48 protein-coding genes and 3 pseudogenes (1 of these 51 only partly in view) are annotated in these 56,040 nt (G+C 71.8%); 27 read left to right on the top strand and 24 right to left on the bottom strand.

Annotation, left to right across the window (positions count from 1 at the left end; genetic code table 11):
- Positions 1–190, top strand: the 3' portion of a protein-coding gene (locus ACIRVK_RS24785; protein WP_404250535.1) for a DoxX family protein. It extends 155 nt beyond the left edge of the window; the window shows 190 of its 345 coding nt (coding positions 156–345); its start codon lies beyond the left edge, outside the window; it ends in the stop codon at positions 188–190.
- Positions 191–1,082: 892 nt separating this feature from the next.
- Here the strand turns inward: ACIRVK_RS24785 and dctA are convergent.
- On the bottom strand, positions 1,083–2,480 hold the full coding sequence (gene dctA, locus ACIRVK_RS24780) for a C4-dicarboxylate transporter DctA (RefSeq protein ID WP_404250533.1): 1,398 nt from the start codon (positions 2,478–2,480) through the stop codon (positions 1,083–1,085).
- Positions 2,477–3,595, bottom strand: a complete 1,119-nt coding sequence (locus ACIRVK_RS24775; RefSeq protein ID WP_404250531.1) for a PrpF domain-containing protein — start codon at positions 3,593–3,595, stop codon at positions 2,477–2,479. Before ACIRVK_RS24775 ends, dctA begins: the two co-directional genes overlap by 4 nt.
- A gap of 146 nt (positions 3,596–3,741) precedes the next feature.
- On the opposite strand from ACIRVK_RS24775, the gene ACIRVK_RS24770 reads away from it, so the two are divergent.
- Positions 3,742–4,647, top strand: coding sequence for a LysR family transcriptional regulator (locus tag ACIRVK_RS24770; protein ID WP_404250529.1), 906 nt, complete (start codon positions 3,742–3,744; stop codon positions 4,645–4,647).
- A 354-nt stretch (positions 4,648–5,001) separates the two neighbouring features.
- On the opposite strand, the gene ACIRVK_RS24765 is transcribed toward ACIRVK_RS24770, so the two are convergent.
- Entirely contained in the window at positions 5,002–5,991 is a 990-nt protein-coding gene (locus ACIRVK_RS24765) for a DNA polymerase thumb domain-containing protein (RefSeq protein ID WP_404250666.1), read from the bottom strand.
- 5 nt (positions 5,992–5,996) lie between these two features.
- Positions 5,997–9,449 (bottom strand): DNA polymerase III subunit alpha, encoded by a 3,453-nt coding sequence (locus tag ACIRVK_RS24760; protein WP_404250527.1) that lies wholly within the window; start codon positions 9,447–9,449, stop codon positions 5,997–5,999.
- Between the two features lie 184 nt (positions 9,450–9,633).
- Between ACIRVK_RS24760 and ACIRVK_RS24755 the strand changes: the two are divergent.
- From ACIRVK_RS24755 to ACIRVK_RS24745, 3 genes and pseudogenes are all read left to right on the top strand, one after another.
- A pseudogene (locus ACIRVK_RS24755) lies at positions 9,634–9,932 on the top strand (ImpB/MucB/SamB family protein); the annotation flags it as partial.
- A gap of 170 nt (positions 9,933–10,102) precedes the next feature.
- Complete coding sequence (locus ACIRVK_RS24750; protein ID WP_404250525.1) at positions 10,103–10,963, top strand: esterase/lipase family protein; 861 nt, start codon at positions 10,103–10,105, stop codon at positions 10,961–10,963.
- Between the two features lie 159 nt (positions 10,964–11,122).
- Positions 11,123–11,572, top strand: a complete 450-nt coding sequence (locus ACIRVK_RS24745; protein ID WP_404250523.1) for a GNAT family N-acetyltransferase — start codon at positions 11,123–11,125, stop codon at positions 11,570–11,572.
- Between the two features lie 5 nt (positions 11,573–11,577).
- Here the strand turns inward: ACIRVK_RS24745 and ACIRVK_RS24740 are convergent, their stop codons facing one another.
- Positions 11,578–11,712: a hypothetical protein gene (locus tag ACIRVK_RS24740; protein ID WP_404250522.1), complete on the bottom strand. Its 135-nt coding sequence runs from the start codon at positions 11,710–11,712 to the stop codon at positions 11,578–11,580.
- A gap of 138 nt (positions 11,713–11,850) precedes the next feature.
- Between ACIRVK_RS24740 and ACIRVK_RS24735 the strand changes: the two genes are divergently transcribed.
- The gene (locus ACIRVK_RS24735; RefSeq protein ID WP_404250520.1) at positions 11,851–12,480 is read left to right on the top strand and encodes a class I SAM-dependent methyltransferase; all 630 of its coding nucleotides are present in this window, start codon (positions 11,851–11,853) and stop codon (positions 12,478–12,480) included.
- A gap of 11 nt (positions 12,481–12,491) precedes the next feature.
- On the opposite strand, the gene ACIRVK_RS24730 is transcribed toward ACIRVK_RS24735, so the two are convergent.
- Positions 12,492–12,992 (bottom strand): DUF402 domain-containing protein, encoded by a 501-nt coding sequence (locus ACIRVK_RS24730; protein WP_404250518.1) that lies wholly within the window; start codon positions 12,990–12,992, stop codon positions 12,492–12,494.
- Positions 12,973–13,905 carry a GNAT family N-acetyltransferase gene (locus tag ACIRVK_RS24725; RefSeq protein ID WP_404250516.1) on the bottom strand — a complete coding sequence of 311 codons (933 nt, stop codon included), beginning with the start codon at positions 13,903–13,905 and terminating at the stop codon, positions 12,973–12,975. Before ACIRVK_RS24725 ends, ACIRVK_RS24730 begins: the two co-directional genes overlap by 20 nt.
- A gap of 71 nt (positions 13,906–13,976) precedes the next feature.
- Here ACIRVK_RS24725 and ACIRVK_RS24720 point away from each other — a divergent pair, with 71 nt between their 5' ends.
- Positions 13,977–14,348, top strand: coding sequence for a GntR family transcriptional regulator (locus tag ACIRVK_RS24720; RefSeq protein WP_404250514.1), 372 nt, complete (start codon positions 13,977–13,979; stop codon positions 14,346–14,348).
- Between the two features lie 27 nt (positions 14,349–14,375).
- Here ACIRVK_RS24720 and ACIRVK_RS24715 read toward each other — a convergent pair whose 3' ends face one another.
- Both ACIRVK_RS24715 and ACIRVK_RS24710 read right to left on the bottom strand, forming a co-directional pair.
- A complete protein-coding gene (locus tag ACIRVK_RS24715; protein WP_404250664.1) occupies positions 14,376–15,143 on the bottom strand; it encodes a DUF72 domain-containing protein in 768 nt (255 codons plus the stop codon).
- Between the two features lie 16 nt (positions 15,144–15,159).
- Positions 15,160–16,254 carry a DUF5925 domain-containing protein gene (locus tag ACIRVK_RS24710; RefSeq protein WP_404250512.1) on the bottom strand — a complete coding sequence of 365 codons (1,095 nt, stop codon included), beginning with the start codon at positions 16,252–16,254 and terminating at the stop codon, positions 15,160–15,162.
- A gap of 123 nt (positions 16,255–16,377) precedes the next feature.
- Between ACIRVK_RS24710 and ACIRVK_RS24705 the strand changes: the two genes are divergently transcribed.
- Complete coding sequence (locus ACIRVK_RS24705) at positions 16,378–17,799, top strand: xylan 1,4-beta-xylosidase (RefSeq protein ID WP_404250510.1); 1,422 nt, start codon at positions 16,378–16,380, stop codon at positions 17,797–17,799.
- Positions 17,800–17,823: 24 nt separating this feature from the next.
- On the opposite strand, the gene ACIRVK_RS24700 is transcribed toward ACIRVK_RS24705, so the two are convergent.
- The 5 genes from ACIRVK_RS24700 to ACIRVK_RS24680 form a co-directional block, all read right to left on the bottom strand.
- Positions 17,824–21,651 carry a lipopolysaccharide biosynthesis protein gene (locus ACIRVK_RS24700; RefSeq protein WP_404250508.1) on the bottom strand — a complete coding sequence of 1,276 codons (3,828 nt, stop codon included), beginning with the start codon at positions 21,649–21,651 and terminating at the stop codon, positions 17,824–17,826.
- Positions 21,644–22,444, bottom strand: coding sequence for a polysaccharide deacetylase family protein (locus ACIRVK_RS24695; RefSeq protein ID WP_404250506.1), 801 nt, complete (start codon positions 22,442–22,444; stop codon positions 21,644–21,646). The genes ACIRVK_RS24700 and ACIRVK_RS24695 overlap by 8 nt, the downstream gene beginning before the upstream one ends.
- A complete protein-coding gene (locus tag ACIRVK_RS24690) occupies positions 22,437–23,426 on the bottom strand; it encodes a glycosyltransferase family 2 protein (protein WP_404250504.1) in 990 nt (329 codons plus the stop codon). The genes ACIRVK_RS24695 and ACIRVK_RS24690 overlap by 8 nt, the downstream gene beginning before the upstream one ends.
- The gene (locus ACIRVK_RS24685; protein WP_404250502.1) at positions 23,423–24,244 is read right to left on the bottom strand and encodes a glycosyltransferase family 2 protein; all 822 of its coding nucleotides are present in this window, start codon (positions 24,242–24,244) and stop codon (positions 23,423–23,425) included. Before ACIRVK_RS24685 ends, ACIRVK_RS24690 begins: the two co-directional genes overlap by 4 nt.
- Before the next feature lie 343 nt (positions 24,245–24,587).
- The gene (locus ACIRVK_RS24680; protein WP_404250500.1) at positions 24,588–25,112 is read right to left on the bottom strand and encodes a hypothetical protein; all 525 of its coding nucleotides are present in this window, start codon (positions 25,110–25,112) and stop codon (positions 24,588–24,590) included.
- A 107-nt stretch (positions 25,113–25,219) separates the two neighbouring features.
- Between ACIRVK_RS24680 and ACIRVK_RS24675 the strand changes: the two genes are divergently transcribed.
- On the top strand, positions 25,220–26,026 hold the full coding sequence (locus ACIRVK_RS24675; protein WP_404250498.1) for an SGNH/GDSL hydrolase family protein: 807 nt from the start codon (positions 25,220–25,222) through the stop codon (positions 26,024–26,026).
- A gap of 18 nt (positions 26,027–26,044) precedes the next feature.
- On the opposite strand, the gene ACIRVK_RS24670 is transcribed toward ACIRVK_RS24675, so the two are convergent.
- The 4 genes from ACIRVK_RS24670 to ACIRVK_RS24655 form a co-directional block, all read right to left on the bottom strand.
- Positions 26,045–27,652: a protein kinase gene (locus ACIRVK_RS24670; RefSeq protein WP_404250496.1), complete on the bottom strand. Its 1,608-nt coding sequence runs from the start codon at positions 27,650–27,652 to the stop codon at positions 26,045–26,047.
- A 44-nt stretch (positions 27,653–27,696) separates the two neighbouring features.
- Positions 27,697–29,331 carry a sulfite exporter TauE/SafE family protein gene (locus ACIRVK_RS24665; RefSeq protein WP_404250494.1) on the bottom strand — a complete coding sequence of 545 codons (1,635 nt, stop codon included), beginning with the start codon at positions 29,329–29,331 and terminating at the stop codon, positions 27,697–27,699.
- Entirely contained in the window at positions 29,328–30,890 is a 1,563-nt protein-coding gene (locus tag ACIRVK_RS24660) for a tetratricopeptide repeat protein (RefSeq protein WP_404250492.1), read from the bottom strand. The genes ACIRVK_RS24665 and ACIRVK_RS24660 overlap by 4 nt, the downstream gene beginning before the upstream one ends.
- Before the next feature lie 201 nt (positions 30,891–31,091).
- The gene (locus ACIRVK_RS24655) at positions 31,092–32,624 is read right to left on the bottom strand and encodes a DUF4331 domain-containing protein (protein ID WP_404250490.1); all 1,533 of its coding nucleotides are present in this window, start codon (positions 32,622–32,624) and stop codon (positions 31,092–31,094) included.
- A 228-nt stretch (positions 32,625–32,852) separates the two neighbouring features.
- Between ACIRVK_RS24655 and ACIRVK_RS24650 the strand changes: the two genes are divergently transcribed.
- The 3 genes from ACIRVK_RS24650 to ACIRVK_RS24640 all read left to right on the top strand — a co-directional run bounded on the left by ACIRVK_RS24650 (position 32,853) and on the right by ACIRVK_RS24640 (position 34,606).
- Complete coding sequence (locus ACIRVK_RS24650; RefSeq protein ID WP_404250488.1) at positions 32,853–33,395, top strand: sigma-70 family RNA polymerase sigma factor; 543 nt, start codon at positions 32,853–32,855, stop codon at positions 33,393–33,395.
- Entirely contained in the window at positions 33,392–34,210 is an 819-nt protein-coding gene (locus ACIRVK_RS24645) for an anti-sigma factor domain-containing protein (RefSeq protein WP_404250486.1), read from the top strand. The genes ACIRVK_RS24650 and ACIRVK_RS24645 overlap by 4 nt, the downstream gene beginning before the upstream one ends.
- 126 nt (positions 34,211–34,336) lie before the next feature.
- Positions 34,337–34,606, top strand: coding sequence for a hypothetical protein (locus ACIRVK_RS24640; protein ID WP_404250484.1), 270 nt, complete (start codon positions 34,337–34,339; stop codon positions 34,604–34,606).
- 180 nt (positions 34,607–34,786) lie between these two features.
- Here ACIRVK_RS24640 and ACIRVK_RS24635 read toward each other — a convergent pair.
- From ACIRVK_RS24635 to hmgA, 4 genes and pseudogenes are all read right to left on the bottom strand, one after another.
- A pseudogene (locus ACIRVK_RS24635) lies at positions 34,787–34,915 on the bottom strand (ABC transporter permease); the annotation flags it as partial.
- 58 nt (positions 34,916–34,973) lie between these two features.
- Positions 34,974–36,134 (bottom strand): type ISP restriction/modification enzyme, encoded by a 1,161-nt coding sequence (locus ACIRVK_RS24630; protein WP_404250662.1) that lies wholly within the window; start codon positions 36,132–36,134, stop codon positions 34,974–34,976.
- Between the two features lie 26 nt (positions 36,135–36,160).
- On the bottom strand, positions 36,161–36,910 hold the full coding sequence (locus tag ACIRVK_RS24625) for a GntR family transcriptional regulator (RefSeq protein ID WP_404250482.1): 750 nt from the start codon (positions 36,908–36,910) through the stop codon (positions 36,161–36,163).
- 27 nt (positions 36,911–36,937) lie between these two features.
- Positions 36,938–38,254 carry a homogentisate 1,2-dioxygenase gene (gene hmgA, locus ACIRVK_RS24620; RefSeq protein ID WP_404250480.1) on the bottom strand — a complete coding sequence of 439 codons (1,317 nt, stop codon included), beginning with the start codon at positions 38,252–38,254 and terminating at the stop codon, positions 36,938–36,940.
- Between the two features lie 163 nt (positions 38,255–38,417).
- On the opposite strand from hmgA, the gene ACIRVK_RS24615 reads away from it, so the two are divergent.
- The 11 genes and pseudogenes from ACIRVK_RS24615 to ACIRVK_RS24565 all read left to right on the top strand — a co-directional run bounded on the left by ACIRVK_RS24615 (position 38,418) and on the right by ACIRVK_RS24565 (position 51,855).
- Positions 38,418–39,167 (top strand): hypothetical protein, encoded by a 750-nt coding sequence (locus tag ACIRVK_RS24615; RefSeq protein WP_404250478.1) that lies wholly within the window; start codon positions 38,418–38,420, stop codon positions 39,165–39,167.
- Complete coding sequence (locus tag ACIRVK_RS24610) at positions 39,164–39,781, top strand: TetR family transcriptional regulator (protein WP_404250476.1); 618 nt, start codon at positions 39,164–39,166, stop codon at positions 39,779–39,781. The genes ACIRVK_RS24615 and ACIRVK_RS24610 overlap by 4 nt, the downstream gene beginning before the upstream one ends.
- A gap of 347 nt (positions 39,782–40,128) precedes the next feature.
- Positions 40,129–41,049 (top strand): hypothetical protein, encoded by a 921-nt coding sequence (locus ACIRVK_RS24605; RefSeq protein WP_404250474.1) that lies wholly within the window; start codon positions 40,129–40,131, stop codon positions 41,047–41,049.
- Positions 41,050–41,119: 70 nt separating this feature from the next.
- Complete coding sequence (locus ACIRVK_RS24600; RefSeq protein WP_404250472.1) at positions 41,120–43,375, top strand: molybdopterin oxidoreductase family protein; 2,256 nt, start codon at positions 41,120–41,122, stop codon at positions 43,373–43,375.
- 138 nt (positions 43,376–43,513) lie between these two features.
- Positions 43,514–44,913 (top strand): annotated as a pseudogene (locus tag ACIRVK_RS24595) (CitMHS family transporter).
- A gap of 21 nt (positions 44,914–44,934) precedes the next feature.
- On the top strand, positions 44,935–46,173 hold the full coding sequence (locus tag ACIRVK_RS24590; RefSeq protein WP_404250470.1) for an MFS transporter: 1,239 nt from the start codon (positions 44,935–44,937) through the stop codon (positions 46,171–46,173).
- Between the two features lie 100 nt (positions 46,174–46,273).
- Complete coding sequence (locus tag ACIRVK_RS24585; RefSeq protein ID WP_404250468.1) at positions 46,274–46,885, top strand: hypothetical protein; 612 nt, start codon at positions 46,274–46,276, stop codon at positions 46,883–46,885.
- 154 nt (positions 46,886–47,039) lie between these two features.
- Positions 47,040–47,771: a class F sortase gene (locus ACIRVK_RS24580; protein WP_404250466.1), complete on the top strand. Its 732-nt coding sequence runs from the start codon at positions 47,040–47,042 to the stop codon at positions 47,769–47,771.
- 164 nt (positions 47,772–47,935) lie between these two features.
- Complete coding sequence (locus tag ACIRVK_RS24575; RefSeq protein WP_404250464.1) at positions 47,936–49,264, top strand: ABC transporter ATP-binding protein; 1,329 nt, start codon at positions 47,936–47,938, stop codon at positions 49,262–49,264.
- Between the two features lie 111 nt (positions 49,265–49,375).
- Complete coding sequence (locus ACIRVK_RS24570; protein WP_404250462.1) at positions 49,376–50,764, top strand: aldehyde dehydrogenase family protein; 1,389 nt, start codon at positions 49,376–49,378, stop codon at positions 50,762–50,764.
- 11 nt (positions 50,765–50,775) lie between these two features.
- Complete coding sequence (locus tag ACIRVK_RS24565) at positions 50,776–51,855, top strand: Zn-dependent alcohol dehydrogenase (protein WP_404250460.1); 1,080 nt, start codon at positions 50,776–50,778, stop codon at positions 51,853–51,855.
- Between the two features lie 120 nt (positions 51,856–51,975).
- On the opposite strand, the gene ACIRVK_RS24560 is transcribed toward ACIRVK_RS24565, so the two are convergent.
- On the bottom strand, positions 51,976–52,617 hold the full coding sequence (locus ACIRVK_RS24560; RefSeq protein ID WP_404250458.1) for a TetR/AcrR family transcriptional regulator: 642 nt from the start codon (positions 52,615–52,617) through the stop codon (positions 51,976–51,978).
- 66 nt (positions 52,618–52,683) lie between these two features.
- Between ACIRVK_RS24560 and ACIRVK_RS24555 the strand changes: the two genes are divergently transcribed.
- From ACIRVK_RS24555 to ACIRVK_RS24545, 3 genes are all read left to right on the top strand, one after another.
- Positions 52,684–53,835, top strand: coding sequence for an acyl-CoA dehydrogenase family protein (locus ACIRVK_RS24555; RefSeq protein WP_404250456.1), 1,152 nt, complete (start codon positions 52,684–52,686; stop codon positions 53,833–53,835).
- 76 nt (positions 53,836–53,911) lie between these two features.
- Positions 53,912–54,157 carry a YiaA/YiaB family inner membrane protein gene (locus tag ACIRVK_RS24550; RefSeq protein WP_404250454.1) on the top strand — a complete coding sequence of 82 codons (246 nt, stop codon included), beginning with the start codon at positions 53,912–53,914 and terminating at the stop codon, positions 54,155–54,157.
- Positions 54,158–54,250: 93 nt separating this feature from the next.
- Complete coding sequence (locus tag ACIRVK_RS24545; protein WP_404250452.1) at positions 54,251–54,877, top strand: TetR/AcrR family transcriptional regulator; 627 nt, start codon at positions 54,251–54,253, stop codon at positions 54,875–54,877.
- Positions 54,878–54,888: 11 nt separating this feature from the next.
- Here ACIRVK_RS24545 and ACIRVK_RS24540 read toward each other — a convergent pair whose 3' ends face one another.
- Positions 54,889–55,350 carry a MaoC family dehydratase gene (locus ACIRVK_RS24540; RefSeq protein ID WP_404250450.1) on the bottom strand — a complete coding sequence of 154 codons (462 nt, stop codon included), beginning with the start codon at positions 55,348–55,350 and terminating at the stop codon, positions 54,889–54,891.
- Between the two features lie 122 nt (positions 55,351–55,472).
- Between ACIRVK_RS24540 and soxR the strand changes: the two genes are divergently transcribed.
- A complete protein-coding gene (gene soxR / locus ACIRVK_RS24535) occupies positions 55,473–55,949 on the top strand; it encodes a redox-sensitive transcriptional activator SoxR (protein ID WP_404250448.1) in 477 nt (158 codons plus the stop codon).
- The last annotated feature ends 91 nt before the right edge of the window (positions 55,950–56,040 follow it).

The following is a 56,040-nucleotide window of genomic DNA, read 5'->3' as shown; positions in this document are numbered from 1 at the left end:
CGCCGGTCTGCTGCTGGGGCTGACCTGGATGCCGCTGGGATTGACCGCCGCGACAGGCCTCGCCCTGCTGATGGCCGCGGCGGCGGTGGTCCACCTGCGCCACGGCGACCCGCCGCCCCGGGCCGTCCCGGCCGCCGTAATGGCCCTGATCTCCTTGGCGTACGCGGCAACGGCGACGACCGCCGGCTGACACGTCCTGTACGGCCGGGCACGGGCAGCCCCCTGTGAGGGTGGTGGCCGCCCCCTCCCCGGCTCCGCGCGGGCTGCCCTCGCACATCGGCCTCCCCCTCCCCCCGAGGCCGGGGCGGCCCGCGCCGACGTCCGGGGCCTGCGAGACGGCTGGGCTCGACAGGCCCCCGACGTGCTTGCCAGTCGACGACCGGCGCGAGACGACTCTTACGACTAACGCCGCCACACGGTCGGCTGCACGGCCGGCACGTTCGCGTGGGTCCCCGCCCATCCCGCGATAGCTCCTTCCGCACGACCTGGGACAACCTCGGACGAGTAATCGGCCCGCGCACGTGGCGGTCCGCCCAGATGCTGAAGAGGTGCCGACTCCACGCATTGGCTCCGCGTACTTGGAGGGCGATCCACATGCCCTTGAGTCGCTGCGCGTTGGAGGGATCGGCGTGCGGCCCGCAACGGGCGATCGATCCGTGCAGAATGCTCGGCCAGCCGACGCGCGACCCGCTCGGCGACGGTGAGCTCCTCGAGCTCGTCGCGCACCTCTTGAAGCTGCTGGCTCAACTTCTCTGCCTGCAGCTCCAGTTCGACACTGCGGGCCGTGATCAGTCCGCGAAGCTCCGGTTCCGCATCCCTGGCCACCTGACGCACCTCCCGCCCGGGTCGTACGGACAGGTACCTTGCTCACGTCGGGGAATCCGTGGATCTCTGATCACCGAAACGGCACACGGTGCGGGAGTTCAGTGCGGCGTGAGCCGGACTTGAGCAGTGGTTGGAAGACTGGGCGTACCGGAGGGTCAGACGTTCCTGATCAGCCCGGGCGGCCAGCACCACGTCCTGTTGAGGCGTGGGTGGGCCGGCCCGGAGTATCTGCTCCGGGCCGGCCCACCCACGCACTGTCAGTTTGCGGCGGGGACGGGGGCGTGGGTTGGTGCGGGTGCCTCCTTCGGATCGGGCTCGGCGGTCACCGCGGAGGGAGCGGGGGTGGGGGCGTAGGGGATCTCTCCGCGCAGGACGGCCTTGGCCCGGTCCTCGTCCAGCTCACCCTCCCACCGGGCGACGGCCAGGGTGGCGACGCCGTTGCCGACCAGGCTGGTGAGGGCGCGGGCTTCGGACATGAACCGGTCGATGCCGAAGATCAGCGCGAGGGCGGCGACCGGGACGTGCGGAACGGCGCTGAGCGTGGCGGCCAGGGCGATGAAGCCGGAGCCGGTGACGCCTGCGGCACCCTTGGAGGTGAGCAGCATGACGGCGAGCATCGTCAGCTGCTGCGTCAGGCTGAGGTCGATACCGAGGGACTGGGCGAGGAAGACCGATCCCATGGTCAGGTAGATGGCGGTGCCGTCGAGGTTGAAGGAGTACCCGGCGGGCAGCGTGATGCCGACGACCGGTTTCGAGGCGCCCGCGTGCTGGAGCTTGGACATCATGCGCGGCAGGACGGGCTCGGTGGAGGAGGTGCCCAGGACGATCAGCAGTTCTTCCTTGATGTAGCGCAGGAAGGGCAGCAGTCGCAGTCCGTTCAGGCGCATGACGGTCCCGAGGACGACCAGGACGAAGAAGAGGGCGGTCAGCCAGAACGAGCCGACCAGCAGGGCCAGGTGGCGCAGGGTGCCCAGACCGTAGTTGCCGATGGTGAAGGCCATCGAGCCGAACGCGCCGATCGGGGCCAGCCGCATGATCCACCGGATGAGCGTGAACAGCACCGTGGAGAACTTCTCGATGCCCCGGGCGATGCCCAGGCCGGCCTCCCCGCTGGCGTGCAGGCCGAAGCCGAACAGCACCGACACCAGCAGCACCGGCAGGATCTCGTTGCCGGTCAGGGCGCTGACCAGGGTGGCCGGGATGATGGCGAGGACGAACTCGGCGAAGCCCTCGTGGGCCGTGGTCGCCTCCGGTGGCAGGCCCTTGGTCGACAGGGTCGAGAGGTCGATGTGCAGACCGCTGCCCGGCTTGACGACGTTGACGACGACGAGGCCGATCACCATGGCCACGGTGGTCAGCACCTCGAAGTAGACCAGAGCCTTGAGGCTCACGCGGCCGACCGCGCGGAGGTTGCCCATGGAGGCGATGCCGTGGACGACCGTGCAGAAGATGATCGGCGCGATGAACATCTTCACCAGCGCGATGAAGCCGTCGCCGAGCGGCTTGAGGTCAGCGCCGACGGACGGCCACAGCCCGCCCACGGCGGCGCCGAGGAGGACGGCGATCAGGCACTGGATGTAGAGGTGGGACAGCATGCGGCGGATGCGGCCCGGTGGTGCGGTGACGGTACCCGGGGCGGCGTCGTTGCGGCTCATGCGGGGCGTCCTTCCAGGACGGGAACGAGGAGTTCGGCTCGGGCGATACGCCGGGCGGCGCGGTGCAGGAGCACCGTGGGGGACGCGCCGTCCGGTGCGGGGACGGCTCGGGTGGTGATCACGCCGGCGGGGGTGCCCAGGCGCAGCGTGCCGTCGGCGGTCTGCCGGGCGACGCGGTGGGCGAGGGTGCCGGGGGTGGCGGCGGCCGTGGCCAGGGCCACGGCGGAGGTCAGTCCGATCGCCGGGTGGGGGGCGTGCATGGAGACCATGCGCACGGCCAGGTCGTACTCGTCCTGGTTGACGAGTGTGCCCTGGGTGGTGCGGTAGGGGGCCGGCCGGGCGACGATGCCCACCTTCGGCACCGCGTGGCTGACCGGATCGCCTTCGTGTGCCAGGCCCATGGCCAGCGCTGCCTGGCGGCGCAGCAGTGTCAGCGCGGGCACTGCGGTGGCGAACGCGGTGAGGGATTCCGTGCCGTCGAGGCCGAACGCCTTGGCTTCGAACAGTGCGGCCGGCGCGCCGGCGTCCACCAGGGATGCCTCGACGGGGCCGTCCGGGCCGGTCAGTTCGTCCAGCGTCCGGCCGGTCGGCAGTGCGCGGCCGGTCGTCGAGCCCGCCGGGTCCTGAAACCCCAGCAGGACCGGTACGCCGCGCGCCGAGGTACCCGGCACCACGGCCGTGCCCTCCTCCGGGGCCACGCCCGCGGGGGTGGGGATGGCGCCGGTGAGGCGGGCCCCGGTGTTGACGTTGAGCATGCGGACGGTGGTGGTCTCCGACGTGATCGGCACGAGGTCGTGGTGGACGGCGTACAGGGCCACGGCGGTGGCGCAGTTGCCGCAGTTGCTGGCCCACTCCACGCGCTCGTCGCCGATGCCGACCTGTGCGAAGGCGTACTCGACGTCCACACCGGGTCGGCTCGACGCGTGGACGACGGCGGCCTTGGAGGTGGTGGAGGAAGCGCCGCCCACGCCGTCGATCTGACGGGGGTCGGCGGCGTTGAAGGCGGCGAGCAGGAGGGCATCTACGTCCACGCCGGTGGCGGCCACGTCGCGGTGGTCGAAGATCCAGCACTTGCTGGTTCCTCCGCGGATCATCTCGCCCTGCAGACGCAGCACAACCGACTCCTCACAGCCATGAAAGGGGAAGTCCACCGACGGTCTCGCCGTGCGGGGTGTCCTCCACGGTGGGTTACGGCAGCGTGAAGTACAATCTCGGAAATCTGCAGGGCTATTAAGTTGAAGTGAACGATGGAGGTGGCGGCATGCTCGACGTCCGGCGCATCCTGCTCTTCACGGAGGTCGCCCGGCGCGGCTCGGTGACCGCGACCGCCCGCGCCCTCAACTACACACCGTCAGCTGTATCGCAGCAGATCAGCCGCCTGGAAACGGAGGCAGGACAGCCCCTGCTGGAGCGCCACGCCCGGGGTGTCACCCTCACCGACGCCGGACGGGCGCTGGCCGAACGGGGGCACCGGATCGAACGCGAACTGCGGGCCGCGGAGAACGAACTCGCCGACTACGCGGGCCTGCGCGCGGGCACGCTGCGCATCGGCACCTTCCCCACCGTCGGCGCCTCGCTCCTCCCGCAGGCCGTGATCGCCTTCCGGGACGCCCACCCCGACGTACGGCTGACCGTCCGCAGCGCACGCATTGCCGGACTGTGGACGATGCTGGAGAACCGGGAGGTCGAAATGTCCTTGATGTGGGACTACGGCTGGAGCCGGATCGACCGGGAGGACATCGTCGTCACCCCACTCCTCGATGACCCGCCGGCCCTTCTCGTCAGCGACCACCATCCACTCGCCGGCCGTGACGCCGTCTCACTCGCCGACTTCGCAGACGACCCCTGGATCACCCGCGCTGAACACCACCCGGTGGCCGAAGCCCTCGTCCGCGGCTGCCGCGCCGTCGGCTTCGAGCCCCAGATCGCCTACGAGGCCCACGACTACCAGGAAGCCCAGGCCATGGTCGCCGCCGGCATCGGCGTCGCCCTCGCCCCCACTCTGGCCCTGGAGGGTATCCGACCCGGCGTCAACGTCCTGCCTCTGAAGCCGCCGGCCCCCATCCGCCGTATCCTCCTGGTACGCATGGCCGACCACGCGCTCACCCCCGCCGCCCTGACCTTCGCCGGACTCCTCCGCGATGCCGCTGCGGCCCGAGCCCTCTGACACCGAACCACGCCCACCGGTCAGGGAACCGTCGCGCTCACCGCGGCCGATCCAGACCCCCCACTTCGGTGTTAGAAGCTGTTGTCCTTCCGGCCTCTCGAGAGATGCACGTCGAACGGAAGTCCCCCGATGGGGTGGTCGCGGGGCGCGTGGCGCAGATCATCGGTCCCGGCCCGAGCCGAGACCGGTCCATGAGCCTGTCAAGGGTGCGCGGGCTCGGCAGGCGCGCCGGGCACTCAGCAGCCGCCGACACGCGTTGACGACGCCCCAGCCGAGTGAGAGCTCACTGGACCATGTCCGGTGGACAGCTCACCCGTGCATGAATGAAAGCTGTGGCCAGAAGTCGCGCGGAACTCAAGGCAGTCGGCCGGCCAGAGTCGCCGGCCGGATGGTCTCCGGTCCGAAGCGTCGGCGGGCGCGGTCGGCGGCGGCTTCCGCTGCGCGGGCGCGGTCGTCGCCGGGGTCCATGGAGAGCTGGCGGTAGGTGCTGTTGGCTGGCAGCAGGGCGTCGGCGCGGATGACGAAGGCGCGGACTCTCGCCCGCTGCAGCCCAAGGGCGTTCAGCAGGCCGAGGGCAGTCATCGCGAGGGAGGGTGAGTGATTGGTGGGCTCCGGCAGGGTGCGCGTGCGGTTGGTGGAGCTGCGGTCGGCGTACCGCACCGTGAGGGTGAGCCGACTGGTGATCTGCCGTTCGCCGCGCAGACGTTGCCCAATCTGGTCGGCGAGTCCCAGGACCGCGCGGTGATGCCGTGCGGGGTCGAGGCAGTCCCGTTCCAGCACCAGGTCGGCGATCAGGTGCTCTGCTGGTTCTGCGGGGGTGACCGGGCGGGGGTCGTGACCGCGGGCGCGCTCGGCCAGCAGACGGGCGGGGCCTGCGCCGAGAAGTCGCTGCAGGGTCCCTGCGGGCAGGTCTACGACCTGGCCGATGGTGTGCAGGCCGTACCTGCCGAGCGTGTCCGCCATGGTGCGGCCGATCCCGGGCAGCGCGGTGACCGGCCGCGGATACAGCCACTCGGCCGCTTCTGAGACGGGCACCCAGGTGGTCTCACCCGGCGCGGACGCGTCGGCCGCCATGGCCGCGAGCATGCGGTTGCCCGCGAGCCCGGCGCTGCTCTCGATGCCGTAGTGGGCCTTCAGCCTGAGCATCGCCAACTGGACCACGTCGTAGGGGGGCAGGTCGAAGTACCGGAGCGCCGACGTCAGGTCCATTTGGACGGCGTTGGGCGGTACTGCCTGGACATGGGGCGTGATACCAGACATCAGTTCGATTACGTCGCCGTATTGATCCTCGGTCAGTGCGGCGTGCAGGTGGAGGTGGGCGATGTGCCGCTGACGCGTGGTCATCCCGTTCATCCGGCGCTCCCCGGGCTGCGGTGGCCGAACTTCTTCAGGTCGGCGGAGCGGGTGCCGGCGGGCTGGAGGTCGGCGTAGGGATGCAGCCGGGCCCCTGTCGTGCCGTTGGCGAGAGTGCGCCGCGGCTGGGCGGGGGTCGGGTGCGGGTGGCGTTCGCCGAGGAGGGCGAGGGCGGCCTCGGGGCCGTTGTCGCGGCGGGCGGTGGCGATCTCGTCCAGGTCCCAGGCCATGGTGCCGACGACGGTACGGCGGGTGCCGCGCACCTGGACCGTGCCGCGCACCAGCAGCAGCCCGCTGTGGAAGACGGTGTGCGCGCAGGCCGGGTGGGAGTCCTCGAAGAAGGCCAGGTCGACCAGGCCGGAGCCGTCCTCCAGGGTGACGAAGATGACGCGCCGGCCGCTGGCGATGGGCGGGGTCTGGGTGGAGGCGCGTACGCCGGCGACGAGGACCTGCTGGCCGGCGCGCATCCCGGCCAGGTGGGCCGCGTCGGTCGCGCCGATCTCGCGCAGCAGCCGGTGGTGGTGTTCCATCAGGTGCCGGGAGACGTCGATGCCGAGGGTGCTCAACTCGGCGCTCAGGGCCTCGCGGCCGGTCATCTCCGGCAGCCCGCTCGGCTCCGCCCCGCCGACCGCGCCCGCGGCGATGGGCAGTTGGCCCCCGTGCGCGGAACGGGTGCGGGACTGCCGGTGCAGCTCGGCGATCTGGAGCAGCAGATCACGCCGGGTGAGCCGGCCGTCGTGGAGGCAGGTCAAGGCGCCGATCCCGGCGAGGCGCTCGGCGACCGGCCTGCTGGGGCGCGCCCGCTGCCAGAAGTCCGACAGTGATCCGTACGGCTGCCCCTCCACGATCCGGGCGCACTCGTCCTCGCTGATGCCGTGCACCGCGGACAGCGCGAGCCGCACCCCCCACTGGTCTCCGTCGGCCTTCTCCACGGTGTGCTTCACCTGGGAGCGGTTGACGTCGACGGGCAGGATCTGCACGCCGCCCCGGCGGGCGTCGGCGACCAGCACCCGCTTGGGCCACATGCCGGGGTCGTGTTCGAGCAGGCCGGCCAGCAGGAACGCCGGGTAGTGCGCCTTGAGCCAGGCGCTCTGCAGCGCCGGTACGGCGAACGCGACCGCGTGGGCGCGGCAGAAGCCGTAGGCGCCGAAGGCCTCGACGGTCTTCCAGACCTCGTCCCGGACGGCCGCGCTGTAGCCGCGCGCGTGGGCCAGGCCGTGGAACCAGTCCCTGATGTCGGGCAGTCGGTCCTTCTCGCCGAGCGCCCGGCGGGCGATCTCCGCCAGCGCGTAGTCGCAGCCGGTCATCACCGACAGGGTCTCGATGATCTGCTCGTGCCAGATGGTCACGCCGTAGGTGCCGGCGAGCACCGGTTCCAGGTCCGGGTGGGCGTAGGCGGGCGTGCCGCCGTGGCGGGCGGCGATGTAGCGCTCGGGCATGCCGCCGGCGACCGGGCCGGGGCGGAAGAGGCTGATGTCGGCGATGACGTCCTGCGGGTTGCGGGGCTGCAGCCGGGACAGCAGGTCCTGCTGACCGGGCGACTCCAGCTGGAACAGGCCCAGGGTCCGGCTGTCCTGGATGAGCCTGAAGGCGAAGACGTCGTCGAGGGGCACCTGCCGGGGATCGTCGAGGTCGATGTGGCTGCCGGTGGTGCGTTCGATCTCGGCGACGGCGTGGGCCATCGCGGACTGCATCCGCACGCCCAGGACGTCGAGTTTGATGTTGCCCAGCGCCTCGATCTCCTCCTTGGCGGCCATGGCCATCGGGTAGTCGCCCTGGGGGGTGGGCTGCACCGGCAGCCGGTCCAGGAGGGTCGCGTCGCTGATGACCACGCCGCAGGGGTGCATGGCCATGCCGTGGATCAGGGAGTCGAGGCCTTCGGCGAGTTCCCACAGGGGGCCGTATCGGTGTGCCTCGGCGGCCAGTTGGCGCAGTTCGGGCAGTTCGGTGAGGGCGCCGGTGATGTCGGAGGCGCGCAGGTGCGGGAAGCTCTTGGCGATCCGGTCGACGTCCGCGGGTGCGATGCCGAGGGCGAGGCCGGTGTCGCGCAGGGCGCGGCGGGCGCGGTAGGTCTCGGGCATCGCGGTGACCGCGACCCGTTCCTTGCCGAACCGTTCGAAGATCGTGTCGTAGCACTCCAGGCGGCGGGCGGACTCCACGTCGATGTCGATGTCGGGCAGCGAGGCCCGGCGCTCGCTGAGGAAGCGTTCGAACAGCAGGCGGTGGTCGAGCGGGTTGGCGGTGGCGATGTCCAGCGCGTGGCAGACCATCGAGCCGGCGCCGGAGCCGCGGGCGGCGACCCGGATGCCCTTGGCCCGGATGTCGGCGACGGCCTGGCCGACGGCGAGGAAGTACGAGTCGTAGTCCAGCGTGGAGATCACCTTGAGTTCTTCGTCCAGCCGGTCGAGGGCCGCTCGGTCACGGTCGAGGCCGCGTCGGGTCATGCCGGCCTCGCAGCGTCGGCGTAGCAGCTGTGCGGCGCCGCCCGGTCGGGGGTCGGCGCCGAAGAGGGACGGTTCCGGGAAGTGCCGGCTACCGAGCCCGAGGTCCGCCACGGGATCGACGGTGCACTCAGCCGCCGTGGCAGTCGTGTCCGCCATCAGACGGCGGGCCCGACGGATGTCTCCTCCGGCGCATTCGGTGATCATTCGTGCGACGGTCTCCATTCCTTGCTCGTCTTTGAGCCAGCGCTGCCCGCTGTCCAGGTGGCGCCGGTCGATCGGTCTGAGCAGCCGTGCGGCGTCCAGGACGTCGGCGAGGCGGTGCTGGTCGGGGTCGGCGTAGCGGACGGCGTTGGAGAGCACGGCGGTGGTACGGGTGCGGTCGGCCAGGGCGAGGGTGCGGGCGGCCAGGCGCAGGGATCCCGGACCGGTGCCGAAACGTTTCTGCGCAACGGTTTCCAGCCGGACCTCACCCCCGAAGACCTCCTTCCAGGGCGCCAGCAGCTTCACCGCCACGTCCTCCCGCCCCACCGACAGCGCCCGCACCGGCTCGGAGAGCGGCCCGAGCAGCACGCTCAGGCCCGGGCCGCCGTACGCGCGCAGCGCCTCCCACGGCACCACCGGAGCCGTACCGGACACCGCCCCCACATGGGCGGCCGACGTGATCCGGCACAGCCGCGCCCAGCCCGCCCGGTTCTGCGCGAGCAGCACGAACCGCAGCGGCGGCTCGACGACGTGCGCGCCACCGCGCGCCGGCGTGCGGCGACGCTGGGCGGGCGGCGGAGGGGTGAGGGCCTCCACCGCCAGGTCGATGCCGAAGACCGGCCGGACCCCGTCCTTCGCGCAGGCATGCGCGAACCGTACGGCGCCGGTGACCGTGTCCCGGTCGGTGAGCGCGAGTGCCCCCATACCCCGCTCGGCTGCCCTTCGGGCGAGCTGTTCGGGGTGGGAGGCGCCGTAGCGGGCGGAGTAACCGGACGCGACGTGCAGATGAGCGAAGCCCGTCATGCCGCACCTCCATCACTCCACCCCTTTTAAGCCGTAAGCCCTATATGTTCATCGTACTCGCGTTCGATTACTCTAACCCCATCGGCGCCGGTCAGTGACCTGTATTCGAACACAGCAGCGATTTCTGAAGGGGTTGGGTGCGGCGGCGACCCTCGTTCGGTGGTCCCGGCGGAACCGGCCGCGCACCGTCCGCTACGCCGACCGCAGTTCCATCACGCGCACCCGCACCCTGCCGGAGCCCTCCGGCCACTCGCCCCCCTCGCCGCGGCCGCACTGGGCCTGCTGACCGGCCTCGGCCTCTCCAGCGTGCGAGTACGGGCCTTCGCGCTCCGCGCCGACGACCTGTTGCCGGCCGCCAGGGCCTACCGGCAGCTCTCCCTCGACCCCGGCGACGCCCGCGCCCGTGCGGCCGAGGCGGCCGCGGACCGTGCCCGTCGGCGCTTCGGACCGGAGGCGGTGCGTCCGGCCGCTCTCGCGAACTGACCTCATCAGCCGTCACTGCCTGGCCAGTTACCACTGGAAGTTTTTACTGACGCGTAACTTCACACTTCAGCTACTCGCTCGTAACTTGACGAGTGAACAGCATCCTTCGTGATCCGGATCACAGGGCGTACGGCCATCGCAACTCCCTTGAGCCGCAAGGAGATCACACGATGCTGCCCTGGAACCGAGTGCTCAGACCCCTGGCGGCGGTGCTGCTGACCGCCGCGGTCGCCCTCGTCCCCGCCACCGCCGCCCATGCTTCCAGCGCCCCGGACAGCGGCTGGAACGACTACTCCTGCAAGCCCTCCGCCGCCCACCCCCGCCCCGTCGTCCTGGTCCACGGCACCTTCGGCAACTCCGTCGACAACTGGCTGGGCCTCGCGCCCTACCTGGAGAACCGCGGCTACTGCGTCTTCTCCCTCGACTACGGCCAGCTCTCCGGCGTCCCCGTCTTCGACGGACTCGGCCCCATCGACAAGTCGGCCGGGCAACTGTCCGCCTTCGTCGACAAGGTGCTCACCGCCACCGGAGCCGCCAAGGCCGACCTCGTCGGCCACTCGCAGGGCGGCATGATGCCCCGCTACTACCTGAGGTTCCTCGGCGGAGCCGCCAAGGTGAACGCCCTCGTCGGCATCGCCCCCGACAACCACGGCACCACCCTGAGCGGCCTCGCCGACCTGCTCCCGTACTTCCCCGGCGCCCAGGACCTGCTCTCCTCCGCCACCCCCGGCCTCGCCGACCAGGTCGCCGGATCCGCCTTCCTCACCAAGCTCAACGCCGGCGGCGACACCGTCCCCGGCGTCCACTACACGGTCATCGCCAGCAAGTACGACGAGGTCGTCACGCCGTACACGAGTCAGTACCTGAGCGGGGCCGACGTGCACAACGTCCTCATCCAGGACCTGTGCTCGCTCGACCTCTCCGAGCACGTCCTGATGGGGCTCAGCGATCGGCTCGCCTTCCACGAGGTGGCCAACGCGCTCGACCCCGCGCACGCCACCACGACCACCTGCGCGTCCGTGCTGAGCTGACGGACCGACCGACCGGGGCCCGTCCGGCCTGAGCCGCCGGACAGGCCCCGGGCAACTCAAGGAAACCGTGAAACCGCCTGCTGGAGGCCGGTGAGGAAGATCCTTATGCCCGCGTTAAGGAAGCGCTCAGGCTGGGATCAGGTAGGTAGCGTTGCCGGCATGGCAGACGAGGAGATCAGGCGGGCCGGCGCCGCCGACACCGCCGCGGTGAAGGCCGTGACCGACGCCGCATACCACCACTACATCGAGCGGATCGGAGTGGTGCCGGTGCCCATGGAGGCGGACCACGCGGCGAACGTGGCCGCGGGGAAGGTGTTCGTGACGGGGGATCCCGTCATCGGTCTCGTCGTGCTCGAGGAGCACGACGACCATCTGTTCCTCGACAGCGTCGCCGTCCACCCCGACGCGCACGGAAGAGGCGTGGGGCGACGGCTGCTGGAGTTCGTGGAGACACGCGCGCGTGCGCTCGGTCTGCCCGAGATCAGGCTCTACACCAACGCGAAGATGTGGGAGAACCAGCGGATCTATCCGAAGTTCGGTTACGAGGTCCTGGAGCGGCGGGCGGACGGCCCCTACGACCGCCTCCACTACCGCAAACGGCTCGACTGACGCCCTCAGCCGTCGGGCCACCACGTCCGGGCGATGTCCTTGCGCACCTCGGGGCGTCCGGCGGGACGCTCGTCGGCCTCCTCGCGGACCCTGCGGGTGTCCGTCTTCTTCAGGGGCCTGTGCACAGTGGTCCGGCGCATGGCTGCCTCCTTCAGTGCCTACGGGTTCCGCGTTCTCACGGAGGTAGACCCTTTTCGGGAGGGTGACTCATCGGTGCGGGTCTGTCTGTGGTGGCTGTCACGAATCGACTGTCAGTGGCGGGTGTCACTCTTGGGCGCATGACGGATGACAGTGAGGCTCTGACCAGAGCGGATGCGGACCCGGCCGTGGACTGGGACGCGCGGGCCGCCTCCTTCGACGACGAGCCGGACCACGGACTGCGCGACCCCCTCACCCGGCGCGCATGGGCCGAACGGCTGCGCACCTGGCTGCCGGGGCGGCCCTCGGACGTCCTCGACCTCGGCTGCGGCACGGGCAGCCTGGCGCTTCTCGCGGCCGAACAGGGACACCGCGTCACCGGCGTGGACTCCTCGCCGGCCATGATCGACCTGGCCAGAGCCAAGCTGGCCGGACGTGACGCGGTGTTCCTGCTCGGCGACGCGGCGGCCCCGCCGGTGGGGGAGCAGCGCTTCGACGTCGTCCTGGTACGCCACCTGCTGTGGGCCCTACCCGATCCCGGCCGGGCCCTGCGGCACTGGCGGGGGCTGCTGCGCCCGTCAGGCCGGCTGGTCCTGGTCGAGGGTGTGTGGGGGACGCTCACCCCCGTCGGCATACCGGCCGGCACCCTCACGGACCTGCTCGCGCCGCTCGCCGAGCAGGTAAGGGTGGAGCGGCTGTCAGAGGACGCGGTGCTCTGGGGGAAAGAGGTCGAGGACGAGCGGTACGCGGTGGTGGCCGTGGTGGCCTGAACGGGGGCGGCTCAGTGCAGCAGCGCGTCGAAGCCGCCCCCACGGGCCAGGCGCTCCAGGGTGTCCAGCGCGGCCACCGCCGCCGCGGCGGCCGGCGGGTCCGCCTCCGACAGACCGCTGTCCGCGAACTCGTCCTCGTCCAGACGGCGTACGTCGCTTCCGTCGGCGGAGCGCCACAGGTCCAGGTCGAGATCCTCGACGACCAACTCGGAGCCGGTCAGGACGGCCGGGCGGGCGACGTCGCAGTACCAGCCCTTCAGCACGCCCTGGGCGTCGCGGAGTTCCTTCACCGCGTACCACCGGTCCCGCCAGTAGTGCTCCGTGAAGACGTCACCGGGCTCGAAGCGCACGAAGCCGAAGTCGCGGGCCTGCGCGCCCGCGAACGGGGCCCTCACGACCACGCGCGTTCCGTCGTCGGCCAGCAGTTCGGCCGGGTAGCGAAGCTTCGTACGCCCCGCCTTGACCAGGACCACGTCGAGCCGGGACCCGGGATCAGCCGAGTTCGCGGACATACCGCACCTCCGTTCCGCAGACCTCGTACCCCAACCACTTGTTGATCGCGAGCATCGGCTCGTTGCCCGCGTCGTTGCCGGTGAGCGCCTCGGTGAAGCCGGCGGCGCGGGCGCGGTGCAGGGAGGCGTTCTTGACGAGCTTGGCCAGACCGCGGCCGCGGTGGGCGCGGGCGGTGCCGGTCATGGCGGTGGCGTAGCGCCGGCGGGCCGGATCCGTCCAGGCCACGCTGAACGCGGCGGGGCGGCCCTCGACGAAGGCGACCGTGGTCAGCTCCCGGCTGAGCAGCGGGTGCCGCCAGTTCTCCTCGACCCAGCTCGCGTAGTCGGTGAACTCGGTGTCCACGTCGCTCGGTTCGTCCCGCGTGGTCTCCGCGTCCAGTTCGAACACCGGCCGCGGGTCGTCCCCGAACTCGTCGGCGCCGCGCAACTCCACGCCGGGCGGCGGGGCTTGCAGCGGCGGGAGCGTGTCCGCGGTGAGGTCCAGGCGGAGGAAGAACGCCGAGCGGCTGGCACGGTAGCCGTGCCGTTCGGCGAACGCGCGGTTGCCGGGCTCGTCCAGCACCCAGGCGTACAGCTTTCTCGCGCCGTGCCCGGCCAGGTGCGCCTCGGACGCGCGGACCAGGAGCTCGCCGGCGCCCCGGCGGGTCCGCTCCGGGTGCACGTAGATGTTGAGCATGCCGTGGCCCGGTTCCGGGCTCTCGTGGGCGAGGGACACCTGGGCGGTGCCGATGACCTCGCCGTCCTCCTCCGCCACGAGGGAGACGAAGTGGGCGTCGGGGTGGGTGTGGGCGAGGCGGTGGACGATGGCCTCCGGGGTCCACAGGATGTGCGGGAGGGCGAGGTGCCGTACCCGGGCGAAGGCCTCGACGTCGTCCCGGTCGTCCGGGCGCAGGTCGCGCACGTTCACAGTCATGTGGTCGCACGCTACGGGCGGACCCGTCCGGGCGCCTCTCATTTTCCGGTGGGTGCGGGAGAATCGGCTGCGTGACCTTGAAGATCCACATCGACGACAGTGCCGCGCCGTACGAGCAGGTGCGGGCGCAGATTTCCGAGCAGGCGCGGACGGGGGTGCTGCCGGTGGGGTACCGGCTGCCGACCGTGCGGGGGCTCGCCGAGTCGCTGGGGCTGGCGGCGAACACGGTGGCCAAGGCGTACCGGGCGCTGGAGAGCGACGGGGTGATCGAGACGCGGGGACGCAACGGCACGTTCGTCGCCGCCGCGGGCTCGGCGGCGGAGCGGGAGCTGGCGTCGGCGGCGCAGGCGTATGTTCAGCGGGCCCGGCGGTTGGGGCTGGCGGAGGCGGACGCGTTGGCCGCGGTGCGGGACGCGTTGCGGGCGGGTTACGGCGAAGACTGAGCGGGGACCGGCTCCGCCCCACGGGCGTCACCTCGCGGGCGTCAGAACCGCGCGGGTCACCTGCAGGCCTGCCGTGCGGGCCGCCTTCGCGAACGTCGTCGCGTCGTGCACCGCAGCCGCCGTCGGGTCGTTGTTGAAGTAGGCGTACACCACCTCCTCCGCACGCCAGGTGCCCTTGATCCGCGCCACCCAGGTCTCCAGGGCGCGCCGGCCGTAGTGCGGCCACGGCTGGGCGCGGCCCTGGTGGAAGCGGACGTAGCCCCAGCCGGCGGTGCGCCACAGCGGGGTGACCGGGCGGGACAGGACGTCCGCCCAGCACAGGGCCGCGCCCCGGGTCTCCAGGACCTTGCGGACCTCCGGTGTCCACCAGGACTCGTGACGTGGCTCGACCGCCACCCGGGTGCCGCGCGGGAAGCAGGCGAGGCAGGCGTCCAGCAGGCCCGGGTCGGCCTTCAGGGTGGGCGGGAGCTGGAGCAGGACCGGGCCCAGGCGGTCGCCGAGGCCGGCCGCGTGGGTCATCAGGCGGTGCACCGGTTCCTCCGGGTCCCGCAAGCGCTTGATGTGGGTCAGATAGCGGCTCGCCTTGACCGCGACCACGAAGTCCGGCGGCACCCGCTGCCGCCAGGACTCGAAGGTCTCCCGCGAGGGGAGCCGGTAGAAGGCGTTGTTGATCTCCACCGTCGCGAAGTGCTCGGTGTACTCCTCGAGCCAGAGCCGCGTGGGGCACCCGGCGGGGTAGAGCACGCCCCTCCAGTCCTTGTACTGCCACCCCGACGTACCGACGAACAGGGTCATACCGTCCATGGAAGCACTACAGGTACAGTCCCGCGTCCGCCCCGTCCCGCGGATCGGGCACCGAGGTCGGTGAGGTGCCCCGGCGCAGCGCGTACAGCTCGGCCAGGGTCGCCCCCTCGCGGCCGACGCCCTCCTCGGTGCCGAGCCAGCCGACCGCCTCCCGGTGGGTCAGCCTGCCCACCTCGATCCGGGCCAGGCAGCGGCCCGGGCGGACCACGGCCGGGTGCAGGCGCTCCAGGTCCTCGTTGGTCGTGACGCCCACCAGGACGTTGCGGCCCTGGCCGAGCAGTCCGTCGGTGAGGTTCAGCAGCCGGGACAGCGCCTGGCCCGCCGTGTGCTTGGCCTCGCCGCGGATCAGTTCGTCGCAGTCCTCCAGCAGGAGCAGCCGCCAGCGGCCCTTGCCGGTGGAGTCCTCCTCGCCGATCGCGATGTCCATCAGATACCCGACGTCGCTGAACAGCCTCTCCGGGTCCAGGACGCAGTCCACCTGGCACCAGTCGCGCCACGAGCGGGCCAGGGTGCGCAGGGCGGAGGTCTTGCCCGTGCCGGGCGGACCGTGCAGGAGCAGCAGCCTGCCCGCGATGTCCTCCGGGGTCGTCTTCATCAGGCGGTCCATCGCCTCCGCCACCGGTGCCGTGTAGTTCTCCCGGACCTCGTCCCAGGTACCCGCGGAGATCTGCCGGGTCGTGCGGTGCGGGCCGCGCCTCGGGGAGACGTACCAGAAGCCCATCGTCACGTTCTCCGGCTGCGGTTCGGGCTCGTCCGCCGCGCCGTCCGTGGCCTGTTCGAGGACCTTCTTCGCCAGTTCGGCGGTGGTCGCCGTCACCGTGACGTCGGCGCCGCGGTTCCAGCGGGAGACCAGCAGGGTCCAGCCGTCGCCCTCCGCCAGCGTCGCGCTGCGGTCGTCGTCGCGGGCCACCCTGAGGACGCGGGCGCCCGGCGGCAGCAGCGTGGCGGCGGACCGTACGCGGTCGATGTTCGCCGCGTGCGCGTACGGCTGCTCGCCCGTCGCGAAGCGGCCGAGGAACAGCGCGTCGACGACGTCGGACGGCGAGTCGCTGTCGTCGACGTTGAGCCGGATCGGCAGCGCCTCGTGCGGGTTCGCAGACATGGCGCCCATGATCCGGCACGAGCGCCCCGCACGCACGGGATTTCCCCCAGCGGAAAACGTGGCGAAGCCGTGCATTCACAACATCTGCCCTATCCGGCGTTCACACCGGTACCGTTGCCCTCGATGGGACGTCATGGGTGGACTTCGGGGGCTCGGCGGTGGCGGCTCACCGCGCTGCTCGGCGTGGGCGTGGCCGCACTCGCCCTGATCGTGACCCTGCTCCACACGCTTCCGGACGGCGGCGCGAGCACCAGGGGCACCTCGAAGAACGGCGACGCCGTGCACGGCACCCCCATCACCCCGCCCGACCAGGACAAGCCCGAGGTCGGCTGGGGCTTCACACACACCCAGTACAGCGCCGACGAGGGCAGCTCCACCGCGACCGGCCGGGTGGAGAAGCTGATCCAGGACGCCGGCGGCATGCCGCAGGACCAGGCCGTCATGGGCTGGGGCGCGGACAACCCCGAGCCGGTGCAGGGGCGTTACGACTTCGGCGCGATGGACCGCCGTATCGACTTCATCCGCAGGTCCGGCGGCACCCCCGTCGTCACGTTGTGCTGCGCACCGGACTGGATGAAGGGCGGCAAGGCCGGCGTCGACAACACCGACTGGAGCCAGTCCGCGCTGGAGACCGCCCCGCAGCCGCAGCACTTCGCCGACTTCGCGGCGCTCGCCGCGACCGTCGCCAAGCGCTACCCGGACGTACGGCACTTCGTCGTCTGGAACGAGTTCAAGGGCTTCTGGAACAACGCCAAGGGCCGCTGGGACTACGAGGGGTACACCCAGCTCTACAACCTCGTCTACCAGGCCCTGAAGAAGGTCGACAAGGACATCATGGTCGGCGGCCCGTACCTGGTGATGGACAGCGTCGACCCCCGCGCGAGCGAGGCCTCGGCGACCTTCAAGGGCCCCTGGGGCGCCATGGACCAGCGGGTCCTCGACGCGTTCGACTACTGGAACAAGCACAAGGCGGGCGCCGACTTCGTCGTCGTCGACGGCTCCAGCTACACCAACGACGACGAGATGAAGCCGGACGAGTTCGGGGCCACCGACAAACTCACCGCGGTGGGGCGGTGGGTGCGGCAGCAGACGGGTGACCTGCCGCTGTGGTGGGCCGAGTACTACGTCGAGCCCGCCGACGGCAACGACGACCGCAAGGGCTGGTCCGAGAACCGCCGGGTCGCCGTCCAGGCCGCCGGGATGATCGCGATGGTCAAGGGCGGAGCCTCCTCCGGCTTCTACTGGAACCCGGAGGACGAGAAGGGCGACACCTGCGCGGGCTGTCTGTGGACGCCCACGGACGGTTCGGGCGGCGGGCAGAAGCTGCCCATGTTCGACCTGGTCTCCCGGTTCAACCAGGAGTTCCGCCCCGGCACCAGGTACGCGACCGTGTCCGTCGCGGCGGACGACGTGCCCAACGTGCGGGTGCTGGCCAGCGACAAGACGGTCCTGGTGGTCAACACCCTGAACCGCTCGATCAGCGCCCAGGTCGACGGCAAGCGGGTCGAGATGCAGGCGTACGAGGTGAAGTGGCTGAAGCGGTAGGCCGCTTCACCCCGCACGCGGATCTCACTTCAGGCTCAGGAACCGCTGTACCAACGCGGCCAGCAGCACCGCCAGCAGGGGCAGCGAGAACCAGAAACTGCTCTGCAGCAGCCGCAGTTGCCGCACGCTCGGCCGCATCGCGACCCGTACCACCTCGCGCGCCGTCAGCATCACGATCAGTGCGAGAGCGGCCAGGGCGCCGACGACCGACCACGGCGTCCAGGTGATCCGCGGCCCGATCGGCCCCGGCTTCGGCTGGGCCACCTTGCCCTCGGGCTGCTTCTTGAGGGCGTACATGGTGGCGTCCGCGTTGACGAACACCTTCGTCAACTCGGGCCGCTGGTCCAGGTTCTGGATCAGCCGGGGTCCCCAGGTGGCCGAGTAGCCCACGTCCATCTGGAGGTAGGTCACCTGACCCGCGTTGATCATCAGGTACGAGTTCGGGCCCGCGTCCTTGAGTGCCTTGACCAGACTGGAGACCAGGACCGGGTCGGCCGGCGCGAGCGTCGGCACGTAGTCGACCCGCTCCATGTCCTTCGCGCCCCACGGTATCGCCGGGGTCACGTCGTTGACGGTGTCGTTGCTCAGCCACAGCAGCCGGACCGTCGGCTTGTCGTGGGCGTACACGTAGTCCATGGCCGCGACCTCGCCGGGCCGCACCCGCTCGAACGGCTCGTTGCCCCAACGGGCCACCAGGAAGCCGCCCATGAGCAGCAGGCCCGCCAGCAGCGCGGCCAGCGGAGCCAGGCTCACCCGGTCCTTGTCCCGCTCCTCGGCGGTGACGCCGGTGCGCGGGAACAGGGCGAGACCGGCGAGCAGGGCCGCGCCGGGCAGGGCGAACATGAAGACGCGCAGCGCCATCTCGCCGCCGTACGACTGCATGCCGAAGCCGAGGAACGGGACGAAGGTGAGGACCAGCAGCGACCGCTCGCGGTACTTGTGGTCGCGTCGCCGCCACCAGCCCCAGCAGGCGAACAGCATGGTGGAGCCGGCCAGCAGCACGCGCGCGTACAGGACGAGCTTGTGGGTCGAACTGCCGCCCTGGATACGGCCGGAGACGGAGGTGGAGACATTGCTGGTGACGCCTCCGACACCGCCGAACAGCTCGTTGAAGTGGCCGGACCAGTACGGCTCGGCCATCCAGCCGATCCACACCACGACCACCACGCCGAACAGGACGGGCAGGCCGCGCAGTTCGCAGCGGCCGACCAGGACGAGCGCCGCGAGCACGCCCAGCATCATGAACGGGGTGAGCTGGTGGGCCGGCACACTCGCCATGAACAGGCCGACCAGCACGGCCAGCAGGACGGCCTTCTGGCGCCGGCCGGCCGGTTCGACCTCCGCCTCGCCGGGCCGCCGCCTGGTCCAGATCACGTGGGGTTCGCGGAACCAGACCAGCAGGATCGCCACGAACGCCAGATAGAGCAGGTAGGTGAAGCCCTGCGGGGAGAAGTAGTCCTGGCCGACCCAGCCGCACAGGACGAAGATCCAGATGCCGGTCCACTTGGCGCGCCAGCTCGCCCGCAGGGAGCGGACCAGGAGGAACATCGGTGCCAGGTAGAGGAGTTGGATGGTCAGCGGCCACCAGCGGATCAGGTCGGTGAGGTCGGTGACCCCGCAGGCCTTGGTGACGTACGCGGCCACCGCGAAGAACCCCGGCCAGCTCCAGCGCGCGTCCAGGTCGGGCACGGCCGAGCCGGTCCGGTCGATGTAGTCGAGGAAGCCCAGGTGCTGCCAGGCCGTCGGGAAGCGCGGCTCGGTCTCGATCACCGCGGGCAGCGCGTGCAGGGACACCACGGTCGCGAGCAGGGTGACCAGCAGCAGCGCCTTGTGCTCGCGGCCCAGCCACAGCAGCGAGGCGAACACGGCGACCAGCAGCGCGGCCCCGATGAGCGTCGGCAGCGGCAGGACGGAGATCAGGCCGAGCCCGCCCATCCGGTTCAGGTCGGCCTCGCCGAGCCGCAGCGCGGGCACCCAGTACAGCAGCAGCGCGGCCGTCAGCAGACAACCCAGGACCACCCCGAGCCGGGTGGGCCGCAGCCGTTCGCGCCAGGACAGGGAAGGCGGCTCGGGCTCGCGTACCTCTTCCTCCCGCACGGGTTCCGCCGCGGGCGGTCCCTCCTGGGCGAGCGATGCCTCCGGCTTCCGCAGGGGGTTCTTGCCGAACCCCGCCGCGAAGGGCGCGTCGACCTCCAGCTCGGCCGGCCCCAACGAGGCCTCCGAGCCGGGCTCCCGCTCCTCCACCGGCAGTCCGACCTGCGGCTGCTTCGCCCAGGTCGGCCGGTGGTCCGGCCGTACGGCGGGCGTGCCGGTGGGCGGGGTGCCCGGTCCCGGGCGCACGTCGGGGCGACGCTCCTGGTGGTCGAAGTCGACGTGGATGCCGAGCGCGAGGGTGTCGGTGTCCAGCGCCCAGGTCGGACCGCGCCGGCGCGGCTTCTCCGCGGCGGCGACCTCGCGCGCCCCCAGGTCGGCGAGGTCCCCGTCGGGCGCCGCGTGCTCGGGCAGCTCGTCCGGCGCGGCCCTGAGGGTGCGGTACAGCTTGGGCGCGGTGATCGTGACGATCACCGCGAGCGAGGAGATCTCGGCGACACCGGCGCCGGTCAGTCCCATCCGGGGGAGCAGCACCAGCGTCAGACCGAGCACCAGCACGCACAACAGGCCCTGCAGCCAGGCGAGTCCGGCGGTGCGGCTCTGGGCGCGCAGCACCGCGAAGTACGTCTCCATGACGACCCTGAGCAGCGCGCCGACCGCGAACCAGCGCAGCAGCGGGGTCGCCGCGTCCGCGTAGCCCGAGCCGAAGACGCCGAGGATGTACGGCGCCCCGAGGAACAGCAGCCCACAGATCGGCAGCATGATCCGGGCCATCCGCCTGAGCGCGGCCCGGGTGTTGGAGGCGAGCCGGGCCGGGTCGTGCGAGCCCTCCACGGTCAGCGAGGCGCCCATGTTGATGGCGAGCAGGTTGACCGTGCCGCCGATCGTGGTGGTGATGTAGAAGTACGCGTTGTCCTCGGAGCTGACCTGCGAGGCGATGATCACCGGCACCAGGTAGACGACGGCCAGCGAGAACAGCGAGCCCGTGTAGTCGCCCGCGAGGAACCGGCCGATCTCCTTGACCGTCGGCGGCTTCGCGTGGTCCTCGGTGGCCTTGACGTGCCGGGGAACCAGCCTGCGGAACACCAGGATGCCGAGCGGCACCACGGAGGTGGCGATCGCGAGGACCCAGGAGAGGAAGACGCCGGTCGTCGGCATGGCGGCGGCGAGCCCGACCAGCAGCGCCAGTTTCACCGCCGAGAAGACGGTGTTGCCGACCGGCACCCAGGGCGCGCTGCGCAGCCCGGTCAGCACGCCGTCCTGCAGCGTGAGCAGGTTCCAGGCGGCGACGGCCATGATGAAGCCGAGCCCCTTGATCGGCCCGTGCAGGAAGTGGTACGACGGCCCCCACGTGCTGAGGGTCAGCAGGAAGATCCCCGCCGCGAGCGACACGACGACACAACTCGCCGCGTACGTACGGAAGATGAGCCGTCCCGTGCTGCGCCCCGCGACCGGGATGAAGCGGGCCAGGGCGCCCGTCAGGGTCACCGCGGTCAGGCCCGCCAGGAGCTTCATGGCGGCGATCGCGGCCGAGCCCTGGCCCACGGCGGAGTCGGAGTAGTAGCGGGCGGCGATCAGCCAGTAACCCAGCCCCAGCACCGCGGAGATACCGGTGTTGAGCATCAGGGCGTAGGCGTTGCGGAACAGCGGGCTGCCGCCCGGGGACCGGCCGAGGCCGGGCAGCCGAAGACGGCGCCCCGGCTGCTCGGGCGCCCCGGCCGCGGCCTGTGCCTCGGTGGTCGTGGTCGTCGTGTCAGACACGGGAACGGATGGCCTTCCGGCGGACCTGGCGTGCTCTGCGGACCATGGCGTACCCCTTGGTGAGGGCACGGTCCCTGGCGAAGGTGCGGGTGATCGAACGGCCCTGGAGCAGCCGCTCGAACTCCTCGATCCCGGTGCTGCGGCGCACGGTGACCCGCCGCAGCGCGTACGGGCCCTGACGGCGGCGCGCGAGGCCGTTGCCGACGGCCAGCGCCTGGGCGTACCCGGTCTCCCGGACGGCCTCGCGCACGCGTCGGCTGGAGTAGCCGTAGGGGTAGGCGAAGGAGGCCGGGACGGTGCCCAGTTCGTCGGAGACGACCTCCTTGCTGTGGATCAGCTCGTACCGCAGCCTGTCGTCCTCGAGCTGGTCGAGCTGTGGGTGGGTGTGGCTGTGGCCGCCGATCTCCACGCCGGTGGCGGCCAGTTCGCGCACCTGGTCCCAGTCGAGCATGGTGTCGAGGCCGCCCCCGGTGTCGTGTGCGCCCTTGATCCAGCCCGTGGAGACGAAGAGCGTGGCGGCGAAGCCGTGCTTGGCGAGCACGGGCAGGGCGTGCCGGTGCACGCCCTCGTAGCCGTCGTCGAAGGTGATCAGGACCGGGCGCGGCGGCAGCGGGCCCCCCGAGCGCCAACTCGCCGCCAGTTCGGCCGTGCTGACGGGTGTCAGGCCGAGGTCGCCGATCATCGCCATCTGCTCGGTGAACGCCTCCGGCGCGACGGACAGCTCGCGGGTGGCGTCGTTCGGCGCGGTCGCGACCGCGTGGTACATCAGGATCGGCACCGGCGTTTCAGTCATCGGATCCCCCCTCGATCTCGACCACCGAGAACGTGGCCCCGCCCCGGCGGGCCCGCACGCTCCCCACCACGTACCCGCCGGCCGCCGTCAGCACCCCCGCGACGATCGCCCCGGCCCGCCCCGCACCGCCCGGCCGGGCCAGCACCGCGTCCAGCAGTCCACGCGCCACCCCGGCGGGCAACACCCGTGTGGTGTAACGGCGTTCGGACTCCAGGCCCTTGTCCGCACCCACGCTGCGTGCCACCAGCGCCTTGGACAGGCCCTCGGCGTAGGCGCGGGTGCGGAAGTACCCGAAGTGCTCGCGCGCCTCGGGCACCCGGTGGTGGATCACCGCCCGGTCGTCGATCAGCAGAACCGCGTCGGGCCTGGCCCGGGTGAGCCGGATGCACAGTTCCGTCTCCTCGCAGCCGAGCGGGCGCTTGTCGCCGTCCCGCCCGATGCCGGTCGCGAAGCCGCCCGCCGCGTCGAACGCCGTACGGCGGAACGAGGCGTTCCCGCCGAGGACGTTGCGCACCCGGACGCGCCCCGGCGGCAGTCCCTTGTACGTGCAGCCGACCACCCAGTCGAACTCCTCGGGGAACCACGCCGGACGGCGTCCCGACGACCAGATCGGCATCGTACGGCCGCCGACCGCCATCACCCGGGGATCGGCGTACCCCTCGGCGAAGCGGCGCAGCCAGTCGCGTTCGGCCACGGCGTCGTCGTCGAGGAAGGCGATCACCTCGCCGCGGGCGGCCGCGATGCCGGTGTTGCGGCCGGCGGACAGGCCGCGCGGGCCGGCGTTGGCGAGCACGCGGACGTCGTCGACCTCCTTGTACTCCTTGCTGAGACGTTCCAGCAGGCTCGGGTTGTGGTCGACGACCAGCAGGGTCTCCAGCGCGGGCCGCGACTGCGCGCGTACCGAGGCGACCGCCGCGAGGATGTCCTCCCAGCGGTCCTCGGTGTAGACGCAGATCACGACGGAGACGTCGAGATCGCTCAAGACACCTCTCCCCGCACGGAGTCGAGCAGGGGCGAGTGGTGTTCCTGCCGGCGCAGCTCACGCCGGTTGGAGCGCTCCTTGAGGATGACCTTCAACACCCGGAACCCGTCGCGCACGGCCCGCAGGTTGCTGGCGCCGTGGATGCGCAGGTACTCGTGGCTGGGGATCTCCTGCACCTTCAGCCCGGCCTTGACCACCCGGATGTTGATCAGCGTCTCGATCTCGAAGCCGGTGCAGTCGAGGGAGATCTTGTCCAGGCAGTGCCGCCAGAACGCGTTGTAGCCGTAGCACAGGTCGGTGTAGCGGGCGCCGAACTTGCGGTTGACGATGGTGCACAGCGCCCAGTTGCCGAGCTTGCGGATGAAGGTCATGTCGTCGGTGCCGCCGCCGTTGGCGAACCGGGAGCCCTTGGCGAAGTCGGCGCCGGAGACCAGGGCGGAGACGTAACTGACGATCTCACCCCCGTCGGCCGAGCCGTCCGCGTCGACCATCACGATGATGTCTCCGGTGCAGGCCTCGAACCCGGTGATCAGGGCGTCCCCCTTGCCCTTGCCCCGCTGTTCGACGACCTTGACGTTCGGCCACAGTCCACGGGCCACTTCGACGGTGTCGTCCGTCGAGTTGCCGTCCACCAGGACCACTTCGTGTATCCAGTCGGGCAACGTCTTGAAGACGTAGGGGAGATTCTCCGCCTCGTTCATCGCGGGAATCACCACGCTCACCGGCGGTGCGATGGCCAGGTGAGAGGAGATCGGCCGGTAGGTGGCGGCGGCTGACGGGCCCTGGCCCGTGGCAGCCGGCCGCAGTACGGAACTCATGAGTCTGGTCCCTCTCGTCCGGTGGACCGCCCGCCCCTGGGCGGCCCGGTTTTGTGTCCGGTTCGAAAGGGGGGTTCACGCCTGAGCATGACGAAATGGATCTCCGTGCACGCCGAAGCGAGCTGGCAAAGCTGGCCGTCTGCCGTCCTGAAGGCAGCCGGTCGCGCGGCACGACTCGGTCACAAGTGCGGTCACCGAGCACGGCACCCCCCTACCGCGCCCCGCTCGGCGGCCATCGCGGTCCTGAGCCCTCCCCTGGAGCCGCTTGATGATGGACCGATGCGGGTGAGATGTACGACGGTATTGATGATTGAACCCTTATGGCAAGGCCTGGAAGCAGGCCTCACCTTTTTGTTGGTTTGACCGTTACACAACTTAGAAGCAGAAGTACGCAACTGATCACGGTCACGGCAATGATCCCGCCGCGCACGGACCAGCGATGGACGGCCAACATGCCCTGAGCCACGAGCATGTTGAGGACGACCGCGCCCGCGAGCGCGGCGAGCGTCCGGCCGAAGGGTTCCAGCCCGCGCAGCGCGACCGCGATGGCCGCCGCCGGCGCCGCGAGCAGGAAGAACAGGGTGAGTGGACCGCGCAGCGGGGAGTGCGAGCCGACCAGCGCGAGCAGCGCGCCGAATCCCCCCACGGCCGTGGCGGCGCCCGCGAGCAGCGGCGCCAGGTCCCTCCCCGGACCCGGACGTGCCCGCTCGGTGTCGCTGTTGCCCGACGGTCTCTTGATGCGGATGGTCTGCATTGGCGACTTTGCCCCCCAGCGCGCCGGATGCCGGACTTCAATGTCGCGCAGCGGAACGGAGGGCGTCAAGACACGGGATGAGCCACACACCTGTTCCCACGGCGTTTCAAACATGCCTCTGGGTAGCGGAGTCGGCGGAACGGTCTTGACATGAACACTTCCGATCAACACGCGTAGTTGGTACGACGGATACGGCAGAGATCCTGCTAAAGGGAGGTTCCATGAGACGTTCCCGAATTGCCGTCTTCGTGAGCTCGATCCTCCTCGCCGCCGGCACGGCCCTCACCGGGGCCACGGCGGCGCAGGCGTCCCCCCAGGCCGCTGCCACGGGCTATGTGGCCCTCGGCGACTCCTACTCCTCGGGAGTCGGCGCCGGCAGCTACATCGGCTCCAGCGGCTCCTGCGACCGCAGCACCAAGGCGTACCCCTACCTCTGGGCAGCGGCCCACTCACCCTCCACCTTCGACTTCACCGCCTGCTCGGGCGCCCGGACGAGTGATGTTCTGGCGAACCAGCTGGGCCCGCTCAGCGCCGCCACCGGTCTCGTCTCCATCACCGTCGGAGGCAACGACGCCGGCTTCTCCGACGTCATGACCACCTGCGTCCTGCAGTCCGACAGCGCCTGCGTCTCCCGCATCAACACCGCGAAGGCGTACGTCGACTCGACGCTGCCCGGCCAGCTCGACAAGGTCTACTCAGCGATCAGCGCCAAGGCCCCGAACGCCCGGGTGGTCGTCCTCGGCTACCCCCGCTTCTACAGGCTCGGCACCACCTGCGTCGGCCTCTCCGGTACCAAGCGGAAGGCGATCAACGACGCGGCGGACTACCTGGACACCGCCGTCGAAAAGGTCGCGGCCAACCACGGCTTCGACTTCGGCGACGTCCGCACCACCTTCACCGGCCACGAGATCTGCTCCGGCAGCTCCTGGCTGCACAGCCTCAACCTGCTGGACATCAGCGAGTCGTACCACCCGACGGCGGCAGGCCATTCGGGTGGTTATCTGCCCGTCCTGACCGGCGCCGTCTGAGCCGCTGACGCCGCGCGCCTAGGAGGACGGTGACGCGGACGAACTGGCGGAGGCCCCGCCCGACGGGGTCTCCGTCACGCATGTCACCGAGAACGGCACCGAGTTCGAGGTGGTCCGCTCAGGCGACCGCACCTCGACACCGATCGCGTTGCGGAAGGTCCCGGTGCTGTCGTACGTCGTCACGAACGCCCTGTCCTGCTTGGTCCGCCCGCCGCCGTCCGGGAACGACAGGGTCTTCCACCCCCGGTCCATCACCTTCCCGTCCTGCGACACCCACCGGTAGGTGACCTCCGCCGGCAACCGGCCCACCGTGAAGGTGGCGGTGAAGACCGGCGCGTCGGACCGCGCGGGCGGACAGGCCCCCGAGTAGTCGGTGTTGGCGCCGGTCACCGAGACCGTCACGGACTGCGGCGCCGACGTACGGCTGCTGCTCGCGCTCGGTGTCGGACTGCTCGGCACACCGCCGCCCGGCCGGGTGTGGGACGCGGTCGGCGAAGTGACGCCCGCGGAACGGGTGTTGTCGGTCTGGTCGCCACCGCCCCCGCCGCTGTGCCGGTTCAGCAGCGCGTACGTCAGCCCGCCCAGCGCCAGCGCGAGGACCAGCACGCCGATCCCCAGGACCAGACCGGCCCGGCGAGGGCGTTCCGGTGGCGCCGAGGCCGCCGTGGTGCCGGGCGACGGCGAGGGCCGGGTGCGTGCCGTCGGGTACGGCATCGGCGGGGTCGGCGACTGCGGCTGGGGGAAGGCGGCGACGGTCGGCGCGTACGGCGACGCCTGCGCCCCGTCGGCCCGGGGCGTGCCCCCGGCCGCGACGAGCCGCAGGTCCTGCTCGGCCCGGTCGGCCGGCAGCCGCTCGGCCGGGTCCTTGCGCAGCAGCCCCTCGATCACCGGGGCGAGCGGACCGGCCCGGCGCGGCGCCGGCAGCTCCTCGTCGACGATCGCGCGCAGGGTGTTGAGCGGAGTGGCCTGACGGAACGGGGAGTTGCCCTCCACCGCCGCGTACAGCAGCACGCCGAGCGACCACAGGTCCGACTCCGGCCCCGGCGTGCGGCCCAGCGCCCGCTCCGGCGCCAGGAACTCGGGCGAGCCGATCACCTCGCCGGTCATGGTCAGCGCCGAGCTGCCCTCGACCTGCGCGATGCCGAAGTCGGTGAGCACCACCCGGTCGTCGTTCGACAGCAGCACGTTGGCCGGCTTCACGTCCCGGTGCAGCACCCCGGCCGCGTGCGCCGCCCGCAGCGCGGACAGCACCTCGGCCCCGATGTGCGCGGCCCGCCGCGGCTCCAACGGCCCCTCGGCGTCGAGTAGTTCGGCCAGCGAGATACCCCGGACCAGCTCCATCACGATCCACGGCCGGCCGTCCTGCGTGGCCACGTCGTACACCGTGACGACATTGCGGTTGGCGACCCGGGCGGCCGCCCACGCCTCGCGCTCCAGCCGGGCGTACAGCCGCTCCACGTCCCCGGCCGGCAGCCCGGCGGGGGCGCGTACCTCCTTGACGGCGACCTCGCGGTGCAGCACCTCGTCGCGGGCCCGCCACACCGTCCCCATGCCACCCTCGCCGAGGGGGGACAGGAGACGATAGCGGCCCGCGATCACACGTTCACTGCCGGGTTCTTCGGACACCGACGCCCCCCACGGCATCTCACCTGGTTCCTCCACAAAGTAGCTCATCCGAGCGCGGATGCCGCCCCCTTGAGGACCAGTCCGGCCCCCAGGGCCACGACGACCAGGGCGGACGCCAGCGGAGCGGTCCTGCGCACCAGGGCCGCCATGGGGTGCGTGGTCCAGCGGGGGCGCCTGTCCAGCACCCGGTTCATTCCCGTACCCAGCTTCACCACGGCGAACCCGGCCGCGGTGAGAGTCAGTGCCAGCCCGATCCCGTAGGCGACGACGAGCAGCAGTCCGAACCAGGCCTGTCCGAGCGCGGCCGCACCCACCAGGACGACGACCGCGGAGGGGCTGGGCACCATGCCACCGGCGAACCCGAGGAGGATCGTGCCGCGGACGGTCGGGGCGGTGGCGTGGGTGTGGGTGGAGCCGCCGTGGGTGTGTTCGAGGGCGTGGGGGTGGTCGTGATCGTGGTGATGGTGGTGTCCGTGGTCGTGCTCGTGCCCGTGTCCGTGCCCGTGCCCGTGTCCGTGGTCGTGCTCGTGTCCGTGGTCGTGGTGGTGCTCCGTCGCCGGTGCCGTGCCGGGGGCGCCGACCAGGGCCAACTCGGGTTCCGGTCGTACCGGTTGGTGGGAGTGGGTGTGGGGGTGATGCTCGTGGCCCCGGGCGCGCCAGGCCCGGCGTACCAGGCTCGCCCCGGCGAGGAGCACCAGGACGCCGCTCGCGAGGCCCAGCCAGGCGATGACCGACGGGGTCGCCGCCGAGCCCGCCGTGACCAGCAGGCCGAGGGCCACGACGCCGAGGGTGTGGGTGACCGTCACCGAGGCGGCCAGGGGCAGGACGTCCCGGAGGCGGGCCTTGCCGCCGCGGGCCGCCGCCGTGGCGGCCATGAGGGTCTTGCCGTGGCCCGGGGCGAGCGCGTGCATCGCGCCCAGCACGATCGCGATGAGCAGGGCGAGCGCGGCGAAGCCGACGGTGAGGTGGTTGCGGGCGACCAGGTTGTTCAGGTCCTGCGTCCAGCGGTCGGCGCCGCGGGGGAGTATGGCGGCGCCGGGGGCCTCCGTCTGTTTCTCGACCAGCGCGGGGCCGCCGGGGCGCACCTGCAGGCTCGCGGACGAGGTGTCGGCGGGGGAGGAGAGCAACGCCTTGGGGTAGCTGGTGAGTTCGTGGGAGAGGGAGGTCTTCGGTACGTCCGTCGTGGTGAGCGTCATCCGGTCGCCGCGCGCGGTGATCTCGCGCCAGCCGGGTCCCGTGGTCGCCCCCGCGCTGTGGAAGCCGAGCCTGACGGTCTCGCCCTTCGGCAGCGCCGTCGTCAGCCGGCACTCCACCCGCAGGGTGTTCAGGCCGGCCTGGCCCGGCCGCAGACGCGCCGTGCTGCTGTCGACACTGAGCGCGGCGGCACGGCCGTCGACGGTGACCTTGCTGCCCTCCGCCGCCTTCGCGCACCGCTCCTTCGCCCACTCGGGCATGCCGAGCCGCCGGATGTCCGGCTTGGCCTGGGTCGCCGGGATCTCGGCGAGGTCCTCGACGTGGTCCACGCGCAGCGTGCCCGGGGCGGCGACGAGACCGTCGTACCGGTTGACCGTGAAGTTGCCGAGGGGATGCGCGCTCGCGCTGGTGGAAGGAGCCAGCGCGAGCGCGCAGGCCGCCGTGAGGACGGCGGCGCCGGAGGCGAACAGACGACGACAGCTCACTTGGCCGCCTCCAGGTCCTTGAGCGCCTTACGGGCCTTGCCGGCGCCCAGCGGCGAGAAGCCCGGGTTCAGCTTCAACGCCGCCTGCAGCCAGGTGCGGGCGTCCTGCGGGTGGCCGGTGGCGCGTTCGATCATGCCGCGGTGGTAGAGGAACGAGGCGTTGCGGTAGCCGGTCGCCGTGGCCTGCCTGGCGTACGGCAGGGCTTCGGCGTCCCGGCCGTTGACGTGCAGGGCCCAGGCGAGGGCGTCCGCGGTGTGCACGGTGTGCCGGCGGGCCCACTCGGCGCGGGCGGCGCGCAGGGCGGCGGCCCGGTCCCCGTGGTCGGCGGCGGCGAGGGCGGTGTCGAGGTCGGCGTTGACGCCGTTCGCACGGGCGAGGGCGATCCAGGCGTCGACGAGGGTGTACTGGTCCTGGGCCTTCGCCTCGTCGCCCGCGGCGGCGCGGTCCTGGTACATCTCGCCGAGTTCGACGAGGGGCTGGGGCAGCGGGTAGCGGGCGACGAGTTGTTCCATGCCCTTGATCGCGGCCGCCTTGTCGCCGCCGGCCCACTGCGCCCGGGCCCTGCCTTCCAGTGCCGGGAGGTAGTTCTCGTCGGCGGTGAGGGCCCGGGCGTAGTCGGTGAGCGCGGTCTTGTAGTCGCCCTGGTTCCAGGCGAGTTGGCCGAGCTGGGCGGCGACGTAGGAGATGTCGCCGGGGGAGGTGGAGGTGGCCAGGGCCTGGTCCAGGACCCGTCGTGCCGTGGTCACGTCGCCGCGCAGTTCGTGGACGTACGCGTACCGGGTGAAGACCGGGACGCCGGGGCGGCGGGAGTCGGCGGTGTCGGCGGCCTGCGACGCGTCGGCGTAGCGGCCGAGTTCGACGAGGGCGTCGATACGGGAGGACAGGGCGTTCTGGCTGTAGGGGTTCTCCTTGAGGACCTGGTCCGCGTACGCCAGGGCGTCCTTGAAGTCGTGGCGGGCAGCGGCGAGGGCCGCCTGGCCGGTGATGGCCTGCTCGTTGCCGGGCCTCACCTGGAGGGAGCGCTTCAGGGCCTTGTCGGCCTGCGGATAGCGCGAGGGGTCGCCCTTGGTGCGGGCCTGCTCGACATAGGCGAGCCCGAGGGACGCCCAGCTTCCGTAGTCCCTCGGCTGAGCCCGCAGCTGGGCCTGCAGTGCGGCGATGCTCGCGTCGATGTTGCCGCTGGAGAGCAGCGCCGGGGAGAGGGCCGCGGGGGCGGCGGCCACCGCCGTGCCGACGGTACGGTCCCGGATCGCCCCGTAGGCGATCGAACCGGCGGTCAGCGCGACGGCCAACAGCACGGCGGTGCCCCCGAGTTGGAACACCCGCCCCCGTCGCCCGGCGGCGGCCACCCGCCGGACCGCGGCAACCCGCTCGTCGTCGGCGTCGGCCTCCCCGGCCGAGGCGCCCGTGAGCGAGGAGTCCGCGTCGGTCTCCGTGGCCGAGGGCTCCGTCTCGTCCCGGTGTTCCTCCAGCGGCGGCGTGACCTCGGCTGCGGGGGGCATGACCGGGGCGGGGCCGTTCTCCCGGTCCGGGTCGGTGTCGTTCGTGCGCGGGGCCATGCCCTCTCCTCGGTCGACGTGCGGTGAACGGATGGTGTGGGGCGGCGTGGCCCGCACCGTGGGGGACGTGTGTGCGGGCCACGCCGGTCGGTGGAAGGCCGAGGACCGGGCGGTGCCGCTCCGAAGATCCGCCCGATCCTCCGTCGGAGGGGCCGGGGCCCCGCGTCGCACGGGGCTCACCCGACCTCCGTGGCGGTCGGCCTAGTACGCCCGGGTCCGCATCCGGCGCCACCACATCAGCCCGGCGCCGATCAGGGCGATGCCGGCCGCGCCGCCGCCCGCGGAGGCGGCGATCAGGGTGGTGTTGTCCATGCCGCCCGCACCCGCCGGCTGCAGCGCGTCACCCAGCTGGTTCTTGACGTTGTTGCCGCTGGTCACGCCCTTGGCGGTGGCACCGCGCGAACCCGGCTCCGGGTTGGCCAGGTACGGGAAGGAGCGGCCGAAGCCCTTGTCGTTCTTGTCGACGCCGTCACCCAGGTCGTTCTTGGAGCCGACCAGCTCGCCCTCCATCACCTGCAGCGCCTCGTCGATGACGTCGTCGGTGAGGCGACGGCCGTTCGGGAAGCCCGCGTTGTCACCGTCGAGCACACCGAGACGCTTCGGCTTGGCGGTGGGTTTGATCGAGGTGTTGAGGCGCAGCTCCTCCGCCGGGCGCACGTACGGCGGCTGGTTGAGCCCCTTGACGCCCTTCAGGAACACGTCGACGAGGTCGTTGCGCGGCTCGGAGGGCGCCTTGATCTTGTAGATCCCCTCGATGAGCTTGGGCAGTTCCGGGTTGGTGACGTTCTTCAGGAACTGCGCGTCGTACAACGGCGAGGACGCGTTGAACTTGTCCTTGTCCTTCAGCGGGTTGACGACCTCGTTGACCAGCGGGTTGCCGAGCCGCGAGACCTGCTCGTAGTAGCCCTGCGCGTTCCTGCGCTGCACGGTCGACCAGATGCCGACGATCGGCTGCTTCTTCGACTCGGTGATCATGTCGGTCGGAACCTGCAGGGCGATCGAGTTGACGTTGTAGCCCGCGAGGGTGTCCCGCCCGACCTCCGAGAGGTTCCCGCCGTAGAGCAGGTCGAAGACCCGCAGGTCCGCGAAGAACGGGTCGTCCGCCTGGCCGGCGAAGGTCTGCGCGCCGTTGGGCAGCTTGTAGATCGCCTGCTGGCGCAGTTTGTTGTAGTACGGCATGGACGCCTTGCCCACGTCCGACGGCGCCACCGGCACGTTGTCGGCGAGCTTGGTCCGGTACACGGCCTTGCCGTACCTCAGCTTGACCAGCTCGATGTCGTACGTCTGCGTGATGTTGAGGGTGGCGTCGTTCAGGTTGTTGACCACGCCGGTGTTGTAGAGGAACGAGTTCTTGTTCTTCGTGTGCGTCCGGAAGGTGTACCGCAGCAGCACGTCGTCCCGCGCGTCGCCGTTGTTGTCGATGTGGATGTCGTACTGGGCGTCGTCGGCGAACTGGAAGAAGTTCGGGCCGCCCGCCGGGTCCTCGAAGGGGATGAAGTTGGCGATGAGCGTCGTGGTGTCCGGCTTGTCCGGGCTGACGAACGCGTACAGGTCGGTGTTGTCGTACTGCGGCTGCCCCGAGATCAGGGGGGCCTCCCGGTGGCTGGAGGCGGATGCCGCCCCCGGTTCCAGCGTGGCCACACCGGCGGCGGCGAGCCCCCCGGCCGCCAGCGCGCCCGCTATCAGGGTCGCGACGCTCCTGCGTCCCGCACTGCTCCTGGAGTCGTTTGTCATGCCGTCCGTCCTCAGTCCCAACTTGCCTGACGAACGCTGATTCGGAGCGGCCGGCAGGGTGGATTGGTCGAATCCCAAACCTTCTTACGGGGAACTTGAGATCTTGTTTCAGCGAGCGCGCACCCGCGTTTTGGGCACGCTGATCCGTAACCCCATCCGGAGGTGCGTTCGTTGCGAATGCCTGGTGTGACAGGACGGGGCCCGTGCGGCCGGCGAGAGGGGGACCGAGTGGAGGCGGACGAGCTTCTGGTACTCGTGGCAGGCGGCGACCAGAAAGCGTTCGAGGAGCTGTACGGACTCGTGTCCGGGCCGGTGTTCGGTCTGGTGCGCCGCGTCGTACGGGACCCCGCGCAGTCCGAGGAGGTCGCCCAGGAGGTGCTGCTCGAACTCTGGCGCTCCGCCGCCCGGTTCGACCCCGGGCGGGGCAGCGCCCTGTCCTGGATCCTCACCCTCGCCCACCGTCGCGCCGTCGACCGGGTGCGCAGCGTCCGCGCGGCCGGCGAACGCGAGCAGCGCGAGGCCCGCCGGGCCCACCACCCCGCCTTCGACCAGGTGACCGAGGAGGTGGAGGCCGGTCTGGAGAGGGAGTACGTACGCCGCTGCCTGGACCGCCTCACCACGCTGCAGCGCCAGTCCGTCACCCTCGCCTACTACGACGGCTACACGTACCGTGAAGTGGCCGAGCGGCTCTCGCTGCCGCTGGGCACCGTCAAGACCCGTATGCGCGATGGACTCACCCAGCTGCGCAAGTGCCTGGGAGGTGTCGCATGAGTCTCCTCGACCGCATGCTGGGCCGTGAGGACCTGCACTCGCTCGCCGCCCCCTACGCGCTCGACGCGCTGGAGCCCGCCGAGCGGGTCCGCTTCGAGAGGCACCTCAGGTCGTGCTCCGCGTGTGCAGCCGAGGTGCGGGCCCTGTCAGAGGACGCGGTCCGCCTCGCCTGGTCCACGGCCGCCCAGCCGCCGCCCGCGATGCGCGACCGGGTGCTGGCCGCCGTACGCGCCACCCCGCAGCAGCCCGGCCCGGAGCGGGAGCACACGCCCCAGTTGCCGCCGCACGTCTGGGGCACGCAGCCGCCGCCGGCGCGCTCCCGTGCGCCCCGCGAGCGCCGCCCGCTGTTCGTCCCGCTCGCGACCATGACGGCCGCCGCGGCCCTCGTGGTCGCCTCGCTGTTCGCCGTACAGGCGAGCCGGACCCAGGACCAGCTGAACGCGGAGCGCTCCCAGTCACGTGAGATCGCCCACGTTCTCGCAGCTCCCGACGCGCGCGCGGGTACGGGCAAGGACCCCCGGGGACGGAGTCTGTCGGTGGTCGCCTCCGCGTCCGAAGGGCAGGCGATCGTCACGCTCAGCGGATACGGGGTCCCGCCCGGCGGACGCGTGCACCAGCTGTGGCTCATGCGCCCCGACGCGCAACCACGCTCCCTCGGGCTCTTCAGGGGCGGCGACACGCCCTTGGTCGCGACCGGTCTCGACAAGTCTGCTACATCACTCGCTGTCACCGTCGAACCCGACGGCGGCTCAGCACAGCCCACCAGCCAGCCGATTGTCCAACTCGCCCTGAAATCGGTCGGATTCGGAGAGTGACGAACGATGAGTCGTCAACCCCCTTACGGGGAAGGTGAATCCTGTGACCGCGATACACGAGTGCCCCGAGGGAGCGATAGGGTTACCCTGCCCGGGCCGGGTGGACTCGTACGGGTGGGGAGTGACATGGAACAGATAACAGTGCGCAGCAGGGCGAGGGTCCCTGCGATCACCTACGGCAGCAGCGCGAGCAGCTCGCGTCTGGACCGCCATCTCTCGGTGCTGGCGGGTCCCGCCGTGCCGCAGCAGAAGACGGCCGAGGCGACCTCGCTCATGCTCGAGCTGACCGCCCGTGACACCACACGGACCCGCAGCGACAGGGGTGCGCGGGTTCGCCGCGTCTCGCTCTTCGCGCCGCTGCGCCGGCTGACCCGTTCGCTGTTCGGCGGCCGCTGAGCACACCGGCACCCGCTCGGCGAAGGGCCGCGCCCGGGTCGTCGCGTCCGCCCCGCGTCGCGATCCCGTCGTCCGCCATCCCCACGGAACGCAGCGACGCCCGGGTCCCCACCCGGGCGCGCCCCCGTCCCCCGTCCGTCACCTCCGGTACGACCCACCCGCTCCGTACCGCGATCCCGGTCAGCGTTCCCCGCGCGCATACCTCCGCACCGCCGGCGGAAGGAACACGGCGATCAGCGCCGCGCACCACAACAACGATCCGGCGACCGGATGCGCCACCGGCCAGGCGGCACCCGACGGCACCGGCGCGCGCAGGTGAACCCGAGCGGTGGCGCTCCGCTGGTGCGCTGATGAGCGTCCGGCGTGGTCAGATCAGGGCGAACTGGCCCTCCGGGCCCTCCTCGTGGTGGTCCAGCACCGAGGCCGGTCTGCGGGCCGGCTCCGGCACCGGGAGGACGGCCGCCTTGTGCAGCTCCGCTGCCGTGATGGGGGACGTCACCGTCAGATCCCGTTGCTGCGGGCGCAGTTCCGCGAGCAGGGCCAGGACCGTGATCAGCTCCAGCAGTTCGGAGGTCCAGGCCTGCGGCCAGGTCGTCGGGCGGATCGCGGACAGGGTGCCCGGCCCCGGCTCCGCCGTCCGTGCGGCGAACCACTGTTCCAGGACCCGGACGCCGGCCGCCTCGAAGTCCCAGGCCTCGGGCGGTACGGGGGAGATGCGGCCCTCGTCCAGCAGCAGGGTCTCCTCGTCGCGGTCGTAGTCCAGGGTGAGGGGGCGCGAGGGGAGCGGGGCGCGGACGTAGGGGCGGCGACCGCCGGGGAGTTTGGGGCGGTCGCCGTCGCGCCGCATCAGCCAGAGCAGGCGGTGTCCCAACTCCACGCCACGGGACCACAGTTCGGGGTCCTCCGTGAGGGGCACGGTGAGGTCCCGGCGGACCGTGGCCATGATCCAGGCCAGGACGTCCGGTGCCCGCACCGCCGTTCCGAGCCGGGTGCCCAGGTGGTCCGTCAGGCCCGGTACCACGTTGGGTTCGGCGCCGCCCGGGCGGCGGTAGAGCGGCCGGACGCGGCCGGGGCGCAGGAGCGGGAGGCGGGAGGTGGCGAGCAGTTGCGGACCGTCCGTCTCCGACGGGGTCTCCACCACGAAGACCTGCTGCTCGTCCGCCACCCGCCACAGCTCCGGGCGGGCGGTGTCGATCAGACGGTGGTCGGGGATCAGCCACTGCTCGTCGAAGGGCGCGTACAGGACCCGTACCGGCTCCGGGCAGGGACCGGACGCGCGGATCAGTTTCTCCGTGCCGCTCGACTGCCCCGGGAGCTGACCGACCGCCGTGTGCGCGGTGCGGGAGCGGGTGGGCTCGAACAGGGTCTCCCGGTCCGGGCCGTCCGCCTTCAGCAGCGCGTCCCAGCGGGCCTTCAGCGAAGCCCCGTCGGGGCCCGCCGGCCACCCCCGGCCGAGCCGCGGCGGTGCGACGGACCACGGCATGAGGTCCGCCAGCAGCGGAGCGTCGTCGTGCGTCACGCCCCGCATCGTACGACCTGCCACCGACGGTGACCTCATGTGGCGTCCAGGGTGACGGTGAAGGAGAAGCGGTCGCCCCGGTAGTGGATCACCGCCGCGTCCAACACCCTTCCCGCACCGTCGTAGGTCACACCCGTGTAGTGCAGGATCGGGCTGAGCAGCGGGACGTGGAGCAGCCGGGCGGTCTCCGGGTCGGCGAGGCGGGCCTCCACGGTGTCCGTGATCCGGCCGATGTCCGCCCCCACGACGTCCCTCAGCACCTTGGTCATCGGCCAGCGCGCCAGATCCGACGGGTCGATGAGTGCCGCCAGTTCGGGACGGACGTAGTTGCGGGCGTGGTTGGTCGGCTCGCCCGTCTTCTCGTCGCTGCGCAGCCGGTGGTACGTGGCCACCTCGTCCGTGTCCGGGAAGTGCTCGGCGAGTTCGGGCGGCACAGGCGCCCGGCCGTGGTCCAGCAGCTCGGTCGTCATCCCGGACTGCTGGGCCACGATCGCGTCGACCGAGCCCAGCAGCCGCACCGGGGCGGCCCGGCGGGCGCCGGGCTCGATGAAGGTGCCCCGGCGCCGGTGCCGGGTGATCAGGCCCTCGCCCTCCAGTTCCTTCAGCGCCTGCCGCATGGTCAGCACGCTGACCCCGTAGTGCTCCGCCAACTGCTCCTCGGTGGGCAGCCGGAGCGGGTCCCGGGGCGAGCGGCCGAGTATCGAGGCGCGCAGGGACTGCGACACCTGGTACCAGAGCGGGAGCTTGCGGTTCAGGACGATCGAGTCCGGGGCGAAGGAGGTCACGGGCCTATCCGTACCGGTCGCCGACGATCAGTGCAACGGGCGGAAGTGGCGTTCCAGCCCCCGCCAGACGTCGTCGTAGTGCGGCTGCCGGTGGTCGGCCCGGGCCGCGTGGGCGGTGAGCGTGACGGGCCAGCGCGTCTCGAACATGAACGCCAGCCCGTCGTCGACCTTCTGCGGCTTCAGCTCGGCCGCGCTCGCCCGGTCGAACGTCTCCCGGTCGGGGCCGTGCGCCGACATCATGTTGTGCAGCGAGCCCCCGCCGGGCACGAACCCCTCCGCCTTCGCGTCGTAGGCCCCTTCGATGAGCCCCATGTACTCGCTCATCACGTTCCGGTGGAAGTACGGCGGCCGGAAGGTGTCCTCGCCCACCAGCCAGCGCGGCGCGAAGACCACGAAGTCCACGCCGGCCAGCCCCGGGGTGTCCGACGGGGACGTCAGCACCGTGAAGATCGACGGGTCGGGATGGTCGTAGGAGATGGAGCCGATGACGTTGAAGCGGCGCAGGTCGTAGACGTAGGGGACGAGGTTGCCGTGCCAGGCGACCACGTCCAGCGGGGAGTGGTCGTACGTGGCGGTCCAGAGGTTGCCGCAGAACTTGTTGACCACCTCCACCGGGCCCTCGACGTCCTCGTAGGCGGCGACGGGGGCGTGGAAGTCGCGGGCGCCCGCGAGACCGTTGGCGCCGATCGGGCCGAGGTCGGGGAGGCGGAAGGGTGCCCCATAGTTCTCGCACACATAACCGCGGGCTGAATCGTCCAGCAGCTCCACACGGAAGCGCACCCCACGAGGAATCAGTGCCACCTGGGCCGGCTCCACATGCAGCAGCCCGAACTCCGTGTGCAGCAGCAGCCCGCCGCGCTCCGGGACGATCAGCAGTTCGCCGTCGGCGTCGCTGAGGACGCGGTCCATGGAGTCGGTGGCGTGGTACAGGTGCACGGCCATGCCGGTGCGCTGGCCGGCGTCGCCGTTGCCGCCGAGGGTCCACAGGCCGGCCAGGAAGTCGGTGCCCTCCGCGGGCTCCGGGAGGGGGTTCCAGCGCAGCCGGTTGGGGTCCGGCACCGACTCGGTGAAGGGTGCGGTGCGAATCCAGCCGTTGTGCGTCTCCGTGAACGGCGGATGGGCGGCGGAGGGGCGGATGCGGTAGAGCCAGGAGCGGCGGTTGTGGGCGCGCGGCTCGGTGAACGCCGTGCCGCTGAGCTGCTCCGCGTACAGCCCGAGGGGGGCGCGCTGCGGGGAGTTGCGGCCGTCGGGCAGGGCGCCGGGCACCGCCTCCGAGCTGTGCTCGTTGCCGAAGCCGGAGAGGTAGGTCAGCCCCTCCGCGGTCTTGCGCGCTTCCCCGCTCATGATCGCTCCCTTGCGACTTCGATTCCTCTGTATCACCATAGGATTGCGTTTTCGCGGGCGCAAGGGGTACCCCCGGTCTCCTCATCAGGGTGGAAGGGGAACGGACCCAGAACCAGACTCCAGGGGGATCCGCCTGTCGCACCGTTGTTCTACGCTCCCGGGCATGTCGTGGACGCGGGGACTCCTTGCCGTACTCGCGGTCTGTGTCCTGTTGCTGGCCGGATCCGCGGGGTGCGGAACCAGTGGTGCGCACAAGCAGACGGGCGGGAGCAACGGGCCGTCGACGTCACCGGTGGGCAAGCTCCTCGACGACACGGACAAGCAGGGCCGCCATCTGCGCCAGGTGAACAAGAAGGGCGCGCCGGAGATCGGCATCGAGGTCCAGCCGGACACCCAGGACACCTGGGACGTACGGCTGACCGTCCGCCACTTCCGGTTCTCACCCGGCGGAACGAAGCCGAAACCGGCGGCCGGCCGGGGCTTCGTCGCGCTCTTCGTCGACGACCGGCTCGTCACGCGCCTGCGCGGCACCGCCTACCGCCTCCCGGCCCGCCTGGTCCCGCGCGGCACCCACCACGTCACCGCGCGCCTGTACGCCGACGACGGCACGGTGTGGGCCGTGCGGGGCGAGCCGGTGCAGAGCACGGCCGACATCACGTCCTCCGCGCCGGGCGCGACCCCGGGGCCCAGCCGCACCCCGAAGACGACCTCCACCTCGAACGGCACGGCGCACCCCTCCACCCCGGCGGGCACCCCGAGTGGCACCTCGGGCGCCCTCGCCACGCCGAGCGGGCCGCCGGACGCCACCCCCACGCCCGGTGCCGCGTCGCACGCGGCCGTGATGAGCGCGGCGGGCGACGGTCCGCGTACCGGGGGGCGAGCTTCACCGGACCGCTTCGGAAAGGCATCATGAAGCCCGTGTCCCCCGCGACTTCGCTACGCCGTGCGCCCGTGCAGCGGCGCAGTGCCGAACGGCTCACCCGGATCCTCGACGCCTGCGCGGACCTCCTCGACGAGGTCGGCTACGACGCCCTGAGCACCCGCGCCGTGGCGCTGCGCGCGGGCGTCCCCATCGGCTCGGTCTACCGCTTCTTCGGCAACAAGCGGCAGATGGCCGACGCCCTGGCCCAGCGCAACCTCGAACGCTTCACCGAGCGGGTGACCGAGCGGCTGAAGGAGTCGACCGAGGGGGGCTGGCGCACCGCCATGGACGCGGTCCTCGACGAGTACCTGGCCATGAAGCGCACCGCCCCCGGCTTCTCGCTCGTCGACTTCGGCAACCAGATCCCCGTCGGCGCCCGTGACGCCGAACCCAACCACCGCGTCGCCGACCGTCTGACCGACCTGCTCTCCGGCTACCTCGACCGCGAACCGGACGACGCCCTGCGCCGCACCTTCCTGATCGCGGTGGAAACCGCGGACACCCTGGTCCACCTCGCCTTCCGGATGCTCCCGGAGGGCGACGAGCAGATCATCGAGGAGGCCAGGGAGATGTTGCGGGCGTATCTGGCGCGGGTGCTGGACTGATCCACCGGCGTCACAACGGCGCCCGGAGGCAGGCCCGTTGCTAAAGCGACCAAGAGCTGGGTCGGGCGACGGGGGGCGCGATGGCTCGGGTGGTCTGCATCCACGGTATCGGTCAACAGTTCGCGGGCGAGAGTGGCAGCTGACGGCCGGTGCGGACGGCCGGCGGGTGACGGAGGCGCTCGACGAGGTCACCTTGGTCTCGGCTGTCGCGACCGTGACCCTGGACGGGCGCACGGTGGTCGTCGCGGACGGCGAGGCCGGCGTGCTCCAGGCGGGACGGAGAGCGGGGCACCCTGGTCCGTCGGCTGCGGCCGGTCAGCGACACGCCGGTCCGGGAGCTGTGTGCCGTGGCGAGGTGGCGCTCTCCCGACGGGCGGACCCGGCAGCTGCTCTTCTCGCGGGGTACTGGCGGCCTGCTGGAGTACTGGGACTTCACTTCGGGCCACGACCTGCGAACGACGGGCACGGCGCTGGTGACGCCGGTGCCGCACTGCCGTCACACAGCACGGCTCTCGGTGCTGCCGGACGGAGCGGGAGCCGAGACGGTGGTGTCCCTGGCCACGTGGGACGCCAGTCCGAACCCGGTGTGGGGTGCTGACGAGGACGTGCACCTGGCCGTCCACGACGTCGCGCGGGGCCTGCTCCTCGACCGGCCCTGCCGCCCGGTCGGCGAGCGGCGCGAGCTGGCAGACCTGCGTGCCGTGCGGTGTGCGGACCGGATGCTGGTGTTCGTGGCCGTGGACGGCAGCGTGGTTCGCGTCCTGGACGCCATGACACGGCGGTGGGCGACGCTGTGGGAGCCCGAGCTCGTCGACGTCCTTCCGGTCGACGTCGCGGGGGGTGCGGGCCTGCTCGTGGTCGGCACCGAGCGTTCGCGGATCTTCGCCTGGCAGGACGTGCGCGCCCACTTCGCGAAGAGCGGGGAACGGCCCGCCCCGATCCGACAGGCGTGGTGGCGCAGCCGACTCGCACGACGCGCGGGCGCGCAGCCCTCACCGGTGCGCGCGTTCACGATCCCCTTGGGTCACCCCGCCCGCCACGCGGCTCTCCTCCCCGACGGCGCGGCCTACGCGGTCGCCGGACACACGGAACTCGCCGTGGTCGGTGTCCACGACGGCCGGCTCATCCAGCGGATCGACCTTCCGGCTCGCTGCCTCGCCCTCGGCGCCGGCCCCGACGGCGAACTGATCGTGGGGACCCGGAACGGGGTGATCCTCTTCGATCGGCTGGTGGACCGGACCTCGCGGATTTCCGGCCTCACCTCCTGAGGGCCCTCCCGCTTGCGCATACCGGTCGGTATGCTCACCGGGAACTGGCACCGCTGCCCCGGGAGGACCCGTGTCCCGCACCGCCCTGCGTATCTGCCCCCTGTGCGAGGCCACCTGTGGGCTGACGCTGACCATCGAGGGGAGTCGGGTCACCGGTGCCCGCGGTGACCGGGACGACGTGTTCAGCAAGGGGTTCATCTGCCCCAAGGGGGCCCTGTTCGGTGCCGTCGACGGGGACCCCGACCGGCTGCGCACCCCCCTCGTGCGCCGGGACGGGGAGCTGCGTGAGGCCACCTGGGAGGAGGCCTTCGACGCGGTCGCCGCGGGCATCCGTCCCGTCGTCGAGCGGTACGGGCCGAACTCCGTCGGTGTCGTCCTCGGCAATCCGAACGTCCACACCATGGCTGGCGCCCTCTACCCGCCGGTCCTGCTCGCCGGGCTCGGCACGCGCAGCATCTTCACCGCGTCCACCGTGGACCAGATGCCCAAGCACGTCTCCAGCGGGCTGCTCTTCGGCGACGCGAACGCGATCCCCGTGCCGGACCTCGACCGCACCGACCACCTGCTGCTGATCGGCGCCAACCCGCTGGAGTCCAACGGCAGTCTGTGCACCGCCCCCGACTTCCCCGGCAAACTCAAGGCCCTCAAGGCCCGCGGCGGCACCCTCACCGTCATCGACCCGCGCCGCACCCGCACCGCCAAGCTCGCCGACCGGCACATCGCGATCCGCCCGGGCACCGACGCCCTGCTCCTGGCGGCGATGGCGTACGTGCTGTTCGAGGAGGACCTGGTGGCGCTCGGCGACTTGGCGGCCCACGTCGAGGGGACCGAGGAACTCCGGGCAGCCGTGCGGGACTTCACCCCCGAGGCCGTCGCCGGTGCCTGCGACGTCGACGCCGGAACCGTCCGTGCCCTCGCCCGCGAACTCGCCGCCGCCCCGACCGCCGCCGTGTACGGCCGCATCGGCAGCTGCACGGTGCCGTACGGCACCCTCGGCAGCTGGCTGGTGGACGTGCTCAACGTCCTCACCGGCAACCTCGACCGGCCCGGCGGTGCGCTCTTCCCGCAGGCGGCCACGGACAGGACGCCCCGCCCCGCCGGGCCCGGTCACGGTTTCGCGCTGGGCCGTTGGCACTCGCGGGTGAGCAAGCACCCCGAGGCGAAGGGGGAGTTGCCGCTCTCCGCGCTCGCCGAGGAGATCGACACGGCGACCGAGGAGGGCGAGCCGATCCGCGCCCTGATCGCCGTCGCCACCAACCCGGTGCTCTCCGCCCCCGACGGCGACCGGCTCGACAAGGCCCTGGACTCACTGGACTTCATGGTCAGCGTCGACCCGTACCTCAACGAGACGTCGCGCCACGCCGACGTGGTGCTGCCCCCGCCGCCCCCCTCCCAGAGCCCGCACCACGACTTCGCCTTCAACACGCTCGCCGTCCGCAACCAGGTCCGCTACACCCGCCCGGCCGTCCCGCTGGAGCCCGGCCGGATGGCCGAGACCGAGATCCTCGCCCGGCTGATCCTCGCCGCGACCGGCATGCACGGCGCCGACCCCTCCGCCGTGGACGACCTGGTCATCGGCCAGACCCTCGGCAGGGCCGTCAAGGAACCCCACTCACCGGTGCACGGCCGCGACCCGAAGGACCTCGCCGCACAGCTCGCGGGGATCAGCGGCCCCGAGCGACGGCTCGACATGATGCTGCGCCTCGGCCCCTACGGCGACGGCTTCGGCGTACGACCCGACGGGCTGTCCCTGCACAAGCTGCTGGAGCACCCGCACGGCATCGACCTCGGGCCGCTGCGGTCCCGCCTCCCGCAGCCGCTCAAGACCCGCAGCGGCAAGGTCGAGCTGCTGCCGGGGCCCATCGCGGACGATCTGCCCCGGCTGCGGCAGGCGTTGCGGGAGCGCCCGGACGGGCTCGTGCTCGTCGGGCGCCGGCATCTGCGGTCCAACAACAGCTGGATGCACAACGTGCCCGCCCTCACCGGTGGCTCCAACCGGTGCACCCTGCACGTCCATCCCGAGGACGCCGAGCGGCTCGGCGTGAGCGACGGGGCGCCGGTGCGGGTCAAGGGCGCCGGGGGAGAGGTCACCGCCACCGCCGAGGTCACCGACGGCGTGCGCCGGGGCGTGGTGAGCCTGCCGCACGGCTGGGGCCACGACCGTCCCGGCACCCGGCTGAGCCACGCCGCCGGCGACCCCGGCGTCAACGTCAACCAACTCCTCGACGGCAGCCTGCTCGACCCCCTGTCGGGCAACGCGGTCCTCAACGGAGTCCCCGTCGACGTCACCGCCGTCACCGCCGTCACCGCCGTACTCCCCGCCTGACGTGAGCAAGGCTGTGACCTGCAATTTTGCGCTTATTGCTCACAGGTCAACCACTTGCTGACGCTGTTTGAACGGACCTAACGTCGTCGCACCGCCCGCCCGGCGGGATGTTCAAGGGCGAACGTTAGGTATCCATTCATGCTGACCATCCTCGGCTTCGCCATGATCGCGACCTTCCTGGTCCTGATCATGCTGAAGAAGATGTCGCCGATCGCGGCGCTCGTGCTGATCCCGGCAGTCTTCTGTGTCCTCGTCGGAAAGGGCGCGGGGCTCGGTGACTATGTCATCGAGGGCGTGACCGGCCTCGCTCCCACCGCGGCGATGCTCATGTTCGCGATCGTCTACTTCGGCGTGATGATCGACGTCGGTCTCTTCGACCCGATCGTCCGGGGGATCCTCAAGTTCTGCAAGGCCGACCCGCTCAGGATCGTCGTCGGTACGGCCCTGCTCGCCGCGATCGTCTCGCTGGACGGCGACGGCTCGACCACCTTCATGATCACCGTCTCGGCGATGTACCCGCTGTACAAGCGCCTGAAGATGAGCCTGGTCGTGATGACCGGCGTGGCCGCGATGGCCAACGGCGTGATGAACACCCTCCCCTGGGCGGCCCGACCGCGCGGGCCGCGACCGCGCTGAAGCTCGACGCCGGCGACATCTTCGTGCCGATGATCCCGGCCCTCGCCGTGGGCCTGCTGTTCGTGATCGCGCTCTCGTACGTCCTCGGCCGCCGCGAGCGCAAGCGGCTCGGCGTGCTGACGCTGGACGAAGTGCTGGTCGACGAGAAGGAGACCGAGACCGTGCTGGTCGGCGCGGGCTCCGGCGCAGGCAACAATCGTGCGGCGAGCGGCGGTTCGGGCGGCGGCACCGACGCCGGGCCGGCCGACGAGGACGAGGGCTTCCAGGGCCTCGACCCGCACCGCCCCACCCTGCGCCCCAAGCTGTACTGGTTCAACGCGCTCCTGACCGTCACCCTGCTCACCGCCATGATCATGGAGTGGCTGCCGATCCCGGTGCTGTTCCTGCTCGGCGCCGCGCTCGCGCTCACCGTGAACTTCCCGCACATGCCGGACCAGAAGGCCCGCCTCGGCGCGCATGCCGAGAACGTCCTCAACGTCTCCGGGATGGTCTTCGCCGCCGCCGTCTTCACCGGCGTCCTGCAGGGCACCGGCATGGTCGACCACATGGCGAAGTGGCTCGTGGACAACGTCCCCGACGGCATGGGCTCGCAGATGGCCGTCGTCACCGGCGTCCTGAGCATCCCGCTCACGTACTTCATGTCGAACGACGGCTTCTACTTCGGCATCCTCCCGGTCCTCGCCGAGGCCGGCCAGGCACACGGTGTCTCCTCCCTGGAGATCGCCCGCGCCTCCCTCGTCGGCCAGCCCCTGCACATGTCCAGCCCGCTGGTCCCGGCCGTCTACGTCCTCGTCGGCATGGCGAAGGTGGAGTTCGGCGACCACACCAGGTTCGTGGTCAAGTGGGCCGCGCTCACATCTCTGGTCGTGCTCGGGGCAGGGATCCTCTTCGGCATCATCTGACCTTTGGAAAGGAACCGCTCCATGGCGCCCGGTGGGAACCGCGGCTGGCTGCTCCGCCTCGTCATCGCCTTCTCCTTCGCACAGGGGGCGGTGTCGATGGCCCGGCCCGCCGTCTCCTACCGGGCCCTCGCGCTGGGCGCCGACGAGCGGGCCGTCGGCGTCATCGCGGGCGTCTACGCCCTGCTCCCGCTCTTCGCCGCCGTACCGCTGGGCCGCCGCACCGACCACGGTCGCTGTGCGCCCCTGCTGCCGGTCGGGGTGGCCCTGATCGCGGGCGGCTGCGCGCTCAGCGGACGCGCCGGTTCCCTGGGGGCGATGGCCGTGTGGAGCGGGGTGATGGGCCTCGGCCACCTCTGCTTCGTGATCGGCGCGCAGTCCCTGGTCGCCCGCCGGTCCGCCCCGCACGAACAGGACCGCAACTTCGGGCACTTCACCATCGGCGCCTCGCTCGGCCAACTCGTCGGCCCGATCGCCGCGGGCGCGCTGATCGGCGGCCCGGACATGGCCCGCACGAGCGCGCTGGCGCTGGTGGTGGCCGGGGCGGGAGCGGCGGTCGCGTTCACGTCGCTGTGGCGCATCGAGGACCGTACCGCGATCAGGTCCCGTACCGGACACGGCGACCGGATACCGGTCGGCGGCATCCTGAAGGCCCGGGGCGTCCCCGTGGGCATGCTCATCAGCCTGTCGGTGCTCTCCGCCACCGACGTCCTCACCGCCTATCTGCCGGTGGTCGGCGAGCACCGCGGTATCGCGCCGTCGGTGATCGGAGTGCTGCTCAGCCTGCGCGCCGGGGCCACCATCGCCTGCCGGCTCGTCCTGACCCCGCTGCTGCGGCTGCTCGGCCGCCCCGCTCTGCTCACCGTGACCTGCCTGCTGGGTGCCCTGCTGTGCGCGGGCATCGCGCTGCCGGCGCCGGTGTGGGGGCTCGGCCTGATGCTGGTCGCCCTCGGCTTCTGTCTGGGCGTGGGTCAGCCGCTGTCCATGACGACGGTCGTCCAGGCCGCCCCCGACGGCGCCCGCTCCACCGCCCTTGCCCTGCGCCTGACCGGCAACCGCCTCGGCCAGGTGGCCGCGCCCGCGGCGGCGGGGCTGGTCGCCGGGGTCGCGGGGGTGGCGGCGCCGTTCGTGATGCTCGGGGCGTTGCTGCTGCTGTCCTCGGGGGTGGCGCTGCGGTCGCCGGTGAAGCCCGCGGGGGCGCGGGAGGCCGAGTCCAGGGCGCGGCGGCCGGGGTCGGTCGTGGGCCGGAAGGGCGATGTCTGACGCTGCGTCAGGCGAGGCTCACGCACTCACCGCCGCACATGTGAAAGAGAGTCAGACGCACCGCGATTCGTACGAAAATCGTCTGACTCGGAGGATCTTCATGTCCACCCTGCCCCTGTTCCACCGCGCCGGAGCGCGTACCGCCGCGCTGGCGGCACTGACCCTCGCGGGGAGCGCGCTCCTCGGCCCGGCCGCCGTCGCCGCACCCACCCCCGTGCCCGGTGACACCGGCGATCTCAAGATCCACAAGGTCGGCACGGCCTTCAAGGACCAGCGGGACGAGCGGAGGGTCTGCGACTTCTACCTCGCGGCCTTCAGCTTCGACCCGGGCGAGCACGTCACCTGGAGCATCAACCCCCAGCCGAACGGGCCGGGTGCGGGCAGGGGCCACCTCGGCGGCGAGATCACCATCGCCCCCGACCGGACGGGCGACAGCATGCCGCTCGGGCTGCCCAACGGCCTGTACAGGCTGACCTGGAAGACGGACCGGGGGCACGGCGTTGGGAAGTTCAAGGTGTTCACCGTCGACTGCGCGTCGGCGAAGCCCGCCGCGAGGACGCCCGGCCGCCCGGCCGGCGGTCCGCCGGCCGGTGGCGGCGGGCTGGCCCGGGACGCGGCGATCAGCCCGGTCGCCGGCGCCGCCGCGGTGGGCCTGGCGGCGGTGGGCGGGGTGGTGTGGTTCCGGCTCCGTCGCCGGCCCTATGGAGCGTAGGCGCTCGGCAGCGGCGGTCGTCGCCCGGCCGGCCAGTGGGGGCGGGGGGCGTCGCCGGGCGGACGCCGCCGCGTCGCGTTCGGTCCCACCCCGCGCCCAGGCCGCGTACCGGCACCGCCCCGCGCGCCCTTCCGGCGCCGTCCGACGGCCGCTCGTGCGTCGGCGCAGGCCCTGGTACCGCAGCCGTGCCTACCGGTTGACGCGGACGGCCGCCCTCGCCGTGGCGCTGGTGGTGGGCGGGGCGCGGTGGGCGCACGACGACGGGACGGGCGCCGCAGGCGCGGCCGCAGCGGCCCCGCGCGCCGTCGCCGCGTCGACGCAGGGGCCGGACGACGGAGCCCGCGTCGACGCCGCACCGCCCCACGCGACGGCCCGGCCCGCCAGACCCTCACCACCCCCGCCCCGTCCGCTGGCCCGCTCCCGCCCCACCCGGGTCGTCATCCCCTACATCGGCGTCGACGCGCCCGTCATCGGTCTCGGCCTCGACCGTGCGCACCGGCTCACCGCGCCCCCCGAGGGCGACGGCCACCAGGTCGGCTGGTACCAGGACGGGCCCTCGCCCGGCGAGCAGGGCACCGCGGTGGTCGTCGGGCATCTGGACACCGGCACCGGGCCGGCCGTCTTCGCCGGGCTCGGCCGGCTCGGGCGCGGCCACCTCGTGGAACTGCGACGCGCGGACGGACGCAGCGCCGTGTACCACGTGGACAGCGTGCGGACCTTCGAGAAGGCGCACTTCCCCGACCAGGAGGTCTACGGGGCCCGTGGCCGCCCGGAACTGCGGCTGATCACCTGCGGCGGCGCCTTCGACCGGCGCAGCGGCTACGTGGGCAACACCGTCGTCTTCGCGCACCTCACCGAGACCCGCGGGCCGAGGTCCGACCGCTGAAGAGGATCGTCCGCTTTCTCACAGGGTGAACCGGACCGTCCGGACTCTTCCCCCGGCCGCACACATTCCGTTAGCTTCCGTGACCCACAGACCTCGTGCGACCCGCACGTGGCCACCGGACCGCGGAGCACCAGCGCCTGAGACCGCCCTCGGGGGCACCCGACATGACACGCGCCATCTCTCTCCACGATGTGAGCAAGAGCTACACGCGAGGCCTTCGCGTGGTGGACCGGCTGTCCCTGGACATCGGGCCCGGGGAGTTCCTCGTGCTGCTCGGGCCCTCCGGCTGCGGGAAGTCCACCGTGCTCCGGATGATCGCCGGGCTGGAGGAGATCACGGAGGGCCGGCTGCTGCTCGACGGCGAGGAGTCGAACGACCTCCCGCCGTCCGGGCGGAACATGGCGATGGTGTTCCAGAACTTCGCCCTGTACCCGAACATGACGAGCCGCGGCAACATCGGCTTCCCGCTGAAGGTCGAGAACCCGGGCGAGGATCCGCGCCCCCGCGTCGACGCCACCGCCCGCATGCTCGGCATCGAGGACCTCCTCGACCGCTTCCCCGGCCAGCTCTCCGGCGGCGAACGCCAGCGCGTCGCCATGGGCCGGGCCATCGCCCGCCACCCGTCCGCCTTCCTGATGGACGAGCCGCTGTCCAACCTGGACGCCAAGCTCCGCAACCACCTGCGCGCCGAGATCGCCGCGCTCACCCGGGAACTCGGCGTCACCACGGTGTACGTCACCCACGACCAGGCCGAGGCCATGTCGCTCGGCGACCGGGTCGCCGTCCTGCGTGGCGGCGTCCTGCAACAGGTCGGCACGCCGCGCGCGGTCTACGCCCTGCCGCGCAACGTCTTCGTCGCCGCGTTCATCGGCACGCCGCGCATCAACCTGCTGCGCGGGCTGGTCCGGGCCCCGCTCGACGGCGCGATGACCATCAGCATGGGCAAGCAGTACCTGCGACTGCCCGAACCCCTCTCCCTAGACCACCAGTTGCTCCGGGTCCAGCAGGGCCGCGAGGTGATCGTGGGCCTGCGCTCGGAGGCCGTCCGCATCGCCAAGCACAGCTCCGCCCGCCCGGGGGAGGTGCCGTTGACCGGCCTGGTGGAGCACGTGGAGTTCCAGGGCCACGAGGTGCTGGTGCACTTCAACACCGGTTCCCGGCCCGCCCTCGTACCGGACCTGGAGGCCCCGCGCCCCACCACCCGTCCGTCCCGGCGGCGCGGCGGTCCCACCGTGCTGGGACGCCTGAAGGAGCGGGCGGGTGCGCTGCGCGCCGGACCGGTGGTGGTCCTGGACGAGCCGCGGGGGCCCGAGCCCACCCCCGCCGAGCCCCGTCTCCCCGGCGACCTGGTCGTGCGCACCACCCCGGACATCGACCTGCGCCGGGGGCTCCAGGTCCCCCTCCTCGTGGACATCGCCCACCTGTTCGTCTTCGACCAGCACGGCGAACGGATCTGCCCGGCGCCGGACCACCTGCCGGATCTGGAGGGCTGACCCGGCCTGGCGGAAGAGCCTCTGGCATCATAAAACTATCGCCGCTAGTTTATGGGGCTGTCGGTAGGTTGTGCAGCGGAGGACGCACCCCGCCCCGCCCGGAGGAGCACCATGAAGGCACATGACGGCATGTACATCGACGGCGCCTGGCGGCCGGCCGCCGGGCGGGACGTGATCGACGTCGTGAACCCGGTCGACGAGCAGGTGATCGGCCGAGTGCCCGCGGGGACGGCCGAGGACGTGGACGCCGCCGTACGGGCCGCCCGGGCCGCCTTCCCGGCCTGGGCCGCGACCCCGCCGGCCGAGCGGGCCGCCCGGCTGGCCGCGTTGCGGGACGTGCTCGTGGCCCGCAAGGACGAGATCGCCGAGACGGTCACCGCCGAGCTCGGCGCCCCCCTGAAGTTCTCCGAGAACGTCCACGCCGCCGTGCCGATCGCGGTCGCGGGCTCGTACGCCGAGCTGGCGGCGACGTACCCCTTCGAGGAGAAGCACGGCAACTCGACCGTGTACCTCGAGCCGGTCGGCGTGGTCGGTGCGATCACGCCCTGGAACTACCCGCTCCACCAGATCGTCGCCAAGGTCGCCCCGGCGCTCGCGGCGGGCTGCACGGTCGTCCTCAAGCCCGCCGAGGACACCCCGCTGGTCGCTCAGCTGTTCGCCGAGGCGGTGCACGAGGCAGGCGTCCCCGCGGGCGTCTTCAACCTCGTCACCGGGCTCGGTCCGGTCGCCGGACAGGCCCTCGCCGAGCACTCGGGTGTCGACCTCGTCTCCTTCACCGGCTCCACCGCGGTCGGCCGCCGGATCGGCGCGACGGCGGGCGCGGCCGTCAAGCGGTTCGCCCTGGAACTGGGCGGCAAGTCCGCCAACGTCATCCTGCCGAGCGCCGACCTCGCCAAGGCGGTCAACGTCGGGGTGGCCAACGTCATGTCCAACTCCGGCCAGACCTGCAGCGCCTGGACCCGGATGCTGGTGCACACCTCGCAGTACGACGAAGCCGTGGAGCTCGCCTCCGCGGCCGCCGCCAAGTACGGCGAGCGCATCGGCCCGGTGGTGAACGCCAAGCAGCGGGAGCGGGTGCGGGGTTACATCGAGAAGGGCGTGGCGGAGGGCGCCCGCCTGGTCGCCGGCGGCCTGGAACCGCCGCGCGAGGAGGGCTACTTCGTCTCCCCGACCGTTTTCGCGGACGTCACCCCCGAGATGACCGTCGCCCAGGAGGAGATCTTCGGCCCGGTCCTGTGCGTCCTGCGCTACGAGGACGAGGAGGACGCCCTGCGCATCGCCAACGGCACGGTGTACGGCCTCGCGGGCGCCGTGTGGGCCGGGGACGAGGCCGAGGCGGTCGCCTTCGCGCGCCGCATGGACACCGGGCAGGTGGACATCAACGGCGGCCGTTTCAATCCTGTCGCCCCCTTCGGCGGCTACAAGCAGTCCGGCGTCGGCCGTGAGCTCGGCACGCACGGTCTCGCCGAGTACCTCCAGACCAAGTCCCTGCAGTTCTGAGGAGCGTGTCCGTGGTTCGCGCCGCCGTCCTGCCCGAAGTGGGCGCCCCGCTCGAGATCACCGACATCGAGCTGCCCGACCCGGGCCCCGGCCAGGTCCGGGTCCGGCTCGCCGCGGCCGGGGTGTGCCACTCCGACCTGTCCCTGTCCAACGGAACCATGCGGGTTCCGGTCCCCGCCGTCCTCGGCCACGAGGGCGCCGGCACGGTCCTCGCCGTCGGCGAGGGCGTCACCCACGTCGCCCCCGGCACCGAGGTCGTCCTCAACTGGGCTCCGTCCTGCGGCACTTGCCACGCCTGCTCGCTCGGCGAGGTCTGGCTGTGCGCCAACGCCCTGAACGGCGCCGCGGACGTGTACGCCCGCACCGCGGCGGGCGTCGACCTGCACCCCGGTCTCAACGTCGCCGCGTTCGCCGAGGAGACCGTCGTCGCCGCGAACTGCGTCCTTCCCCTTCCCGAGGGCGTCCCCCTCACCGACGCGGCACTCCTGGGCTGTGCGGTCCTCACCGGCTACGGCGCAGTCCACCACTCGGCGAGGGTCAGGGCCGGGGAGACGGTCGCGGTGTACGGCGTCGGCGGCGTGGGCCTGGCGGCGCTCCAAGGGGCCCGGATCGCGGGCGCGTCCCGCATCGTCGCCGTCGACGTCTCCCCCGAGAAGGAGGGGCTGGCGCGCGCGGCGGGCGCCACCGACTACGTGCTCGCCTCCGAGAACACGGCCCGCGAGATCCGGGGCCTGACCGGCAGGCAGGGGGTCGACGTGGCGATCGAGTGCGTGGGCCGCGCGGCGACGATCCGCACGGCCTGGGACTCCACGCGGCGCGGCGGCCGTACGACGGTCGTCGGCATCGGCGGCAAGGACCAGCAGGTCACCTTCAACGCGCTGGAGATCTTCCACTGGGGCAGGACCCTGGCGGGCTGCGTCTACGGCAACTCGGACCCGGCCAAGGACCTGCCGGTCCTGGCCGACCACGTACGCGCCGGCCGCCTCGACCTGGGCGCGCTCGTGACGGAACGGATCGCCCTGGACGGCATCCCGGCGGCCTTCGAGAACATGCTGGCCGGAAAGGGCGGCCGCGCGCTGGTCGTCTTCTGACACCCGGCACGTCAGGCAGCGGCGGGGCGGCCGCTCAGGGGCGCGGGGAACTGCGCGAACAACCCCCACCCGCCCGCACCGGGCACACGACCGATCCACCTTCCCTGGCCGTCCGACCCGTCACGCAGGCCCCCGCACCTGCTCGTACTGCCGGGCCAGCCCGTCCAGCAGTGCCGTCAGGCCTGTCTCGAAGGCGCGTTCGTCGATCTTCTCCTGCTGCTCGGCGAGGAGGTGCGCCTGACCGAGGTGGGGATAGTCGGCGAGGTCGTAGGCGGTCGCGTCGTCGACGAAACCGCCCGCGAAGGACCCGAGCGCCGAGCCCATGATGAAGTACCGCATCAGCGCGCCGACGGAGGTCGCCTGGGCCGGCGGCCAGCCCGCGTCGACCATCGCGCCGTACACGACGTCCGCCACCCGCAGACCGGCCGGGCGGCGGCCGGGGCCCGTGGCCAGGACCGGGACGATGTGGGGGTGGTCGCGCAGGGCGGCCCGGTAGGAGACGGCCCAGTCGTGCAGCGCGGTCCGCCAGTCGCGGCCGTCCTCGAACATCGACAGGTCGACCTGTGCGCTCACCGAGTCCGCGACCGCCTCCAGGATCTCGTCCTTGGTGCGGAAGTGGTTGTAGAGGGACGGCCCGCTGACCCCGAGTTCGGCGGCCAGCCGCCGGGTGGAGACGGCCGCCAGGCCCTCCGCGTCCACGAGCGCGCGTGCCGTCTCGACGATCCGGTCGGTGCTGAGCAGGGGCTTGCGCGGTCGGGCCATGGCGCACATAGTAGGGCTGCGGAATTAAACTAGCAGTGCTAATTTACGGGTGTGGGGTGACTCGGCGTGAACCTGGAGCTCAGCGAGGAGCAGACCGCCGTCCGGCAGCTCGCGCGGGACTTCGTGTGGCGGGAGATCCTTCCGCACGTCGTGGCCTGGGACCGTGCGGAGGACGTCGACCGGTCCGTCGTGAAGAAGCTCGGTGAGGTCGGCTTTCTCGGGCTGACCCTCGACGAGGAGTACGGCGGCTCGGGCGGCGACCACCTCGCCTACTGCCTGGTCACGGAGGAGCTCGGGCGCGGGGACTCGTCCGTGCGCGGGATCGTGTCCGTCTCACTCGGGCTGGTGGCGAAGACCATCTCCGCCTGGGGGAGTGAGGAGCAGAAGCGGCGCTGGCTGCCCGGTCTCACCTCCGGCGAGTACGTCGGCTGCTTCGGCCTCACCGAGCCGGGCACCGGCTCCGACGCCGGCAACCTCACCACGCGCGCGGTGCGCGACGGCGACGACTACGTCATCGACGGCACCAAGATGTTCATCACCAACGGAACCTGGGCCGACGTGGTCCTGCTGTTCGCCCGCTCCACGGAGGCCCCCGGCCACAAGGGCGTCTCCGGCTTCCTCGTGCCGACCGACACCCCCGGTCTGACCCGCCGCGCCATCCACGGCAAGCTCGGCCTGCGCGGTCAGGCGACCGCCGAACTCGTCCTGGACGGCGTCCGGGTGCCCGCCGACGCGATGCTCGGCGAGGAGGGCAAGGGCTTCTCCGTAGCCATGTCGGCCCTGGCCAAAGGGCGGATGTCGGTCGCGGCGGGGTGTGTCGGCATAGCCCAGGCCGCGCTGGACGCGGCCGTGGCATACGCCGGCGAGCGGGAGCAGTTCGGCCGGTCCATCGCCCACCACCAGCTCGTCCAGGAGCTGATCAGCGACATCGCCGTCGACGTGGACGCGGCCCGCCTGCTGACCTGGCGGGTCGCCGACCTGATCGACCGCGGACAGCCCTTCGCCGTCGAGTCCTCCACGGCCAAGCTCTTCGCCTCGGAGGCCGCCGTGCGCGCGGCCAACAACGCCCTGCAGGTCTTCGGCGGTTACGGCTACATCGACGAGTACCCGGCCGGCAAGCTGCTGCGGGACGCCCGCGTCATGACCCTCTACGAGGGCACCAGCCAGATCCAGAAGCTCCTCATCGGCCGCGCGCTGACCGGGGTCTCCGCCTTCTGACCGCCCCTCGGTCCTGAGTAGCGCCTAGGTACTTCGGCGGATGTGGAACCCGCAACGGCCTCCGATCCTTGTCCTCATGAGCGACACATCGGGCAAGCAGCAGAACACGGCCGCCTTCTACGGCCAGGCCGTCGCGTCCTTCGCCGTCGCCATGGCGGCCACCGCCATCGGCATCGTCAAACTGCACGCCGACGCCTGGGTGAGGGCCTTCCTGGGCATTGCCGTCCTGTACCTGGTGACCTCCGCCTTCACCCTCGCCAAGGTGATCCGGGACCGGCAGGAGGCGGCGGAGCGCCCCTTCCACCCCTTCGAGAAGCTCTGACCGCCCGGACGGCTCCGGGGCGGGCTGGCTAAGCGCTCGCTCACCTTCGGCGGTATGGTGGGAGCCCATGTCGGCGAGAGGGGCGAGCGAGCGATGAGTACGGCGGAGGAGACGGCCGGCGGCGAAGTGGCGCCGTGGGCCGAGGTCACGCCCGACGCGGCCCGGCGGCTGCTGGTCGCCGCCGTGGAGGCCTTCGCCGAGCGCGGGTACCACGCCACCACGACCCGGGACATCGCGGGCCGGGCCGGCATGAGCCCGGCCGCGCTCTACATCCACTACAAGACCAAGGAAGAGCTGCTCCACCGCATCAGCCGGATCGGCCACACCAAGGCGCTGGAGATCCTGCAGACGGCGTCCCGGCGTGAGGGCACCGCGGCCGAGCGGCTCGCCGACGCGGTCAGCTCCTTCGTCCGCTGGCACGCGGGCGGCCGTACCACCGCGCGGGTCGTGCAGTACGAGCTGGACTCGCTCGGCCCGGACGCCCGCGCCGAGATCGTGGCGCTGCGCCGGCAGTGCGACGCCGAGGTGCGCGGGATCCTCGAGGACGGCATCGCGTCCGGCGAGTTCGAGGTGCTCGACGTCAAGGGCACCACCCTCGCGGTGCTCTCCCTCTGCGTCGACGTCGCCCGCTGGTTCAGCACCGGCGGCCCCTGGACGCCCGACGAGGTCGGCGCGCTCTACGCCGACCTCGTGCTGCGGATGGTCGGGGCGGCGAAGTAACGCCGCCGGCGCTACAGGTAGTACCGGGAGACCGACTCCGCGACGCACACCGGCTTGTCCCCGCCCTCGCGCTCCACGGTGAAGGCGACGGTGACCTGGACCCCGCCCGGCACGTCCGTGACGTCGCTGATCGTCGCCGTCGCCCGCAGTCGCGACCCGACCGGGACCGGGGCGGGGAAGCGGACCTTGTTGGTGCCGTAGTTGACGCCCATCTTCACGCCCTCGACGCTGATCAGCTGCGGGCCGAACAGCGGGAGCAGCGACAGGGTCAGATAGCCGTGCGCGATGGTCGTGCCGAACGGGCCCGAAGCGGCCTTCTCGGGATCCACGTGGATCCACTGGTGGTCGCCGGTCGCGTCCGCGAACAGGTCGATACGCTTCTGGTCGACCTCCAGCCAGTCGCTGTACCCCAGCTGCTCGCCCACCGCCGCCCTCAGCTCGTCGGCGGACGCGAAGATCCTCGGCTCTGCCATGTCCCGGCCTCCCATGTGCCTCTGTGCCCAGCACCAGATGTCTAAGCAACTGCTTAGCATGGTCGGGTCCGGACCCCATGTCAACGGACGCCGCCAGCGGCGGGCTGGGTAGGCTCCGAGGGGTGCCCCAGATTCCCGAGAAGATCCACGAGCTCACCGTCGGCCAGCTCGCGGCGCGCAGCGGCGCCGCCGTCTCCGCCCTGCACTTCTACGAGTCCAAGGGGCTGATCAGCAGCCGCCGCACCGCGGGCAACCAGCGCCGCTACCACCGTGACACACTGCGCCGGGTGGCCTTCGTACGGGCCGCGCAGCGCGTCGGCATCCCCCTCGCCACGATCCGTGAGGCCCTCGCCGAGCTCCCCGAGGAGCGCACCCCGACCCGTGAGGACTGGGCGCGCCTCTCCGCGGCCTGGCGCTCCGAACTCGACCAGCGCATCAACCAGCTCAACCGGCTGCGCGACCACCTCACCGACTGCATCGGCTGCGGCTGTCTCTCCCTGGACACCTGCGTCCTGTCCAACCCGGACGACGTGTTCGGCGAACGCCTGACGGGCTCGCGGCTGATGGTGGAGCGCCGGGGGAGCCGGCCGGGGTGCTAGTAGACTGTCGCGACTAAGTGTCTTTCTGGTTGGTGGAGTTGGGGTCGGGCAGGCTTCGTATGGTGCTTGCGTTCGGCCGGGCAGGGGTGCC

Origin of the sequence: Streptomyces sp. NPDC101152 (genome assembly GCF_044768275.1) — a bacterium.
Classification (GTDB): Bacteria; Actinomycetota; Actinomycetes; order Streptomycetales; family Streptomycetaceae; genus Streptomyces.
This window is presented reverse-complemented; position numbering and strand designations above follow the sequence as displayed.

What these genes read in the sequence shown, in the direction of transcription:
- ACIRVK_RS24765 (WP_404250666.1), bottom strand. Translation starts at nt 5,991, where the DNA reads ATGACCACGCGTCAGCGGCACATCGCCCACCTCCACCTGCACGCCGCA.
- ACIRVK_RS24680 (WP_404250500.1), bottom strand. Translation starts at nt 25,112, where the DNA reads ATGTTTGAAACGCCGTGGGAACAGGTGTGTGGCTCATCCCGTGTCTTG.
- ACIRVK_RS24610 (WP_404250476.1), top strand. Translation starts at nt 39,164, where the DNA reads ATGAAGCCCGTGTCCCCCGCGACTTCGCTACGCCGTGCGCCCGTGCAG.
- ACIRVK_RS24560 (WP_404250458.1), bottom strand. Translation starts at nt 52,617, where the DNA reads ATGGCCCGACCGCGCAAGCCCCTGCTCAGCACCGACCGGATCGTCGAG.
- ACIRVK_RS24615 (WP_404250478.1), top strand. Translation starts at nt 38,418, where the DNA reads ATGTCGTGGACGCGGGGACTCCTTGCCGTACTCGCGGTCTGTGTCCTG.
- ACIRVK_RS24585 (WP_404250468.1), top strand. Translation starts at nt 46,274, where the DNA reads ATGTCCACCCTGCCCCTGTTCCACCGCGCCGGAGCGCGTACCGCCGCG.
- ACIRVK_RS24540 (WP_404250450.1), bottom strand. Translation starts at nt 55,350, where the DNA reads ATGGCAGAGCCGAGGATCTTCGCGTCCGCCGACGAGCTGAGGGCGGCG.
- ACIRVK_RS24590 (WP_404250470.1), top strand. Translation starts at nt 44,935, where the DNA reads ATGGCGCCCGGTGGGAACCGCGGCTGGCTGCTCCGCCTCGTCATCGCC.
- ACIRVK_RS24570 (WP_404250462.1), top strand. Translation starts at nt 49,376, where the DNA reads ATGAAGGCACATGACGGCATGTACATCGACGGCGCCTGGCGGCCGGCC.
- ACIRVK_RS24575 (WP_404250464.1), top strand. Translation starts at nt 47,936, where the DNA reads ATGACACGCGCCATCTCTCTCCACGATGTGAGCAAGAGCTACACGCGA.
- ACIRVK_RS24735 (WP_404250520.1), top strand. Translation starts at nt 11,851, where the DNA reads ATGACGGATGACAGTGAGGCTCTGACCAGAGCGGATGCGGACCCGGCC.
- ACIRVK_RS24550 (WP_404250454.1), top strand. Translation starts at nt 53,912, where the DNA reads ATGAGCGACACATCGGGCAAGCAGCAGAACACGGCCGCCTTCTACGGC.
- ACIRVK_RS24695 (WP_404250506.1), bottom strand. Translation starts at nt 22,444, where the DNA reads ATGACTGAAACGCCGGTGCCGATCCTGATGTACCACGCGGTCGCGACC.
- ACIRVK_RS24705 (WP_404250510.1), top strand. Translation starts at nt 16,378, where the DNA reads ATGGGACGTCATGGGTGGACTTCGGGGGCTCGGCGGTGGCGGCTCACC.
- ACIRVK_RS24685 (WP_404250502.1), bottom strand. Translation starts at nt 24,244, where the DNA reads ATGAGTTCCGTACTGCGGCCGGCTGCCACGGGCCAGGGCCCGTCAGCC.
- ACIRVK_RS24630 (WP_404250662.1), bottom strand. Translation starts at nt 36,134, where the DNA reads ATGCGGGGCGTGACGCACGACGACGCTCCGCTGCTGGCGGACCTCATG.
- ACIRVK_RS24725 (WP_404250516.1), bottom strand. Translation starts at nt 13,905, where the DNA reads ATGACTGTGAACGTGCGCGACCTGCGCCCGGACGACCGGGACGACGTC.
- ACIRVK_RS24745 (WP_404250523.1), top strand. Translation starts at nt 11,123, where the DNA reads ATGGCAGACGAGGAGATCAGGCGGGCCGGCGCCGCCGACACCGCCGCG.
- ACIRVK_RS24660 (WP_404250492.1), bottom strand. Translation starts at nt 30,890, where the DNA reads ATGGCCCCGCGCACGAACGACACCGACCCGGACCGGGAGAACGGCCCC.
- dctA (WP_404250533.1), bottom strand. Translation starts at nt 2,480, where the DNA reads ATGAGCCGCAACGACGCCGCCCCGGGTACCGTCACCGCACCACCGGGC.
- ACIRVK_RS24645 (WP_404250486.1), top strand. Translation starts at nt 33,392, where the DNA reads ATGAGTCTCCTCGACCGCATGCTGGGCCGTGAGGACCTGCACTCGCTC.
- ACIRVK_RS24730 (WP_404250518.1), bottom strand. Translation starts at nt 12,992, where the DNA reads ATGTCCGCGAACTCGGCTGATCCCGGGTCCCGGCTCGACGTGGTCCTG.
- ACIRVK_RS24655 (WP_404250490.1), bottom strand. Translation starts at nt 32,624, where the DNA reads ATGACAAACGACTCCAGGAGCAGTGCGGGACGCAGGAGCGTCGCGACC.
- ACIRVK_RS24675 (WP_404250498.1), top strand. Translation starts at nt 25,220, where the DNA reads ATGAGACGTTCCCGAATTGCCGTCTTCGTGAGCTCGATCCTCCTCGCC.
- ACIRVK_RS24760 (WP_404250527.1), bottom strand. Translation starts at nt 9,449, where the DNA reads ATGACGGGCTTCGCTCATCTGCACGTCGCGTCCGGTTACTCCGCCCGC.
- ACIRVK_RS24715 (WP_404250664.1), bottom strand. Translation starts at nt 15,143, where the DNA reads ATGACCCTGTTCGTCGGTACGTCGGGGTGGCAGTACAAGGACTGGAGG.
- ACIRVK_RS24740 (WP_404250522.1), bottom strand. Translation starts at nt 11,712, where the DNA reads ATGCGCCGGACCACTGTGCACAGGCCCCTGAAGAAGACGGACACCCGC.
- hmgA (WP_404250480.1), bottom strand. Translation starts at nt 38,254, where the DNA reads ATGAGCGGGGAAGCGCGCAAGACCGCGGAGGGGCTGACCTACCTCTCC.
- ACIRVK_RS24545 (WP_404250452.1), top strand. Translation starts at nt 54,251, where the DNA reads ATGAGTACGGCGGAGGAGACGGCCGGCGGCGAAGTGGCGCCGTGGGCC.
- ACIRVK_RS24770 (WP_404250529.1), top strand. Translation starts at nt 3,742, where the DNA reads ATGCTCGACGTCCGGCGCATCCTGCTCTTCACGGAGGTCGCCCGGCGC.
- ACIRVK_RS24750 (WP_404250525.1), top strand. Translation starts at nt 10,103, where the DNA reads ATGCTGCCCTGGAACCGAGTGCTCAGACCCCTGGCGGCGGTGCTGCTG.
- ACIRVK_RS24710 (WP_404250512.1), bottom strand. Translation starts at nt 16,254, where the DNA reads ATGTCTGCGAACCCGCACGAGGCGCTGCCGATCCGGCTCAACGTCGAC.
- ACIRVK_RS24640 (WP_404250484.1), top strand. Translation starts at nt 34,337, where the DNA reads ATGGAACAGATAACAGTGCGCAGCAGGGCGAGGGTCCCTGCGATCACC.